43 protein-coding genes (2 of these 43 only partly in view) are annotated in these 57,671 nt (G+C 68.1%); 30 read left to right on the top strand and 13 right to left on the bottom strand.

What is annotated here, in order from left to right; all coding sequences use genetic code 11:
* The 7 genes from ABIC51_RS08440 to ABIC51_RS08410 form a co-directional block, all read left to right on the top strand.
* Positions 1-545 carry the 3' end of a GMC family oxidoreductase gene (locus ABIC51_RS08440; protein WP_060357631.1) on the top strand. 1,111 nt of this gene lie to the left of the window's left edge, so only the last 545 of its 1,656 coding nucleotides appear in the window; its start codon lies beyond the left edge, outside the window; the stop codon is at positions 543-545.
* 128 nt (positions 546-673) lie between these two features.
* Positions 674-1,978: an MFS transporter gene (locus tag ABIC51_RS08435; RefSeq protein ID WP_027791248.1), complete on the top strand. Its 1,305-nt coding sequence runs from the start codon at positions 674-676 to the stop codon at positions 1,976-1,978.
* Positions 1,979-2,466: 488 nt separating this feature from the next.
* Positions 2,467-3,882, top strand: coding sequence for an NAD(P)/FAD-dependent oxidoreductase (locus ABIC51_RS08430; protein ID WP_021157628.1), 1,416 nt, complete (start codon positions 2,467-2,469; stop codon positions 3,880-3,882).
* A gap of 189 nt (positions 3,883-4,071) precedes the next feature.
* Complete coding sequence (locus ABIC51_RS08425) at positions 4,072-5,496, top strand: amino acid permease (RefSeq protein WP_060373048.1); 1,425 nt, start codon at positions 4,072-4,074, stop codon at positions 5,494-5,496.
* Positions 5,497-5,719: 223 nt separating this feature from the next.
* Positions 5,720-8,656, top strand: coding sequence for a molybdopterin oxidoreductase family protein (locus ABIC51_RS08420; RefSeq protein WP_226128919.1), 2,937 nt, complete (start codon positions 5,720-5,722; stop codon positions 8,654-8,656).
* A 16-nt stretch (positions 8,657-8,672) separates the two neighbouring features.
* The gene (locus tag ABIC51_RS08415) at positions 8,673-9,419 is read left to right on the top strand and encodes a 4Fe-4S dicluster domain-containing protein (RefSeq protein WP_226128917.1); all 747 of its coding nucleotides are present in this window, start codon (positions 8,673-8,675) and stop codon (positions 9,417-9,419) included.
* A 37-nt stretch (positions 9,420-9,456) separates the two neighbouring features.
* Entirely contained in the window at positions 9,457-10,404 is a 948-nt protein-coding gene (locus ABIC51_RS08410; RefSeq protein ID WP_226128915.1) for a dimethyl sulfoxide reductase anchor subunit family protein, read from the top strand.
* A 26-nt stretch (positions 10,405-10,430) separates the two neighbouring features.
* On the opposite strand, the gene ABIC51_RS08405 is transcribed toward ABIC51_RS08410, so the two are convergent.
* Complete coding sequence (locus ABIC51_RS08405) at positions 10,431-11,183, bottom strand: IclR family transcriptional regulator (RefSeq protein WP_021157633.1); 753 nt, start codon at positions 11,181-11,183, stop codon at positions 10,431-10,433.
* A 210-nt stretch (positions 11,184-11,393) separates the two neighbouring features.
* Between ABIC51_RS08405 and ABIC51_RS08400 the strand changes: the two genes are divergently transcribed.
* Together ABIC51_RS08400 and ABIC51_RS08395 are read left to right on the top strand one after the other, a co-directional pair.
* Complete coding sequence (locus ABIC51_RS08400; RefSeq protein WP_027791253.1) at positions 11,394-12,383, top strand: AAA family ATPase; 990 nt, start codon at positions 11,394-11,396, stop codon at positions 12,381-12,383.
* The gene (locus ABIC51_RS08395; protein WP_334053927.1) at positions 12,380-14,101 is read left to right on the top strand and encodes a cobaltochelatase CobT-related protein; all 1,722 of its coding nucleotides are present in this window, start codon (positions 12,380-12,382) and stop codon (positions 14,099-14,101) included. The genes ABIC51_RS08400 and ABIC51_RS08395 overlap by 4 nt, the downstream gene beginning before the upstream one ends.
* Positions 14,102-14,177: 76 nt before the next feature.
* Here ABIC51_RS08395 and ABIC51_RS08390 read toward each other — a convergent pair whose 3' ends face one another.
* From ABIC51_RS08390 to pdxR, 6 genes are all read right to left on the bottom strand, one after another.
* Positions 14,178-14,945 carry a sulfite exporter TauE/SafE family protein gene (locus ABIC51_RS08390; RefSeq protein ID WP_027791255.1) on the bottom strand — a complete coding sequence of 256 codons (768 nt, stop codon included), beginning with the start codon at positions 14,943-14,945 and terminating at the stop codon, positions 14,178-14,180.
* Entirely contained in the window at positions 14,942-15,976 is a 1,035-nt protein-coding gene (gene pta, locus ABIC51_RS08385) for a phosphate acetyltransferase (protein WP_060357636.1), read from the bottom strand. Before pta ends, ABIC51_RS08390 begins: the two co-directional genes overlap by 4 nt.
* Before the next feature lie 137 nt (positions 15,977-16,113).
* A complete protein-coding gene (gene xsc / locus ABIC51_RS08380) occupies positions 16,114-17,931 on the bottom strand; it encodes a sulfoacetaldehyde acetyltransferase (RefSeq protein ID WP_175853741.1) in 1,818 nt (605 codons plus the stop codon).
* 160 nt (positions 17,932-18,091) lie between these two features.
* Positions 18,092-18,490, bottom strand: coding sequence for a nuclear transport factor 2 family protein (locus ABIC51_RS08375; protein ID WP_060085058.1), 399 nt, complete (start codon positions 18,488-18,490; stop codon positions 18,092-18,094).
* A gap of 374 nt (positions 18,491-18,864) precedes the next feature.
* Positions 18,865-21,759: a GH92 family glycosyl hydrolase gene (locus tag ABIC51_RS08370; protein ID WP_226128911.1), complete on the bottom strand. Its 2,895-nt coding sequence runs from the start codon at positions 21,757-21,759 to the stop codon at positions 18,865-18,867.
* A gap of 524 nt (positions 21,760-22,283) precedes the next feature.
* Positions 22,284-23,810, bottom strand: coding sequence for a MocR-like pyridoxine biosynthesis transcription factor PdxR (gene pdxR / locus ABIC51_RS08365; RefSeq protein ID WP_175861089.1), 1,527 nt, complete (start codon positions 23,808-23,810; stop codon positions 22,284-22,286).
* A gap of 270 nt (positions 23,811-24,080) precedes the next feature.
* Here pdxR and ABIC51_RS08360 point away from each other — a divergent pair, with 270 nt between their 5' ends.
* Together ABIC51_RS08360 and phnY are read left to right on the top strand one after the other, a co-directional pair.
* Positions 24,081-24,422: a GNAT family N-acetyltransferase gene (locus ABIC51_RS08360; RefSeq protein WP_226128909.1), complete on the top strand. Its 342-nt coding sequence runs from the start codon at positions 24,081-24,083 to the stop codon at positions 24,420-24,422.
* A gap of 59 nt (positions 24,423-24,481) precedes the next feature.
* Complete coding sequence (phnY, locus tag ABIC51_RS08355; protein WP_057056469.1) at positions 24,482-25,936, top strand: phosphonoacetaldehyde dehydrogenase; 1,455 nt, start codon at positions 24,482-24,484, stop codon at positions 25,934-25,936.
* A 45-nt stretch (positions 25,937-25,981) separates the two neighbouring features.
* Here phnY and ABIC51_RS08350 read toward each other — a convergent pair whose 3' ends face one another.
* Positions 25,982-28,216 (bottom strand): TonB-dependent receptor, encoded by a 2,235-nt coding sequence (locus ABIC51_RS08350; RefSeq protein ID WP_226128907.1) that lies wholly within the window; start codon positions 28,214-28,216, stop codon positions 25,982-25,984.
* 322 nt (positions 28,217-28,538) lie between these two features.
* Between ABIC51_RS08350 and ABIC51_RS08345 the strand changes: the two genes are divergently transcribed.
* Complete coding sequence (locus ABIC51_RS08345; RefSeq protein WP_027791263.1) at positions 28,539-29,603, top strand: asparaginase; 1,065 nt, start codon at positions 28,539-28,541, stop codon at positions 29,601-29,603.
* A 101-nt stretch (positions 29,604-29,704) separates the two neighbouring features.
* Here the strand turns inward: ABIC51_RS08345 and ABIC51_RS08340 are convergent, their stop codons facing one another.
* Positions 29,705-30,679: a LysR family transcriptional regulator gene (locus ABIC51_RS08340; RefSeq protein ID WP_027791264.1), complete on the bottom strand. Its 975-nt coding sequence runs from the start codon at positions 30,677-30,679 to the stop codon at positions 29,705-29,707.
* A gap of 141 nt (positions 30,680-30,820) precedes the next feature.
* On the opposite strand from ABIC51_RS08340, the gene ABIC51_RS08335 reads away from it, so the two are divergent.
* On the top strand, positions 30,821-32,227 hold the full coding sequence (locus ABIC51_RS08335) for an aspartate ammonia-lyase (protein WP_027791265.1): 1,407 nt from the start codon (positions 30,821-30,823) through the stop codon (positions 32,225-32,227).
* A 106-nt stretch (positions 32,228-32,333) separates the two neighbouring features.
* Positions 32,334-33,845 (top strand): amino acid permease, encoded by a 1,512-nt coding sequence (locus tag ABIC51_RS08330; protein WP_060372317.1) that lies wholly within the window; start codon positions 32,334-32,336, stop codon positions 33,843-33,845.
* A gap of 36 nt (positions 33,846-33,881) precedes the next feature.
* On the opposite strand, the gene ABIC51_RS08325 is transcribed toward ABIC51_RS08330, so the two are convergent.
* Entirely contained in the window at positions 33,882-34,565 is a 684-nt protein-coding gene (locus ABIC51_RS08325; RefSeq protein ID WP_354006406.1) for an alpha/beta hydrolase, read from the bottom strand.
* A gap of 272 nt (positions 34,566-34,837) precedes the next feature.
* Between ABIC51_RS08325 and ABIC51_RS08320 the strand changes: the two genes are divergently transcribed.
* From ABIC51_RS08320 to ABIC51_RS08290, 7 genes are all read left to right on the top strand, one after another.
* Positions 34,838-35,146, top strand: coding sequence for a DUF485 domain-containing protein (locus ABIC51_RS08320; RefSeq protein ID WP_027791268.1), 309 nt, complete (start codon positions 34,838-34,840; stop codon positions 35,144-35,146).
* Entirely contained in the window at positions 35,143-36,873 is a 1,731-nt protein-coding gene (locus ABIC51_RS08315) for a cation acetate symporter (RefSeq protein WP_059696531.1), read from the top strand. The genes ABIC51_RS08320 and ABIC51_RS08315 overlap by 4 nt, the downstream gene beginning before the upstream one ends.
* Before the next feature lie 449 nt (positions 36,874-37,322).
* Entirely contained in the window at positions 37,323-39,695 is a 2,373-nt protein-coding gene (locus ABIC51_RS08310; protein ID WP_027791270.1) for an ATP-binding protein, read from the top strand.
* A 10-nt stretch (positions 39,696-39,705) separates the two neighbouring features.
* Positions 39,706-40,446 carry a methyl-accepting chemotaxis protein gene (locus ABIC51_RS08305; protein WP_404841821.1) on the top strand — a complete coding sequence of 247 codons (741 nt, stop codon included), beginning with the start codon at positions 39,706-39,708 and terminating at the stop codon, positions 40,444-40,446.
* Entirely contained in the window at positions 40,443-41,024 is a 582-nt protein-coding gene (locus ABIC51_RS08300; protein WP_027791272.1) for a hypothetical protein, read from the top strand. Before ABIC51_RS08305 ends, ABIC51_RS08300 begins: the two co-directional genes overlap by 4 nt.
* 32 nt (positions 41,025-41,056) lie before the next feature.
* Positions 41,057-42,016 carry a chemotaxis protein CheX gene (locus ABIC51_RS08295; protein ID WP_354006405.1) on the top strand — a complete coding sequence of 320 codons (960 nt, stop codon included), beginning with the start codon at positions 41,057-41,059 and terminating at the stop codon, positions 42,014-42,016.
* A 35-nt stretch (positions 42,017-42,051) separates the two neighbouring features.
* Complete coding sequence (locus ABIC51_RS08290) at positions 42,052-42,417, top strand: response regulator (RefSeq protein WP_027791274.1); 366 nt, start codon at positions 42,052-42,054, stop codon at positions 42,415-42,417.
* Positions 42,418-42,653: 236 nt separating this feature from the next.
* Here ABIC51_RS08290 and ABIC51_RS08285 read toward each other — a convergent pair whose 3' ends face one another.
* On the bottom strand, positions 42,654-43,535 hold the full coding sequence (locus ABIC51_RS08285) for a LysR family transcriptional regulator (protein WP_027791275.1): 882 nt from the start codon (positions 43,533-43,535) through the stop codon (positions 42,654-42,656).
* A 133-nt stretch (positions 43,536-43,668) separates the two neighbouring features.
* Here ABIC51_RS08285 and ABIC51_RS08280 point away from each other — a divergent pair, with 133 nt between their 5' ends.
* Complete coding sequence (locus ABIC51_RS08280; RefSeq protein ID WP_027791276.1) at positions 43,669-45,090, top strand: MFS transporter; 1,422 nt, start codon at positions 43,669-43,671, stop codon at positions 45,088-45,090.
* A 184-nt stretch (positions 45,091-45,274) separates the two neighbouring features.
* Positions 45,275-46,069, top strand: coding sequence for an enoyl-CoA hydratase (locus ABIC51_RS08275; protein ID WP_175861073.1), 795 nt, complete (start codon positions 45,275-45,277; stop codon positions 46,067-46,069).
* Between the two features lie 151 nt (positions 46,070-46,220).
* On the opposite strand, the gene alr is transcribed toward ABIC51_RS08275, so the two are convergent.
* Complete coding sequence (gene alr / locus ABIC51_RS08270) at positions 46,221-47,342, bottom strand: alanine racemase (RefSeq protein WP_060085072.1); 1,122 nt, start codon at positions 47,340-47,342, stop codon at positions 46,221-46,223.
* A 301-nt stretch (positions 47,343-47,643) separates the two neighbouring features.
* On the opposite strand from alr, the gene ABIC51_RS08265 reads away from it, so the two are divergent.
* Positions 47,644-48,015: an MAPEG family protein gene (locus tag ABIC51_RS08265; protein WP_060085073.1), complete on the top strand. Its 372-nt coding sequence runs from the start codon at positions 47,644-47,646 to the stop codon at positions 48,013-48,015.
* A 42-nt stretch (positions 48,016-48,057) separates the two neighbouring features.
* Here the strand turns inward: ABIC51_RS08265 and ABIC51_RS08260 are convergent, their stop codons facing one another.
* Entirely contained in the window at positions 48,058-49,017 is a 960-nt protein-coding gene (locus ABIC51_RS08260; RefSeq protein ID WP_146253312.1) for a LysR family transcriptional regulator, read from the bottom strand.
* A gap of 118 nt (positions 49,018-49,135) precedes the next feature.
* On the opposite strand from ABIC51_RS08260, the gene ABIC51_RS08255 reads away from it, so the two are divergent.
* The 6 genes from ABIC51_RS08255 to ABIC51_RS08230 form a co-directional block, all read left to right on the top strand.
* On the top strand, positions 49,136-52,675 hold the full coding sequence (locus tag ABIC51_RS08255; protein WP_354006404.1) for an ABC transporter ATP-binding protein/permease: 3,540 nt from the start codon (positions 49,136-49,138) through the stop codon (positions 52,673-52,675).
* Positions 52,676-53,189: 514 nt separating this feature from the next.
* Positions 53,190-53,942 (top strand): glutamine ABC transporter substrate-binding protein GlnH, encoded by a 753-nt coding sequence (gene glnH, locus ABIC51_RS08250; RefSeq protein ID WP_146253310.1) that lies wholly within the window; start codon positions 53,190-53,192, stop codon positions 53,940-53,942.
* 15 nt (positions 53,943-53,957) lie between these two features.
* On the top strand, positions 53,958-54,665 hold the full coding sequence (gene glnP / locus ABIC51_RS08245; RefSeq protein WP_021160890.1) for a glutamine ABC transporter permease GlnP: 708 nt from the start codon (positions 53,958-53,960) through the stop codon (positions 54,663-54,665).
* On the top strand, positions 54,662-55,390 hold the full coding sequence (gene glnQ / locus ABIC51_RS08240) for a glutamine ABC transporter ATP-binding protein GlnQ (protein ID WP_175853710.1): 729 nt from the start codon (positions 54,662-54,664) through the stop codon (positions 55,388-55,390). The genes glnP and glnQ overlap by 4 nt, the downstream gene beginning before the upstream one ends.
* Before the next feature lie 20 nt (positions 55,391-55,410).
* Positions 55,411-56,460 (top strand): C45 family autoproteolytic acyltransferase/hydrolase, encoded by a 1,050-nt coding sequence (locus tag ABIC51_RS08235; protein ID WP_175898125.1) that lies wholly within the window; start codon positions 55,411-55,413, stop codon positions 56,458-56,460.
* A 15-nt stretch (positions 56,461-56,475) separates the two neighbouring features.
* Positions 56,476-57,671, top strand: partial view of an aspartate aminotransferase family protein gene (locus ABIC51_RS08230; RefSeq protein ID WP_175898043.1) — the 5' portion only. 139 nt of this gene lie beyond the right edge of the window; the window shows 1,196 of its 1,335 coding nt (coding positions 1-1,196); it begins with the start codon at positions 56,476-56,478; the stop codon falls past the right edge of the window.

Raw genomic sequence — 57,671 nt, 5'->3', positions numbered from 1 at the left:
GCAGCGTGCATCCGTTTCCCGGCTGCACGTATTCGATCTGCCAGCTGCGGCCCGAATCGCGCGGCACCGTGCGAATCCGCACCGACGATGCGCGCGACGCGCCGTCGATCCAGCCGAACTATCTCGACACCGAGCGCGACCGCCGCACGACGGTGGCCGGCGTGCGCTTCGCGCGACGCGTCGCGGCCACCGAGCCGATGGCGCCGCTGATGAAGCGCGAGGTGCGGCCGGGCGCGGACGCGCAGACGGACGACGAGCTGCTCGAGTTCTGCCGGGAATACGGGCAGACGATCTTTCATCCGTCCGGTACGGCGAAAATGGGCGTCGCGAGCGATCCGCTCGCGGTCGTCGACGAGCGGCTGCGCGTGTACGGCACGCGCGGGCTGCGCGTGGTCGACTGCTCGATCATGCCGACCCTCGTATCGGGCAATACCAACGTGCCGATCGTGATGGTCGCCGAGAAGGCGTCCGACATGATCCTCGACGACGCGCGCGCCGCCGATCGCGGCCGCAGCGTCGCGCCGGCCGCCGAGGCCGTCGCGTAGGGGCTCGCCACGCATCTCCCCGCGTGGCCCGTGCGCCTGCGCCCGGACGGCCGCCGCGCGTTCATCGATGCCCCCGCCGGTACGGCGTCGGGGCAGGTTGCGGCGCATCCTTACCTGGAGAAGCTCGCATGGCAATCGAATCCCGGGTCGTCCGACGCGTGGCCGCGGCCAGCGTGATCGGCGCGACCGTCGAGTGGTACGACTTTTTCCTGTACGGCGTGGTCGCCGGCATCGTGTTCGACAAGCAGTACTTTCCGGCGGGCGACCCGTTCGTGTCGACGATGCTCGCGTATGCGACGTTCGCGGTCGGCTTCGTCACGCGGCCGCTCGGCGGCTTGCTGTTCGGCCATCTCGGCGACCGCGTCGGGCGCAAGTCCGCGCTGATCCTGACGATGCTGATCATGGGCGTGTCGACGGCCGGCGTCGCGTTCCTGCCGACCTACGCGCAGATCGGCATGTGGGCGCCGGTGCTGCTGCTGACGCTGCGCGTGCTGCAGGGCATCGGCCTCGGCGGCGAGTGGGGCGGCGCGGTGCTGATGGCGTACGAATATGCGCCGCCGCACCGGCGCGGGCTGTACGCGAGCCTGCCGCAGATCGGGCTCGCGATCGGGCTGTGCCTCGCGGCCGGCGTGGTCGCGGCGCTGTCGCGCGTGCTGCCGGACGCCGCGTTCCTCGCATGGGGCTGGCGCGTGGCGTTCGCGGCGTCGCTGCTGCTCGTCGCGGTCGGCTTCTACATCCGCACGCGGGTGGCCGATACGCCCGAATTCGTCGCGCTCAAGCGCCAGCGGCGCGATACGAAGCTGCCGGTGGTCGAACTGCTCGCCAACTACCGGCAGGCGATCCTGCTCGGGATGGGCGCGCGCTATATCGACGGCGTGTTCTTCAACGTGTTCGCGGTGTTCTCGATCGGCTACATGACGCGCAACCTGTCGATCTCGCGCGGCGACGCGCTGCTCGGCGTGATGAGCGCGGCGGTCGTGATGTGCGGGTTCATCCCCGTGTTCGGCAGCCTGTCCGACCGGCTCGGCCGCGCGCGGGTGTACCGGTGGGGCGCGACGCTGTGCGGGCTGTCGGTGCTGCCCGCGTTCTGGCTGCTGCAGACGCAATCGTCGAACCTGCTCGCCGTATGGCTCGCGCTGGTGATCCCGTTCGGGATCTTCTACGCGATGGCGTACGGGCCCGAGGCCGCGCTGTTCGCGGAGCTGTTCGACGCGAACGTGCGGTACACGGGCATTTCGTTCGTCTACCAGGTGTCGGGCATCTTCGCGAGCGGCCTGACGCCGATCGTCGCGACCGCGTTGCTGCGCGTGAACGGCGGTGCGCCGTGGCTCGTCGGGGTGTACGTGATGTTGTCTGCACTCCTGTCGATCGTGTCCGCGCGGGCGATCGAGAAGCGCGGCAGCGTGGCCGAGGTCGCGGTGCGCGCGATGTGACGGCGGGAGGGGCGGAGGGAGCGGGCGGGGCGCGGGGCCGTTTCGACGGGGCGGTTGGCGGTCGTCGATCATCAGTCGGCGGCGCCCGTGTCCGCGCCGCTGATCGTTGTCGCCAACCGCTCGTCCGCTGCTGCCCGCCGTTCGGGCTCCCGATTGTCCGGGGGCGAGCCCGCGCCGCGACTGCCGCCGCCCGCCCGCGGTCGCCTGCCATTCCCCGCCGTTCGGCACCCTCGCACGCTGGTCCAAGCGAATCCGGCCCACTGGCCCTACCTGCCAAAAAACGGCCTGCCTACACTTTCCTCGACAGATCGCCGCATTGAAGCATCTGCACACGATCGACCCGAAGAGAACGATCAGGAGACAGGCATGACCAACAGGCAGTCGGCAGCATTCGCCCGCCCGGCGAGCGTACGCCCCGCATCAGTCAGTCGAATCGCCTCGCGCGCCCGTTGCGGCGCGGCAGGCAAGCCCGCATCGGAGGTCTGACCATGTCGACCCCTTCCATCGAACGCACCGCGAGCGGTTTTGCCGGCGGCCGGTCGAACGATACGCGTTACGACCCGACCTACGATCCGCTCGTGTCGCCGGGGCCAGGTTGCGGCAAGCAGTACGCGCCGACCTACTGGGTCGCGACGGCCGGCAACCCGCCGCCCGACGACGGCCCCGTCACGCGCGATCTCGACGTCGACGTCGCGATCATCGGCGCCGGCTACACGGGCCTCGCGACCGCGCTGTGCCTCGCGCGGGACCATGGCATCAAGGCCGTCGTGCTCGAGGCCAACCGCACCAGCTGGGGCTGCAGCAGCCGCAACGGCGGGCAGGGGCAGAACGCATCGGGACGGCTGTCGCGCTCGCAGTGGATCGAGCGCTGGGGCAAGGACGTCGCGCTGAAGATGCACGACGAGATCCTCGAAGGCTTCGAACACTTCAAGTCGCTGGTGTCGGAAATCGACTGCGATCCGCAGCCGGGCGGCCATTTCCTGATCGCGCACCGTCCGCGCATCATGGCGAAGCTCGCGGCCGAGGCGAAGGTGTGGAAGGACGTGTTCGGCTACCCGTCCGAACTGCTGAGCGCGGAAACCTTCCGCCGTGAATTCATCAACGACCACGAGGCGGCCGGCGCGCTGCACGAGCCGGAAGGCATCGGCATCCATGCGCTGAAGCTCGCGTTCGGCTACCTGCGCCTCGCGCGCGCAGCCGGCGCGAAGGTGCATACGAGCAGCCCGGTGCTCGGCTTCGAGACGATCGACGGCGTGCACCATCTGCGCACGCCCGGCGGCGTCGTGCGTGCCCGGGCGGTCGGCATCGCGACCGGTGCGTACACGGCGCAGACGCTGCATCCGTCGCTGCGCAGCAAGGTGATGCCGATCCTGTCGAATTCGATGGTCACGCGCCCGCTCACCGACGCGGAAATCGACGCGTGCAATTTCCGCACGACGCAGGTGCTGACCGATACGCGTACGCTGCGCTTCTACTACCGTTTCCTGCCCGATCGCCGTCTGCAGATCGGCAGCCGCAGCGCGATCACCGGCGACGATGCGCCGAACCCGCGCCATGTCGAATTGCTGAAGGAAGGGATGGCGCGCAAGTTTCCCGCGCTGCGCGGCGTGCAGATCGATTATTCGTGGTGGGGCTGGGTCGACGTGAGCCACGACATGATGCCGCGCGTGTGCCAGCCCGATCCGCGCCAGTCGGTGTACTACGCGCTCGGCTACGGCGGCAACGGCGTGTCGTATTCGCAGCAGGCCGGCCGCCGATTGGCCGAGCAGATCGCGGGGAAGGGCGCACGCCAGACGCTGCCGATCTTCACGTCGCCGCTGCCCGGCCACCCGTTCGCGCCGTTCCGGCGCATCGGGCAGCGGATGCTCTACCTGTCGTACTTCAGGAACGACGAAAAGCCCTGAAAAAGCCCTGAAGGCAGTGCACATCGCCCGGCGTGATGCAACGCGCGCCGGGCCGTCCAACACAAGAAAAGCAACGGAAATCCGTGCGGCCGGGGCTGCAGGCGCCCCTGCACGCGCCGTCGCCGGCGGCGCCCGCGTTCACCCGACGGTGGCGCGGGCGGCGTCCGGACAACTGGATATGGAGAAGACATGCAACCCTCGATGAACCAGAGTGACCTGAAGTGTGGGCTCAAGCAGCGCCACATGACGATGATCGCGCTTGGCGGCGTGATCGGTGCCGGGCTGTTCGTCGGCAGCGGCGTGGTGATTCAGCAGACCGGGCCGGCCGCGATTCTGTCGTTCCTGATCACGGGCGGGCTGGTCGTGCTCGTGATGCGGATGCTCGGCGAGATGGCCTGCGCGATGCCGGCCGTCGGCTCGTTCTACGAATACGCGCGCCTCGCGTTCGGCAACTGGCGCGGGCCCGGCAAGATGGCGGGTTTCCTCACCGGCTGGATGTACTGGTATTTCTGGGTGATCGTCGTCGCGCTCGAAGCGGTCGCCGGCGCCAAGCTGATCCAGTTCTGGCTGCCTGACACACCGGCGTGGCTCATCAGCCTCGCGCTGCTGGTCGTGCTGACGCTCACGAACCTGATCTCGGTCGGCAGCTACGGCGAGTTCGAGTTCTGGTTCTCGTCGATCAAGGTCGGCGCGATCATCGTGTTCCTGTTCCTCGGCGGCCTCTACGTGCTCGGCCTGTGGCCCGCGTCGATGCACACGACTTCCGTGCTGCCGACGCTGCTCGGCCACGGCGGTTTCATGCCACTCGGCATCGGGCCGGTGATGAGCGGGGCGGTCGCGGCCACCGGCTTCTACTTCGGCGCCGAGATCGTCACGATCGCGGCGGCCGAGGCCAAGGAGCCCGCGAAAGCCGTCGCGAAGGCCACCAATTCGGTGATCACCCGCGTGCTGGTGTTCTACGTCGGCTCGGTCGCGCTCGTCGTCGCGCTGGTGCCGTGGAATTCGCATCAGATGGCCACGCCGTACGTCAGCGCGCTCGAAGTGATGGGCCTGCCGGCCGCCGCCAACGTGATGAACGCGATCGTGCTGACGGCCGTGCTGTCCGCGCTCAACTCGGGCCTCTATGCGGCGTCGCGGATGCTGTTTGCACTGACCCGCCACGGCGATGCGCCGGCCGCACTCGCGAAGGTCAACAAGCGCGGCGTGCCGGTGCGCGCGATCCTGCTCGGCACGGTGTTCGGCTACGTGTCGGTCGTGATGTCGTACGTGTCGCCCGATACCGTGTTCGCGTTCCTCGTCAATTCGTACGGCACCGTCGCGCTGTTCGTGTACGTGCTGATCGCGTTCTCGCAACTGCGCCTGCGCAAGCGTCTCGACCCGGTGGCCGCGAGCAAGCTGCGCGTCAGGATGTGGGCGTACCCGTACCTCACCTGGGTCGCGATCGTCGGCATGGTCGGCATCCTCGTCGCGATGGCGTTCATCCCGGACCAGCGCAAGCCGCTGTGGCTCGGCGTCGCAAGCCTCGCCGTGCTGGTCGTCGCTTACGGGCTCACGCGCCGCAGCCGCCGCGAGCATCTCGACGACAGCGAACTGCTCGCGTATCCGCCGCGGTAATGCCCGGTAACGCATGACGTCGAAGGCCCGGCACGCAAGCCGGGTCTTTGCGCATGCGGCGCCGGCGGCGGCCCGATGGATCGCGCGGCCAACTATCGGGCCGCGCGATAGAACCGATCGGAGGATGCGACTTTATGTCGGCGGCCGGCGCGACTAGCATGGACGAATCGATTCACGGGCGTGCCCCGCGGGGGGCGCCCTCATCCGCGAACGAGGACAGACGATGGAACATCGGGCACGCGAGCGCGACGAGCAGGCCGATATCAAGACGACGACGTGCTACATGTGCGCGTGCCGCTGCGGCATTCGCGTGCACCTGCGCGACGGCGAGGTGCGTTACATCGACGGCAATCCGGAGCATCCGCTGAACCAGGGCGTCATCTGCGCGAAAGGTTCGTCGGGGATCATGAAGCAGTATTCGCCCGCGCGGCTCACGCAGCCGCTGATGCGCAAGCCGGGCGCCGAGCGCGGCGACGCGCAGTTCGAGCCGGTGTCGTGGGACGTCGCGTTCGACGTGCTCGAAAAGCGCCTCGCGCACCTGCGCGCGACCGACCCGAAGCGGTTCGCGCTGTTCACCGGCCGCGACCAGATGCAGGCGCTCACCGGCCTGTTCGCGAAACAGTTCGGTACGCCGAACTATGCGGCGCATGGCGGGTTCTGTTCGGCGAACATGGCGGCCGGGATGATCTACACGATCGGCGGCTCGTTCTGGGAATTCGGCGGGCCCGATCTCGACCACGCAAAGCTGTTCTTCATGATCGGCACCGCGGAAGACCACCATTCGAATCCGCTGAAGATCGCGCTCGGCAAGTTCAAGCGCGCGGGCGGCCGCTTCATCGCGATCAATCCGGTGCGCACCGGCTACGCGGCGATCGCCGACGAATGGATTCCGATTCGCCCCGGCACCGACGGCGCGCTGTTCATGGCGCTGATGCACGAGCTGATCGCGCGCGACGCGTTCGACCTCGAATTCGTGTCGCGCTTCACGAACGCGGCCGAGCTGGTCGACCAGCGCGAAGGCGCCGACACGTTCGGCCTGTTCGTGCGTGACGCCGGCGCGCCGGAAGTCAACGCGCTGTATCCGCAGAACCGGATGTGGTGGGACACGAAGACGAACCGCGCGGTGCTGCATCACACGGAAGGCGCCGAACCGGCGCTCGACGGCCGCTACACGCTCGGCGACGGCACGCCCGTCGCGCCGTCGTTCACGCTGCTGCGCGAACAGGTGGCCGGTTGCACGCCCGAGTGGGCGGCCGACATCACCGGCATCGCGGCCGACACGATCCGCCGCCTCGCACGCGAGATGGAGACGGTCGCGCGCGAGCATGCGATCGAGCTGCCGGTGCGCTGGACCGACTCGTGGGGCAAGGAACATGCGACGGTGAAGGGCGTGCCGATCGCGTTCCATGCGATGCGCGGGCTCGCCGCCCATTCGAACGGCTTCCAGACGATCCGCGCGCTCGCGGTGCTGATGTCGCTGCTCGGCACGATCGACCGGCCGGGCGGCTTCCGGCACAAGGCGCCGTATCCGCGCGCGGTGCCGCCGTCGGCGAAACCGCCGAACGATCCCGGCCAGATCAGGCCGAACACGCCGCTTGCGACCGGCCCGCTCGGCTGGCCCGCCGGCCCCGAGGACCTGTTCGTGCATCCGGACGGCACGCCCGCGCGGCTGGACAAGGCGTTCTCCTGGGAATACCCGCTCGCGGTGCACGGGCTCATGCATTCGGTGATCACCAATGCGTGGCGCGGCGATCCCTATCCGATCGATACGCTGCTGATCTTCATGGCCAACATGGCGTGGAATTCGTCGATGAACACGACGGAAGTGCGCAAGATGCTGGTCGACAAGCGCGACGACGGCGAATACCGGATCCCGTTCCTCGTCGTGTGCGATGCGTTCGCGTCGGAGATGACGGCGTTCGCCGACCTGATCCTGCCCGACACCACCTACCTCGAACGGCATGACGTGATGTCGGTGCTCGACCGGCCGATCTCCGAATTCGACGGCCCGGTCGACTCGGTGCGCGTGCCCGTCGTGCCGCCGACCGGCGAGTGCAAGCCGTTCCAGGAAGTGCTGATCGAGCTCGCGAGCCGGCTGAAGTTTCCGGCCTTCACGACGGCGGACGGGCAGCGCAAGTACCGCGACTATCCGGATTTCGTCGTCAACTTCCAGACCGCACCCGATTCGGGCACCGGCTTCCTGATCGGCTGGCGTGGCAAGGACGGCGACAAGGCCGTCGTCGGCGAGCCGAACCCCGACCAGTGGAAGCGTTATGCGGAGAACAACTGCGTGTACCACCACCGGTTGCCGGAGCCGCTGCAGTACATGCGCAACTGCAACGGCCCCTACATGCAGTGGGCGGTCGACAACGGGATGCGCAAGTTCGGCGTGCCGATCGTGATCCAGCTCTACTCGGACGTGATGCAGAAATTCCGGCTCGCCGCGCAGGGGCGCACGTCGGGCCGCCAGCCGCCTGACCATCTGCGCGAACGCATCGCGCGTTATTTCGATCCGCTGCCGTTCTGGCACCGGTCGCTCGAAAGCGGGTTGACCGACACGGGCCGCTATCCGCTCGCGGCGATCACGCAGCGGCCGATGGCGATGTACCACTCGTGGGATTCGCAGAACGCGTGGCTGCGACAGATCCACGGCGAGAACCATCTGTTCGTGAACCCCGTGACGGCCGCCGCGCAGCAGATCGACGACGGCGCGTGGATCTACGTCGAATCGCCGTGGGGCAAGGTGCGTTGCCGCGCACGCTACAGCGAGGCCGTGGAGCCCGGCACCGTGTGGACGTGGAACGCGATCGGCAAGGCGGCCGGCGCGTGGAACCTCGGGCCGCAGGCGGGCGAGTCGCAGCGCGGTTTCCTGCTGAACCACGTCATTACCGACGAACTGCCGGATGCGGCGCGTGACGGCGCGCGGATGTCGAACTCCGATCCGATCACCGGGCAGGCCGGCTGGTACGACGTGCAGGTGCGGATCTATCCGGCCGAAGCCGATGCGGCGACCACGCTGCCGCAGTTCGCGCCGATGCCGGCGCTGCCCGGCACGCCGCGCGTGCTGCAGCGCGTGCAGGCGTATTTCGCGGGCACCGGCGCATTCGCCGCGCGGCTGCGGCGCGCGACTTCCGCCGGCCCGAAACCTGACGACCGTTGATCGAAGGAGCACGACCATGACCCAGATGGCCCTCGTCATCGACCTGAACGTGTGCGTCGGCTGCCATGCCTGCGTGACGAGCTGCAAGGAATGGAACACGTCGGGCGAAGCCGGCAGTCTCGCCGATCTGCGCCCGTACGACGACGATCCGTCCGGCACCTTCTTCAACCGCGTGCAGACGTACGAAGCGGGCGTGTTCCCGATGACCGACACGATCCATTTCCCGAAGTCGTGCCTGCATTGCGAGGATCCGCCGTGCGTGCCCGTCTGTCCGACCGGCGCGAGCTACAAGCGCAAGTCGGACGGGATCGTGCTGGTCGACTACGACAAGTGCATCGGCTGCAAGTACTGCGCGTGGGCGTGCCCGTACGGCGCGCGCGAACTCGACGAAGGCCGCAAGGAGATGACGAAGTGCACGTTGTGCGCGGACCGCATCGACAACGACGCACTGCCCGAACGCGACCGGAAACCCGCGTGCGTGCTCGCATGCCCGACGTCGGCGCGGCTGTTCGGCGACGTGCACGATCCGGAGTCGGACGTGTCGCGCGCGATCCGCGAACGCGGCGGTTATGCGTTGATGCCCGAATGGGGCACGCGGCCGTCGAACCATTACCTGCCGCGCGTGAAGACCGAAGCATCGTGCGCATGCGGCAGCGGCGGCACATGCGGCAGCGGGTCGACCGGCCGCGACGGGAGCGACTCGTTCGAAGCCCGCGCGGCGCGTGGCGACGTCGATCTCGTGTCGCTCGCGACGCAGCGCTGAGCCCCGCGCTTTTCATCCAGAACCAGACGGAGTTGCCATGCGTCCAGCCTTTTCGGTCGTTTTCCTCACCACGCTGTGCGGCGCCGCACAGGGTTTGCTGTTGACGCTCGTGAGCGTCGAGGCGCTCGCGCGCGTGGCCGGCGTCGACGTGGCCGCCGCGTTCTACGTGACGGGCGCCGCGCTGTCGGTCGCGCTCGGCGTGCTCGGCCTGTTCGCGTCGTTCTTCCATCTCGGCCACCCCGAACGCGCGTGGCGCGCGATCGCGATGTGGCGCACGTCGTGGCTGTCGCGCGAATGCATCGCGCTGCCGGTGTTTCTCGCGTGCGCGTTCGCGTATGGCGTGGCCCACCTGTTCGGCTGGCACGGCACGTTGCTGATCGGCGCGGCCGGCGCGCTCGCGAGCGTCGCGCTGTTCGTGTGTACCGCGATGATCTACGCGTGCCTGCGATTCCTGCAGGAATGGGCGAGCCCGTTGACGCTCGTGAACTTCGTGCTGCTCGGCTGCGCGTCGGGCTGCACGCTGGCGACGGCTTGCGCCGCCTGGCTCGCGCCGGCGCTGGTCGGCCGGCTCGCGGCGGCCGCGTGCGTGCTGACGCTCGCGGGCTGCGTCGCACGGCTCGCGTCGCTCGCGCGCAATGCGCGGCTGCGGCCGAAGTCGACCGTGCAGAGCGCGACCGGTATTCGCCACGAGAAGGTCGAACAGAAGTCGCGCGGTTTCACGGCCAGTGCGTTCAATACGCGGGAGTTCTTTCACGGGCAGGGCAACGGCGCGCTGCGTGTGGTGAAGGCCGGCTTCCTGACCGGCGCATTCGCGGTGCCGTTCGTGCTGACCGGCGCGGGCGCGCTCGCGCCGACGTCGGTCGCGGCGGCCGTCGTGCTCGGCGCGGCATTCGTGATCCAGTATGCGGGGCTGGTCGCGGAACGCTGGTTCTTCTTCGCGGATGCGCGGCATCCGCAGAACATCTACTACCAGCGCGCGTCATGACGTTGCGCGCGTGCTGCCGCGCGGCGCTAGAAGGTCGCCGCGAGCGCGCCGGCCGCTTCCTGCAGGCGCGGCACGCAGTCGAGCAGCCGCGACAGCGGCGCGCGCGACACGGGCGCATGCACGGCGACCGCGGCGATGCACGCGCCGTCGTCGCCGACGACCGGTGCCGCGATGCACGCGATGCCCGCGACGAATTCCTCGTTGTCGATCGCGACGCCCTTGTGCGCGGTGCGGTCGAGTTCGGCTTCGAGCAGTTCGGGATCGGAGATCGTATTCGGCGTGTAGCGCGGCAGCGCCAGCGCGCGCACCAGCGCGGCGCGCTCGTCGCGCGGCAGCAGCGCGAGCAGCAGCTTGCCGCTCGCGCTGCAATGCGCGGGCACGCGCGAGCCGGGCTTCAGGTCGAGGCGCAGCGGCCAGTCGGCTTCGACGCGGTCGAGATAGACGACTTCCGTGTCGTGCAGCGCGGTGAGGTTGCAGGTTTCGCCGAGATCGGCGACGAGCCGTTCGAGGATCGCATGGCGAAGCCGGCGCGCGCCCGCATGCAGCATCACGCCGGTGCCGAGCCGGGCGAGGCGCGGGCCGATCGCATACGCGTTCTTGCGGCCCGGCTCGCGGATCACGAGGCCGCCGGCTTCGAGCGACGCGAGCATCCGGTGCAGCGATGCCTTCGGGATATCGACCTCGCGCACGAGATCGGCGAGCGACACGGCATCGCCGGCCTGGACGAGATGTTCGAGCAGCGCGAAGGCGCGCAGTGTGGGCGTATCCGCGGGCAGCATGGCAGGCGTTCCGGAAACTGGACTGCGGCCATTGTACCGAACGGCCCGACAGGCCGGCCGCACGGGGCGGCGGGTGCGGCAAGCCGGCACGGATTGCCGGCGGTGGAACGAATCGTTCCGTAAACAAGGATCGACGCCCGCGCATCGGGTAGCGACACGCAAACACCGACAAACACCGACAAAGACAGGCAACGACAGGAGCGCAACGCAATGGAAGGGGTGACGAACAAGCCGGACTGCATGGTGTCGGTCCGCGAACGGTTCGGGTTCGATTCGGACCTGATGGTGCCCGCGTTCAGCGCGCGCGACGACCACGTGCCCGATATCGACGACGCATACCGTTTCAACCCGGACGTCACGCTCGCGATCCTCGCCGGCTTCGCGTGCAACCGCCGCGTGCTCGTGCAGGGGATGCACGGCACCGGCAAGTCGACGCATATCGAACAGGTCGCGGCCCGGCTGAACTGGCCGTGCGTGCGCGTGAACCTCGACGGCCACATCAGCCGGCTCGACCTCGTCGGCAAGGATGCGATCGTCGTGCGCGACGACGTGCAGGTGACCGAGTTCCAGGAAGGCATCGTGCCGTGGGCGCTGCAGCGGCCCGTCGCGCTGATCTTCGACGAATACGATGCGGGGCGGCCCGATGTGATGTTCGTGATCCAGCGGATTCTCGAACGCGACGGCAAGTTCACGCTGCTCGACCAGAACCGCGTGATCCATCCGCATCCGTCGTTCCGGCTGTTCGCGACGGCGAACACGGTCGGGCTCGGCAACCTGAACGGGCTGTATCACGGCACGCAGATGCTCAACCATGCGCAGATGGATCGCTGGAACGTGGTCGCCACGCTCGACTATCTGCCGCGCGACGAGGAGATCGGCATCGTGCGTGCGCGCGTGCCCGAACTCGCCGACGAAGCCGGCCGCCCGCTGCTCGAATCGATGGTGAGCCTCGCGGAGCTGACGCGCAACGGCTTCGCGACCGGCGATTTGTCCACGCTGATGTCGCCGCGCACGGTGATCAACTGGGCCGAGAACTGCCGGATTTTCCGCGATCCGGCGCTCGCGTTCCGGCTCACGTTCCTGAACAAGTGCGACGACGCCGAGCGGCCCGTCGTCGCCGAGTATTACCAGCGCTGCTTCGGCGAGGAACTGGCGGTTGCGTCGCGCGCCGGCGGCGGCGCGCCGGGAGCCGGGCGGTGAGCGCCGATCGCGACGCCGCACGTCGCGCGTCGGCGCGCGAAGCGTTGGGCGCGTCGACCGTGCGTGCGCTGACTCGCGATGCGGCGCTGCATTACCGTGCGGGCCGCGTATGCCGTGACCTGCGGCCGCTGCCGATCCATGCGCCGCACCTGCGCGCGCAGGCCGCCGACGACGATCTCGCGTCGTGGCGCGGCGCGGCCGACGGCGCCGCGCTGCGCATCCTGCATTCGGATGCCGACCTGCATCGCGCGTTGTCCGGCGACGATCCGGTCGAACGCGTGCTGTTCGAAATGCTCGAGCAACTGCGCTGCGAATCGCTCGCGTCACCCGTGATGCGCGGCGTCGTGCAGAACCTGCGCCATCGTTTCGAAACCTGGTCGCGCGCGTTTCACCGGTCGGGGCAGGCCGATACGCATGTCGGGATCCTCGTGTACACGGTCGCGCAGATCGCGTGGTCGCGGCTGACCGGCTGGCCGGTGCTCGAAGAAACGGAAGACCTGATCGAAGCGTCGCGCGCGGCGATCGTGCCGGAGATCGGCGTGCCGCTCGCGGGGCTCAAGCGCTGCCGGCACGATCAGCGCGCATTCGCGGAACACGCGCTGACGCTCGCGCGCCGGATTGCGGCGATGATCCGCGACGCGCGCGCGGCCGTCGTCGAAACGGCATCGGAAGACGCACGCGAGCAGGACGATGCGCTGACGAATTTCTCGCTATGGGTCGATTTCGACGACACGGGCATCGACCTGCCGGCACTCGTCGAAACGGGCGACAGCGTCGTGCTGCATGGCGGCGATGCGGTCTACCGCGCGTACACGACGCGTTACGACCGCGAACTCCGGCCGGCCGCGCAGATCCGCGCGGCACTGCTGCGCGAGTATCGCGACCGGCTCGACGGTCAGGTCGCCGCGCAGCGGATCAACGTCACGCGGCTCGCACGGGTGCTGCGCGCGGCGCTCGTCGTGCCGCAGGCCGACGGCTGGTCGTTCGGCGAGGAGCACGGCCGCCTCGACGGCCGCCGGCTCGCGCAGCTCGTCAGCTCGCCGGCCGAACGGCGGTTGTTCCGGCTCGAACGCATGCGGCCGCACGCGGACTGCGCGCTGGCGTTCCTGATCGACTGCTCGGGATCGATGAAGACGTGGATCGACGGCGTCGCGCTGATGGTCGACACGCTGGCCCGCGCCGGCGATGCCGCCGGCCTTGCCACCGAAGTGCTCGGCTTCACGACGCTCGCGTGGAACGGCGGCCGCGCGCGGCAGGACTGGCTCGCGCGCGGCAAGCCGCGCCATCCGGGCCGGCTCAACGAAACCGGCCACCTGGTGTTCAAGGACGCGGACACGCGCTGGCGGCATGCGCGCACGGGCATCGCCGCGCTGTTCAAGGCCGACCTGTTCCGCGAGGGCGTCGACGGCGAAGCGGTCGAATGGGCATGTGCACGGCTCGCGGCGCGGCCGGAAGCGCGCAAGATCCTCGTCGTGATCTCGGACGGCAGCCCGATGGACGGCGCGACGGCGCTCGCGAACGATCCGTTCTACCTCGACAATCACCTGAAGCAGGTGGTCGCGCGCCAGGAAGCGGCCGGCCGCGTCGACGTCCTCGGGCTCGGCGTCGGGCTCGATCTCGGCCCGTACTACCGGCACCGGCTCGCGATCGATCTTGCGTCGGCGCCGGACATGAAGCGGCTCGTCGAAATCGCGCACTGGATCGGTGCGCGGCGGTGAAGCGGGCACTGTGCGTGCGCATCGCAGCGCGAATGCCGCGCGCCGGAGGGTTCGATGCGGCGTGCGCCGCGCGGCACTACACGCCGCGCAGCAGCGGCGGCAGCGACGTCGCGATCAGCCCGATGCCGATCGCCATCAGCACGCCGAACGCGAGCCGGCGCAGCGCGACCGGCGACAGCGGCGGCGGATAGTGGCGCGCGGCGACCGTCGTCAGCATCACGACCGGCGTCGCGATCGCGGCCAGCAGCCAGATGTCGCGATCGATCTGGCCTTCGCATGCGCTGTACAGCACACGCGTGGCCGAGGTCGTCGTGAACAGCACGATCAGCGCGCAGCGGATCTGCACGAGCGTCAACGGCTGCCGGTAGAACTGGAAGATCAGCGGCGGCCCCGACACGCCGAACATGCCGCTCAGCAGCCCGCCGAACAGGCCGCTGACGAAGAAGCTGCGGTTGTCCGAGCGCGCCGTGAGCGGCGTCGGGCGCAGCGCCGCGCTCAGGCCGCCGTACAGCACGACCGCGCCGAGGATCAGTTGCAGCAGGTCGGCCGCCGAGCGGCTCAGGCATTCGAGCAGCAGCACGCCCGCGACCACCGACGGCAGGATGCCGAGCGTCGCCGCGCCGACCGCGCGCCAGTCGATGTGATGCAGCCGGCCGGGCAGCGCGGCCGCGCCGTTCGCGAGCGACACGACGCTCATCAGCGTGGCGACGGTGGCGAGCGGCGCGAGCCCGAAGCCGCTCGTCGCGCCCATCACGATCATCCCGAGCCCGAAGCCGGTGACGGTCTGGAAATAGCTGCCGGCGCCGATCACCGCGATCAGGATCGCCAGTTTGTCTGCCGTCATGCGGGCGCGGCCTCGCCGGTCGCGGCGCGTTGCGCGGCCGCCTGCGCCTGTACGGTGGTTGCCGCGATTACGTGATACACGTCGTCGGCGCTGCAGCCGCGCGACAGGTCGTTCGCGGGCCGGCGCAGCCCCTGCAGCAGCGGCCCGACGGCCTTCGCGCGGCCGATCCGTTCGGCGAGCTTGTAGCCGATGTTGCCGGCCTCGAGGCTCGGGAACACGAGCACGTTCGCATGGCCGCCCACCTGCGAATGCGCGATCTTGCGCTCGGCGATCTCCGCGACGATCGCCGCGTCGAGCTGCACGTCGCCGTCGATCGCGAGGGTGGGGCGCAGTTCGCGCACCTGCGCGGTCGCGGCCGTCACCTTGTCGACGGCCGCGTGATGCGCGCTGCCGCTCGTCGAGAACGACAGCATCGCGACGCGCGGTTCCTCGCCGAGCAGCGCTTGTGCGCTGTCGGCGGCGGCCATCGCGATTTCGGCGAGCTGGCCGGCATCCGGATCGACGACGAGCGCGCAGTCGGAGAAGATCAGCCCGCCCTTGATCGTGTGGAACGGTTCGCACAGCATCATCAGGAAGAAGCTCGACACGATCCGGAACGCCGGGTCCACGCCGATCAGCTGGATCGCCGCGCGCACGACGTCGGCCGTCGCATGCACGGCGCCCGCGACCGAGCCGTCCGCGTCGCCGAGCCGCACCATCAGGTTGGCGTACGTCAACGGATCGCGCACCGCGTCGCGTGCTGCGTCGGCGGTCATGCCTTTTTTGGCGCGCAGCGCGTGCAGCGCGTCGGCATACGCATCGCGTTGCGGGGCGTCGGCCGGATCGACGAGCGTCATGCCGTCGAGATCGATCGCGTCGCGCGCGGCTGCCGCGTGGATGGCCGCACGGTTGCCGACGAGCACGATGCGCGCGATGCCGTCGCGCGTCGCGCGCGCGGCGGCGTGCAGCACGCGCGGATCGTCCGCTTCGCACAGCGCGATGCGCATCGGCGCGCGGCGCGCGGATTCGAGGATGCGGTCGAGGGCTTTCATCGTTCGCTCGCTGAGGAATGGAACACGGGAAGGAAAAACGGCCGGATGCGGCGGCCCGCACGGGGCACGGCGTCCGGCCGGGTTCAGGCCGCGCGGCGATGCGCGCGGCCTGAAGCGGGTGCGTCAGCGACGCGGGCTCACACGTAGTCCTTGTACTTGTCGAGCATGCGTACCGGCTTCGACAGCGCGTCGCGGCGGAACGGATCGCCGAGTTCACGCGTGCACATGATCTCGATGATCGTGGTCTTGCCTTCGTTCATCTGCATGTCGATCGCGCGCTTGAGCGCGGGGCCGACGTCCTCGAGGCGGTCGACCGTGATCCCTTCGGCGCCCATCGCGCGCGCGATCGCCGCGAAGCTCTGGTTGTCGAGTTCTCCCGCGACGAAGCGGCGGTTGTAGAAGTCGACCTGGTTCTTCTTCTCCGCGCCCCACTGGCGGTTGTGGAACACGACGGCTGTGACCGGGATGTTGTGGCGCACGCAGGTCATCGTTTCCATCAGGCTCATGCCCCACGCGCCGTCGCCCGCATACGACACGGCCGGACGATGCGGCGCGGCGACCTTCGCGCCGATGATCGTCGGGAACGCATAACCGCAGTTGCCCCAGCTCATCGCCGCGAAGAAGCTGCGCGGCTTGTTGAAGCGCAGGTAGCTGTTCGCGACCGAGTTGATGTTGCCGATGTCGGTCGACACCATCACGTCCTCGGGCATCGCCTTCTCGAGCTCGCGCAGCACCTGGCGCGGATGCAGGTACTGGCCGCCGCTGAACGGCTTCTCGTGCTTCTGCTCCTCGATCATGTCGAGGCTGTACGCGTCGCGCTCGTGCGTCCAGTCGTCGAGTTCCTTTTCCCACGCGGCCTTTTCGGTCGCGATCTGGTCGGCGCGATCGCCGCGCGAGCCGTCGCATGCGAGCGTGCGGCCTTCGAGGCGTTGCGTGAGCGCGATGGCCGCCGCCTTCGCATCGCCGCAGATGCCCACCGAGATCTTCTTCACGAGGCCGAGCATCTTGTGGTCCGCGTCGATCTGGATGATCTTCGCGTCCTTCGGCCAGTAGTCCATCCCGTGCTGCGGCAGCGTGCCGAACGGCCCGAGACGCGAGCCGAGCGCGATCACGACGTCCGCGCGCGACAGCAGTTTCATCGCGGCCTTCGAGCCCTGGTAACCGAGCGGGCCGCACCACAGCGGATGGTTCGCCGGGAACGAGTCGTTGTGCAGGTAGCTGTTGACGACCGGTGCGCCGAGCCGTTCGGCGAGCGCCTTGCATTCCTCGATCGCATCGGCCATCACGACGCCGCCGCCCGAGATGATCACCGGGAACTTCGCCTGCGCGATCAGCGCGGCCGCATCGTCGAGGCTCTGTTCGCCGCCGGCACCGCGATCGAGCCGGCGCGGTTGCGGAATCTCGACCTTGACCTTGCCGTAGAAGTAGTCGCGCGGGATGTTCAGCTGGGTCGGGCCCATCTCGGCCTGCGCGCGGTCGAAGCAGCGCGCGGTGAATTCGGCCATCCGCGCCGGGTGCGTGACGTGGCCCTGGTACTTCGTGAATTCCTGGAACATCGGCAGCTGGTTCGCTTCCTGGAAACCGCCGAGGCCGATGCCCATCGTGCCGGCTTCCGGCGTGACGATCACGACCGGGCTGTGTGCCCAGTACGCGGCCGCGATCGCCGTCACGCAATTGCTGATGCCGGGGCCGTTCTGGCCGATCACGACGCCGTGGCGGCCCGACACGCGCGCATAACCGTCGGCCATATGGCCCGCGCCCTGTTCGTGCACGACCGGGATCAGGCGGATGCCGGCGGGCGCGAAGATGTCCATCGCGTCCATGAACGCGGAGCCCATGATGCCGAACATGTCGGTCACGCCGTTGGCCGCGAGGGTCTCGACGAAGGCTTCGGACGGCGTCATGTCCTGCGGACCGCTGACCGATGCACGCAGGGAAGTGGATTGTTCGCTCATGGGTTGTCTCCGATTGTTCAATTAACGGAACGTCTCGTTCCAGATGCTATTTGCCGGGAAAAGCCGGTCAAGTCATTCCACCTGCTGCGGGGAAATGTGGAATGAAATGAAATGATTCGTTTCAAAATGCGTGCGGGTACGGTGGCCCCGAGTGGTGCGCTCAGGCTGGCTGCTTCGGCCGTTCCTTGCGGAACGCACGCTTGACGGCGATCAGCCCGTCGCGGAATTCGAACAGGTCGCAGCCTTCGGCCTCGATGCGCCAGCCTTCGGCGTGCGTGCCGGTGAACACCCACTCGGACACGCCGCGCTCGCCGGTCACGTAGTGGCGGCCGCGGCCCCAGTGCGCGTCGGGGAAGGTCTTGAACACGGCTTCGAATGCGGCGCGCACGGCGTCGCGCCCGACGAAGCGCGTGCCGTGGATGTCGGGGCCGCCGGCCGCGTCGAATACGCAGTCCTCGGTCATGAAGCCCATCAATGCATTCGCGTCATGCCGGTTGAATGCGTCGGAAAACGCCGCGAGCATGGCGGCCGTGACGGGGGCGGTGAGCGTGTCGGACATAACGTGTCTCCTGTCGAATGGTGGGCGGTGCGCGAGGCGCTGGCGCGCATGCGGCACGCGGTATCGACACGTTAGTGAGCGCTCGTTTTTGGCGGTAGCGCCAGTTCGGGGGATTCGGTTGGGCCAGCGGCGGATGCCGGGCACGTTCGCGCGTTCACGGCGTTACCGACATGGCGGGACGCACGGCTTGAACCGGTTTCGTGCCGTCTCGCACGACGCGACGGCGAACGAGGCCGGTGAGCGTGGCGTGCACGGAAAATGGCGGACGAGGGATTCGGCCGCCATCGGGGCGGGACCCGCGACGCGGGCAAGCGGGAGGAGGCGGGGGGCACATCGTCGCGCGCGATGTGCCGCCCCCGCCGGTCATGCGGGCATCACGATGCCGTCATGCCGATACCGAACACGTGCATCTTGCCGGCGCTGACCTGCCGCGGCAGCACGATACTCGTCACCACCTTGCCGGGCGGCACCGGAATCTTCTGCGCGAAGATGTAGGTCTTGACGTTGTCCTGCTGGCCGTTGCCGGCATTGCGATAGGCCATCGTGACGGCCACCGTCGAGCGTGGGCTCGCGCTGCCGCCGTTCAGGGTCCAGTCGTCGAAGGCCAGCGTGACGGCCTGACTCGACCCGTCCGCGAAGTTCAGCTGCGCGATCCCGCTGCTCGGGCCGTTGTTGGACGAACCGAGCACCACGACGCCGGTGCCGGCCGATCCCGGCGGCAGCATCACGGTCTGTCCGACGGTCACGGTGTTGTCGAGCGAGAGCGGCCCGCCCGCCACCGTCACGGTGGCGCCGGCCACCGCGAACGGCTTGCCGGGCTGCACGCCCGCCGCGCCGAGCGCATTGACCGAGTAGCTGAACAGGCTGCCGTCGAAGTCCGCGCCCTGGCCGTCGGTATTGGTCGCACCGTCCATGCTGAAGCCACGGTTGTTGTAGCTGTCGGCCGCGTTGAGCGCCACCGGTACGCCGAACGACGGCGGCTGCGCCTGTGCGCCCCATCGGGACGGTGCGCTGCCCATCGCGAAGTGCAGCGTCGCACCATCGGCGATGTCGTCATAGGCGACCCATGCGGCAGGGTGGGCACGACCGTTGATCGACAGTGACTGCACGTAGCTCGAGGCCGGTGCGCCTGCGGCACGGATCCGCCAGGTGTGGCCGTTGCCGAGCCGCACGTCGATCTGCGGGAACTGCGGGCTGCCGATCGCCAGGCCCGCGACGCCGGGGATCTGCGGGTACAGGCCCAGCGCGCCCCACACATACCAGCCCGACACGGCGCCGAGGTCGTCGTTGCCCGGCAAGCCGTCGGGGCCGGTGCCGAACGCGCTGGCCATGATCTGCTGCACCACGCGCTGCGTGCCCGACGGTTGCGCGGCCCAGTTGTAAAGCCACGGCACCTCGAAGGTCGGCTCGTTGCCCATGTAGAAATTCGGCAGGCTCAGGCCGGCATTGAGCACCGTGAAGAACTGGTCGAGGCGCGACGTCACGGCCGTGTTGCCGCCGAGCTGCGCGAACAGGCCGGCCGCGTCGTACGGCACCATCCACGTGTACTGTTCGGCATTGCCTTCCACGTAGTTGTCGCCGCTGCCCGGCGTTTCGGGTATCCACGCACCGTTCGATTGCCGCGCCGCGATCAGCGGCGGCGTCAGCGCGGTGTTGAGCAGGTTCTGCCAGTAGGCCGAGCGGCTCAGCAGCATGCGCTGCGTGGCGGTATCGCCGAGTGCGCCGGCAAAGCGCGAGATCGCGAAGTCGCTGCTCGTGTATTCGAGCGTCGACGAAGCCTGCCCCCACTCGCCGCCGGTGATGTAGCCGCCCTGCAGGTAGCTCGCGCGGCCGCCGTTGGTGGTCACGTTGTTGCAGGCGGTGCCGGGGATGTTCGCCATCTTCACCATGTGCTGCAGCGCGGAGCGCGTATCGAAGCGCCGCGCGCCGAATGCGTAGGCGCTCGAAACGATCAGCGAACCGGCATCGCCCGGCATCACGCCGTCCTCGACGTTGTCGTTGACCCAGTGCGGAATCGCGCCGCACTGATCGGCGTCGTTGACCAGCGACTGGATCATGTCGCTGGTTTCGGACGGCGCGAGGATCGACTTGAGCTGGATCAGCGAACGGTAGATGTCCCAGCCCGAGAACGACGAATACTGCGCGTTCTGGCCTTTGGCGAGCTGGTGCACGGTATTGTCGAAGCCGATGTACTGGCCGTTCGCGTCGCTGAAGATGCTGGGCGCCCACAGCGCGTGATAGAGCGCCGTGTAGAACTTCTTCTTCGCGTCCAGCGTCCCGCCTGCCACGCGGATCGCGTTGAGGCGCTCGTTCCAGATTCTGTCTGCCTGCGTGCGCACGCCTTCGAAGTCCCAGCCGCGATTTTCCGCGTCGAGGTTGGCCTTTGCATTGGCGGCGCTGACGTACGAAATGCCGATCTTCATCCTGACCGCCTGGCCGGGACGGAAGCCGAGCTGCGCCACGCCGTGCGAGATCGACGCCGACGTGAACGCCTGGTCGAACGCGGCATAGAAGTAGACGGGTACCGGCACCGAGTTGCCGCAGAAGCCGCCGCCGATCGTGCTGCCCGAGATGGCGCTGTCGGAAACCTGCGTAATCGCGCCGGTGGTCGAGGTCTTCGTATTGGTGCGCGTCGCGTCGAGTACCAGCAGCGCGGGTTTGCCGGCCGGGTAGGTGAACCTGCCGAAGCCGGTGCGCAGGGTGGCGGTCAGTTCCACCTTGATCTGAGAATCGAGCACGACCGAGTAGTAGCCGGGCCGGGCCGTTTCATTCGCATGACTGAAGGTCGGAACGAGCTGGGCCGCGTCGGTGGTCGGCATGACCGGGAATTCGCCGTTGTTGCCGCTGCAGCCGGCGCCCGGCATGTGCGTGACGCTGAAACCCTGGATCGAATGGAGGTCGTAGTAATAGCCGGCCGGCGAGTTCGGTTCCTTGCTGTCGTTCGGCGCCGGCGTGGTGTTGGTGTCGGGCGCCCATTGCACCATGCCCGACGGCAGCCCGGCGGCCGGCACGACGCTGCCGGCCTGTCCCGCCGGCACCGGGTTCGGCGAATTGCTCGCGAGCGTGCCGATCAGCGGGTCGACATACTGCGTCAACGACAGGCTGCGGTTGTCGTCGAGGTTGGTCGTGTCGGCCGCACCGGCCGACGATTCCGCCGGGTGTGCGGCCAGTATCGACGCCGCCGTTCCGTCGCTGCCGTCACCGCCTCCGCACCCGCTCAATGCGCACGCCGCGACCAGCAACGCCGCGAGCGTCGTGAATCGACTCATGATCGTCCCCTCCAGTCGGAGATGCCTTTTTGCCTTGACGATCCCGACGATCGAATCCCGGGATCGCTGTGGGTTGTTGCTGTCGTGTTGCGTCGTAACACTAGGATTCGTATGAATTCGCTGTCAATCCGAATAACGGATTTGTAATGTTTTTATTAGATTTACTAAACGAGTGGAAACGATGCGCGGGCGGCGCGGTATCGGCGGGGGCAACGGATTCAGCGAGCGCGTGGCGAATGCAGGGTTCTACGACTAGGCGAGAAACAACGTGCCGATCGGGGGCGGTGCACGTTGCGTGCGCACGTGAAAGCGACCGTTGCATGAAAGGCAGCCTGCATGACCGGCAGCACAACCCGATCGATCGTTACGATCGGCACCTGCGCGCATCGTACGGGAGCGACGCGCGCGAAACCGGCGGCATGCTTCCCGTGCAACGAAAGTCGGGATCGTTTCCGGATACGTGATTGTGCACGAGAGGCGAGGGCGGTCACGCAATCGGTGGCGCGACGCCCTTCCGCATCCGGTCAGGCGCCCGGCTTCTGCGCCCGCACGCACTGCGCCAGCGCCCGTACACCAGGCTCGATCCGCTCGAGCGGAATCGCGGAGAACCCCATCCGGAAGCAGCGTCGCGCGTCGCCCGTATCGTCCATGAAGAACACGTTCCCCGGCTCGATGAGGATGCCGGCCGCCTGCGCGTCGGTTGCGAGGCGCGTGGCATCGAGCCACGGCGGCCCCTCGACCCAGCACGACGCACCGCCCGTCACACGCACATGACGCGCTTCCGGCAGATGCGCGTCGAGCGCGGCCATCAGCGCCTGCGAGCGCTCGCTGTACGCATGCGCGAGCCGGCGCAGCAGCGCGTCGTGATGACCGAGCGCGAGAAAGGTCGCGAACGCACGCTGGATATACGCGACCGGATGGCGCACCATCAGCCGCCGCAGCGCGCGCAACTCGCGGATCAGCTCGCGCGGCCCGACCACGTAGCCGAGCCGTAGCCCCGGCGCGAACGTCTTCGACAGGCTGCCGACGTAGATCACGCGGTCGGCCGTGTCGAGGCTCTTCAATGCCGGATGCGGCGTGCCGGAGAACGTGTTCTCGCTCTCGTAGTCGTCCTCGATGATCACGAAATCGTGCTGCCGCGCGCAATCGAGCAGCGCGCGGCGGCGTTCGACCGGCATCGTCGCGGTGGTCGGGCACTGGTGGCTCGGCGTCACGTACACGTAGTCGCAGCGCGCCAGCGTATCGGCGAGCGCATCGGGCGCGATCCCGTGGCCGTCGACGGGCAGCGGCAGCAGCCGCGCGTTGCGGTTCTCGAAGATGTTGCGCGCGTCGGGATAGCCGGGATTCTCGAAGCCGACCGTCGTGTGCTTGCCGCACAGCAGGTCCGCGATCAGGTACAGCGCCTGCTGGCAGCCGTTCGTGACGACGATCTCGTCGGGCATCGCGAACACGCCGCGCCGCGGCAGCACGCGCGTGCGGATCTGCTGGATCAGCGATTCGTCGTCGCGCTCGATCAGGTCGGGCGCCCAGTTGCGGATCTCCATCACCGACAGCGCCTTCAGGCAGCATTCGCGCCAGTCGTTGGTCGGAAACAGCGACTGGTCGAATTGCCCGTAGATGAACGGAAATTCGTAGTGCTGCCAGTTCGCGGGCTTCACGATGTTGCGCTGCCTCGACGGCGGATGCGCGATGCGCTTTTCCCACGCAGGGCGGCCCGGCGTGTCGCCGTCGCCGTCCGGTTTCTCGCCGGGCTTGGCCGCCGCGAAGCCGGGCACGCCCTCGAGCATCTTCGGGTTCACGAAGTGCCCGCTGCGTTCGCGCGAGATCAGGTAGCCCTCCTCGACGAGCATCTGGTACGCGAGCACGACGGTGTTGCGCGCGACGCCGAGCTGGTCGGCGAGCTCGCGGCTCGACGGCAGCGCGGCATCGGGGGCGAGCTGGCCGTCGAGGATCGCGGCCACGAGCATCCGCCGGATCTGGTCCTGCAGGCTCGACGCCGACGACCGCCGGAACTGCTGGGCCCATAGGGCGGTCGGGGTACGACTCGGCATGCTTCCTCCTGTGATCGGTACGGGAAACGCGAGGCGGTGCGCGCCGGGGTGCGCGTGGCCCGCGAGAGGCGCGGTTTCGCGAGAATACGCGCGTCGCGCCGCGGATGTGGACTCAATGAAAGGTGTCGTCTGGCACTACTGCGCGCCGACGTGGCAAGACGATACTCAACTCGTCGCCCCTGGACGATCCGGATAACTCCCCGGTACGCGGGCGCGGGAGGGCGTGCGCGCATCGCGTTCGCCCGCATCGTGATGCGAAGGGAGGAGGCCATGCATGTCGTCGTGTTCAGGGATCGCTGCGAGCGCGTGATCCGCATCGTGTTCGACGACACGCGCGCGACGGCGGTCGCGTATCGCGACGACGAGGCGATCGGCGAACTCGGCATCGACGACGGCGGCGGCGGTGCCGCGCGATCGCCGTCGCTTGCGCGGCTGTACGTGGAACCCGCCTATCGACGCAGCGGCATCGCGCATACGCTGCTGGCGTGTGCGTCGCGCGAATACGGACGGCCGATCCGCATCGACACCGGCGCGCGCGAGTGGCCCGATTCGCCGGCATGGGCGACGTTGTGCCGCTGCCTCGAATACGAAGGGCTGGTCGTGGTGCAGTAGGGCGCGCCGCGACACCCGGTAGCGTGGCCACGATCACGCATCACGACAACGGAGACGACATGAGCACGGTCCTGAAGCCGATTCCCGCATCCGACGTGCGGCACGAAGCGTTGCGCATCGACGGGCAGCGCGTGTGGCGCGACGCGGTGATCGAAGTGCGCAACCCGTACGACGGCGCACTGGTCGGCACCGTGCCGAAGGCGACGCTCGACGACGTGCGGCGCGCGTTCGCGGCCGCGCGTGCATACCGGCCGGCGCTCACGCGCCACGATCGCGCGGCGATCCTGCGCCGCGCGGCCGACATCGTGCGTGCGCGCACGGCGGAGATCGCGGCGCTGATCACGGCCGAGGCCGGGTTGTGCATCAAGGATTCGACATACGAGGCGGGCCGCGTGGCCGACGTGCTGACGTTCGGTGCCGGCGAAGTGCTGAAGGACGACGGGCAGATCTTCTCGTGCGACCTGACCCCGCACGGCAAGAAGCGCCGCGTGTACACGCAGCGCGATCCGCTGCTCGGCGTGATTTCGGCGATCACGCCGTTCAACCACCCGATGAACCAGGTCGCGCACAAGATCGTGCCGTCGATCGCGACCAACAACCGGATCGTCGTGAAGCCGTCCGAGAAGGTGCCGCTGTCGTGCTACCTGTTCGCGGACATCCTGTACGAAGCGGGCCTGCCGCCGCAGATGCTGCAGGTGCTCACCGGCGACCCGAAGGAAATCGCCGACGAGCTGATCACGAACCCGGCGATCGACCTCATCACGTTCACGGGCGGCGTGTCGATCGGCAAGTCGATCGCGGCGCGGATGGGCTACCGGCGCGCGGTGCTCGAACTCGGCGGCAACGATCCGATCATCGTGATGGAAGACGCCGATCTCGACGAAGCGAGCACGCTCGCGGTGTCGGGTTCGTACAGGAACTCGGGGCAGCGCTGCACCGCGATCAAGCGGATGCTCGTGCACGAGTCGGTGGCCGATCGCTTCACCGGGCTGGTCGTCGAAAAAACGCGCGCGTGGTCGTACGGCAATCCGGCCGATCCGTCGGTGGACATGGGCACGGTGATCGACGAAGCGGCCGCGAAGTTCTGCGAGCGGCAGGTGAACGACGCGATCGCGCGCGGGGCGCGGCTGCTGGTCGGCAACGTGCGCGACGGCGCGCTGTATTCGCCGACGGTGATCGATCGCGTGACGCCCGACATGCCGCTCGTGAAATACGAAACCTTCGGGCCCGTGTCGCCGATCATGCGTTTCCGCGACATCGACGAAGCGATCCGGATGTCGAACAGCACCGACTATGCGCTGTCGTCGTCGGTGTGCACGAACCGCTTCGATCACATCACGCGCTTCATCACCGAGCTGGAAGTCGGCAGCGTGAACGTGCGCGAAGTGCCGGGCTACCGGCTCGAGCTGACGCCGTTCGGCGGCGTGAAGGATTCGGGGCTGGGATACAAGGAAGGCGTGCAGGAAGCGATGAAGAGCTTCACGAACGTGAAGACGTATTCGCTGCCGTGGTGAGCGCGGCGAGGAGGGGCGTACCATGCCCTCCCGCCGCCAACCGCGTTACTGATAGAAGTTGAGCGTGACCATTGCCGAACGGCCCGGCGCCCAGGTCGCGTAGATCGGGTACGCGCTCGCGTAATACTTCTTGTCGAACAGGTTCTGCACGTTCAGCTGGACGTCCATCGTCTTGTTCACGCGCCAGGTTGCGGCCGCGTCGAAGCGCGCGTAGCCGGGCGTCCATTTCTTCGTCGTCGCGGACACCGACGCATAGGTCTGGCTCATCACCGTCGCACCGGCGCCGAGCGTGAGCTTCGGCATCACGTCGTAGCTCGTCCACAGCGTGAAGTTGTGCTTCGGCACCATCACCATCGGCAGGCCCGATGCGCCCGGGCTGCCGGGGCCCGCGTCGGTCGTGATCGCGTTCAGGTACGAGTAGCCGCCGAACACGTGCCACTTCGGCGTCATGTTGCCCGCGAAGCCGAATTCGAAACCGCGCACGCGCTGCTTGCCCGCGTTGACCGTGTGACCGAGGCCGTCGCTCACGCGCGCGTTGGTCTTCTCGGTCTGGAACAGCGCCGACGTCAGCGACAGTTGATCCCGCAGCACGTCCCACTTCGCGCCGACCTCGATGTTGCGCGAGCGCTCCGGCGCGAGGTCCTGGTTCGTCGCGGTGATCTGGTCGGTGCCGCCGCCGAGGCCGCCGTTCGACCCCGGCGGGTTCGACGACGTGCCGTACGACGCATACAGGCTCACGTTGCTCACCGGCTTGAACACGAGGCCGAACTGGTAGCTGAACAGGTTCGACGTGTTCGACAGGTCGGCGACGCCGGCCTGCTTGCCGGTCGTGTCGTAGCGGTCGAAGCGCAGCCCCGTGTTGAACTGCCAGCGCTCGGACAGCTTCACGGTATCGAAGATGTACGCCGACACGGTGTCGGTGCGCGTGTTCGTCGTCGCGCCGGGGAAGCCCTTGTCGCCGTTCAGCACGATGCTGCCGGTCCACGGCATGTTCGGGTTCCAGCCGCCCGCGAGCGGCGTGCAGTTGCCGGCCACCGAGCACGGGCCGCCCGAGCGGATGTTGTGGCCGGCCGAATCCGACACGAGGTAGCCCTCGTAGCGCGCCTGTTCATGGCTGAACTCGACGCCGGCCGTCATCGTGTGCTTCATGCCGAACAGGCTCGCGCTGCCGGTCACCTCGGTCTGGTTCGAGAAGCCGTTGAGCGCGTACTTGCCGCTCTTCGCCTGCAGGCTCAGCATGTTCGGGTTCGATGCGAGGATCTGCGGGTTCGTCGCGACGTAATCGAGCGTCGAGCGGCCGAACATCGTCGTGTTCTTCAGCTTCCAGTCGTCGTTGAGCTTGTGCTCGACGCGCACTTCTGCGGTGTCGGTCTGCCCGTAGCGGTAGTCGCGCGTGTTCAACCCGAAGAACTGCCCGCGATCGGTCGGCACCGGCGTGCCGCCCGACGCGCGGAACGGCACGCTGAAGTCCGGCATGTCGTACGAGTTCATGTGGTAGTAGCTGACCGTGACCGTGGTCGGCGTGTTCAGCCCGAACACGATCGACGGCGCGACACCCCAGCGCTTGTTGTACACGTCGTTGCGGCCGGCCTGGTTCGCGTCGTGACCCATCACGTTCAGGCGCACGGCCGTCGTGTCGTTGATCTTGCGGTTCGCGTCGACCGTCGCGCGCTTGTAGCCGTCGGTGCCGAAGCCGATGCTGCTGTTGATGAAGTCGTCGTTCTTCGGCGTCTTCGTGACGATGTCGATGCTGCCGCCCACCGAGCCGCGGCCCGCATAGACCGAATCGGGGCCCTTGATCACGCTGATCTGCTCGACCGCGAACGTTTCGCGGTTCTGCAGCCCCGAGTCGCGCATCCCGTCGACGAAGATCGAGTTGCGCGATTCGAAGCCGCGGATCACCGGGCGGTCGGCCGACGGGTTCGCGGCCGCATCGCCGCCGAGGAACGTGATGCCCGGTACCGAGCGCAGCGCGTCCGCGAACGACGTGACGTTCTTTTCCTTGATCAGTTGCTCGGGGATCACCGTGACCGAGCGCGGCGTATCGAGCAGCGCCGCGGTGAACTTGTACGACGGCGATTGCTTCACCTGCATGTCCGACGGCGCGGACGACTGGATCGTGATCGTCGGCAGCGTCGCCTGCACGTCGGTGGACGGGGCCGGCCGGTCGGCGGCGGGGGGCGGTGCCGTTTCGGCGGAGGCGAGCAGCGGGGTCAGGAAAACGGAGCAGGTCAGCGCCGACACGAGGGCGCGAGGCCTCGTCTTGAACTGGGCGGGCATATCGAGAGGCAGCAGAAGGTTCGGTGAGCAGGCGCGTTTTCTCGATGCAGGCCGGGCAGTGCGGAACATCGGAAAACGTCAATGTAAATGCGTATGATTCGCGTTTGCGGTCGCAATTGTACGGATTGGTACTAATTCTGTAAACGATTGAATGGTTTTTGTACTAATTCGGTCAGGTCTTCGTGGGGGCGCGATCGCCTTTGCGTCATATGCAACACCGCTTTCCATGGCCGGGCCGGCGCGTGGCGCGGCGACTCGCTACACTGCCGTACCGGTTGGAAGGGCCCCGGCAAGCAGGCCCCGAGCATGGAGACAACATAAGATGGACACCCAACGCGCAGCAGTCGTCACGTACCGCGGCAAGGCGATCGAGAACACGCACGTCGCCGATGTGGCGGTGGTCGATGCACGCGGCAGGCTGCTGGCCCGGTTCGGCAATCCGTTCCGGATGACGCTCGCGCGGTCGGCGGCGAAGCCGGCCCAGGCGCTGTCGGTGATCGAGACGGGCGCGCCCGAGCGCTTCGGCTTCGACGATGCGGACATCGCGCTGATGTGCGCGTCGCACAGCAGCGAGGACCGGCATATCGAACGCACGCGCGCGATGCTCGCAAAAGTCGCCGCGCACGAATCGGACTTGCGTTGCGGCGGCCATCCGCCGTTGTCCGACGCGGTGTACCGCGCGTGGATCAAGCGCGACTACACGCCGACCGGCGTATGCAGCAACTGTTCGGGCAAGCATGTCGGGATGCTGGCCGGCGCGCAGGCGATCGGCGCCGCGATCGCCGATTACCATCTGCCCGAGCATCCGATGCAGGTGCGCGTGAAACAGGTGATGGCCGATGCGTGCGGGCTGCGCGAGGACGAAGTGGGCTGGGCGATCGACGGGTGCAACCTGCCGACGCCGGCGTTTCCGCTGGACCGGCTGGCGCGCCTGTACGCATCGCTGGCCGACGGGGCGGATACGGTGGAGGCGGGCGGTGACGCAATCAGCGATCGCGTGCGCGCGCTGGCGCGCATTCATCGTGCGATGACCGCGTATCCGGAACTGGTGGCCGGCGACGGGCGCTATTGCACGGTGCTGATGAAAGCGTTCGACGGGCAGGTGGTCGGCAAGCTCGGCGCCGATGCGTGCTACGGGATCGGCGTGCGTGCGTCGGCGCGCACGCGGCAGCTGGGCGCCGATGGCGCGCTCGGCATCTCGGTGAAGATCGAGGACGGCAATCTCGACGTGCTCTACATGGTCGTCAGCGAACTCCTCGAGCGGCTGCAGATCGGCACGGCCGGGCAGCGCGCGCAACTGGCCGCTTTCCATCGGCCGCCGATGCGCAACACGCAGGGCGTCGAGATCGGGCACGCCACGTTCCCGTTCGAATTGCAGCCGGCCTGACCGGCGCGGATGCGCCGCTGCCGCCGGCCCGCGAGCCGGGCCGAGCGCGGCGGCGGGCACATGCCTGCCGGCCGGCGCGGGCGTGAACGCAGGCGCGGGCGCTACGTGCGCGCGCCGCGAATCTTCCCCAGCTCCAGCGCCGACAGCTCGCCGATGTGCGCGAGGTGTTCCGCGAGAAAGTCCTTCAGGACGCGCAGCTTCGCCGAGCTGCGCCGGTTCGCCAGATACGCGATGTAGATGTATTCGCCCGTCAGCCGGTTCAGCAGCCGGTAGCGCGGCAGCACGGCTTCGAGCCGCCCGCTCGCGAGCAGGTCGCGCACCAGCCAGATCTCGAACTCCGCGATGCCGAGCCCCGCGCAGGTCGCTTCGAGCAGCAGCTCCGAATGGTCGGTGACGAGGTTGCCGGCCGGCAGCAGGCTGTGATGCGCGTCGCCGTTCACGAGCTCCCAGCGCGGATCGCCTTCGGGGTGCACGTAGCGCAGGCAGTTGTGTTGCTTGAGGTCGTCCGGCGTGGACGGGCGCCCGCAGCGGTCGAGATAGCCGGGCGTTGCGCACAGGATGCTGTCGTTGCGCGACAGGCGGTGGACGACGAGGTTGTCCAGGTAGTTCTCGCCTTCGTGAATGTCGAGGTCGAAGCCGCCGGCCACGAGGTCGTTGTGGTTGTCGGTGAGCCGCACGTCGAGCTGGATCGTCGGGTAGCGCGCGAGAAACGGCGCGACCAGCGGGGCGAGATGGCGGCGGCCGAACGCAACCGGCGCGGTGAGCTTCAGCGGGCCGCTCGGCTGCGCATTCAGCTCGGCGACGACACGCAGCGTGTCGTCGAGATCGGCGATCAGCGTGACGGCGCGTTCCAGGTAGATGTGGCCGGCCTCGGTCAGCGTGACGCTGTGCGTTGAGCGGTGCAGCAGCGCGACGCCGAGTGCCTCCTCGATCGCCGTGACCTTGCGTGCGACCGTCGACGTCGACACGTGCATCTCCTTCGCGACCGCCGAAAAACTCCCCGTTTCGACCACTCTCACGAACGCGCGCATCGCGCCCATGTGATCGATGCCGGTTTCTCTCGCGCCTTTTTTCATTCGATTCTCGCTGTTGCGTCCCACGCAAAACCGCTTTCGATAATACATAAGCGAGCTTGTTTTTGCAAAGGCATAGAATGCGAACCCGTCGCGTCGGGAAGCGGCGAACGGCGAGCGGTACGAGACATCCAGGAGGGCACGATGACAGAAAACGGCTTCCGCGTCGAAGCGGATCTTTTAGGCAAACGAAGTATTCCGGACGACGCGTATTACGGCGTCCATACGCTGCGCGCGAAAGAGAACTTCGACATTTCGGGCCGCACCATCGCGTCGCTGCCGTACCTCGTGATGGCGCTCGCCGCCGTGAAGGAGGCCGCGGCCGACGCGAACTGCGAGCTCGGGCTGCTGCCGCGACCGTACCGCGATGCGATCGCCGCCGCGTGCGTCGAGATTCGCGAAGGGCGCCTGCACGACCAGTTCGTCGTCGACGTGATCCAGGGCGGGGCCGGCACGTCGACCAACATGAACGCGAACGAGGTGATCTGCAACCGCGCGCTCGAACTCATGGGGCACGCGCGCGGGCAGTACGAATACCTGCATCCGAACGAACACGTCAATCTCGCGCAGAGCACCAACGACGTCTATCCGACCGCGATCCGCGTCGCGACCTGCTTCGCGCTCGAGCACCTGCTCGAAGCGATGGCGCGCCTGCGCGATGCGTTCGCGGAGCGGGCCGACGCGTTCGCCGGCCTGCTGAAGCTCGGCCGCACGCAATTGCAGGACGCGGTGCCGATGACGCTCGGCCAGGAATTCTCGACCTACGCGGTGATGCTGACGGAAGACATTGCACGCCTGCAGGAAGCCGGCTGGCTGATTCGCGAGATCAACCTCGGCGCGACCGCGATCGGCACGGGCATCACCGCGCATCCGCAATACGCGGAGAAGGCGCTGGCGGCGCTGCGGCGCATTACCGGGCTCGACCTGAGCACCGCGCCGAACCTGATCGAGGCGACCCAGGATTGCGGCGCGTTCGTGCAGGTCTCGGGCGTGCTCAAGCGGATCGCCGTGAAGCTGTCGAAGATCTGCAACGACCTGCGGCTGCTGTCGAGCGGCCCGCGCGCGGGGTTCGGCGAGATCAACCTGCCGCCGGTACAGGCCGGCTCGTCGATCATGCCCGGCAAGGTGAATCCGGTGATCCCGGAAGTCGTCAACCAGGTCGCGTTCGAGGTGTTCGGCAACGACTTGACCGTGACCTTCGCCGCCGAGGCCGGGCAGCTTCAGCTCAACGCGTTCGAGCCGGTGATCGCCAGCGCGCTGTTCCGCAGCTTCAGCCACCTGACGGCCGCCTGCACGACGCTGGCGCAGCGCTGCGTGAGCGGGATCACCGCGAACCCCGAGCGGCTGCGGGAGACGATGGAGCGCTCGGTCGCGCTCGCGACCGCGCTGAATCCGTACATCGGCTACAAGCGCGCGACCGCCGTGGCGGCCGAAGCGCACGCGACCGGCAAGTCGATTCGCGAGGTCGTTCTCGAACGCCAGTGGATGACCGATGCGCAGGTCGACGAAGCGCTTCAGCCCGAAGCGCTGATCCGGCCGCGCGTGCTTTGACGCCGGCTGAAGGCCGCCGGCGCGCGCGTTGAGCGCCCGGCGGGCCGTCATTTCATCAGCGCCCCCGCGCGGGGCGCGACACATCAAGAAACTACGGAGACTCACGATGAACCACAGCAGCGAGCGCCCGGCCGGTCCGGCCGGCGGCGCGGATTCCCGTCATGCCGACCCCGACGCGATGTTCGCGTCGCACGAAGCAGGTTACGCGAAGCAGTTGAAGCCGCGGCACGTGCAGATGATCGCGATGGGCGGTGCGATCGGCACCGGCCTCTTTCTCGGTGCGGGTGGACGCCTGCAGAGCGCGGGGCCCGCGCTCGCGCTCGTGTATCTCGTCTGCGGCGTGTTCGCCTTCCTGATCATGCGCGCGCTCGGCGAGCTGGTGATGCACCGGCCGACCAGCGGCAGCTTCGTGTCGTACGCGCGGGAGTTCATGGGCGAGCGCGCATCGTTCGTCGCGGGCTGGATGTACTACCTGAACTGGGCGACGACCGGCATCGTCGACATCACGGCGGTCGCGATCTACATGAAGTACTGGGCCGTGTTCACGGACGTGCCGCAGTGGGTGTTCGCGCTCGGTGCGCTCGGGATCGTGTCGGTGATGAACATGATCGGCGTGAAGGTGTTCGGCGAGATGGAGTTCTGGTTCTCGCTCGTCAAGGTGGGGACGCTCGCGGTGTTCCTCGCGGTCGGCGCGGTGTTTCTCGCGAGCGGCCATCCGGTCGCCGGGCAGATGCCGGGGCTTCACCTGGTCGCGGATCACGGCGGGATCTTTCCGCACGGCCTCCTGCCGGCCGTGCTGATCGTGCAGGGTGTCGTGTTCGCGTACGCGAGCATCGAGCTCGTCGGCGTCGCGGCGGGCGAGACGGCCGATGCGCGCAAGGTTCTGCCGAAAGCCATCAACAGCGTGATGTGGCGTATTGCGCTGTTCTATGTCGGCTCCGTCGTGCTGTTGACGATGCTGCTGCCGTGGACGGCATACAGCTCGCACGAAAGCCCGTTCGTGACGTTCTTCAGCAAGCTCGGCGTGCCGTACGTCGGCACCGTGATGAACGTCGTGGTGCTGACCGCCGCGCTGTCGAGCCTGAACTCCGGCCTCTATTCGACCGGGCGCGTGCTGCGCTCGCTGGCGATGGGCGGATCGGCGCCGCGCTTCGTGTCGCGGATGAACGCGCGCGGCGTGCCGTACGGCGGGATCCTGATCACGGTCGCGATCAACGCGATCGGCGTGCCGTTGAACTACATCGTGCCGGCGCAGGCGTTCGAGATCGTGCTGAACATGGCGTCGCTCGGGATCATCACGACGTGGGGCTTCATCGTCATGTGCCAGATCCTGTTCCGCCGCGCGGTCGATCGCGGCGAGCTGAAGGCGGTGTCGTTCCGGATGCCCGGCGCGCCGTTCACGTCGTGGCTCACGCTCGCCTTCCTCGTCGGCGTGCTGGTGCTGATGGCGTTCGACTATCCGGGCGGCACGTGGACCATCGCGATGATTCCGGTCGTCGTGCTCGCACTCGTGGTGGGCTGGAAGCTGGCGAAGCGCGGTGCCGCGCGAGAACAGGCGGCGAATGCGCGTACGTCCGTCGCCGCGGGTGCCGTCGCCGATCCGGCGCGGGGCGCCTGACGGTATACGCCGGTCGCGCCCGGCGCGCCGGTACGGTCAGTTCAAGCCGGCGCGTTCGCCGACCCATCGGCCGAAATCGCCGGCCATCTCCGCGGTCAGTTCGTGGCCGGCATCATACAGCCGCGTGTCGTGCGCGACACCGAGCGCCGTGAGTTTCGCGTCGGCGGTGTCGGCCCACGCGACGGGCAGCTTGTCGTCGAAGCGGCCGTGCACGATCAGCGCATGGAGCGGGCGAAGCGCATCGCGCGGCGCGATCAGCGGATCGATTTCGGGCAGGATGCGCCCGCACAGCACCGCGAAGGCGGCGACATCATTCGGCGACGTGAGGCCGACGCCCGCGCTCATGATGCCGCCCTGGCTGAAGCCGGCGATCACGGTCGGCAATGCGGCGCCCGCGCCGTCGCGGGCGCGGAATGCACGCAGCAGCGTGATCAGCTGAATGCGGCTTTCGTCCGCGCGGGCCGCGTCGATTTCGGGGCCGTTCTGGCCGAAGCGCACCGGAAACCATGCATGCTGGCCGGGCCCGAACGTGAGCGGGCCGCGCAGGAACGCGATCTCGATCCGGGGATCGATGATGCCGGCCAGGTTCAGCAGGTTGGTTTCGTTGCCGCCGACGCCATGCAGCAGCAACAGGCGGGCAACGGGGCGGCCGGCGGCAGGGCGCAGCCGGTATGGGAGGCCCGACTCGGGATCGGTGGTCAGCGGCAGGACGTCGGTCATTGCGTGAATCCGGAAAGGGAACGATGCGACAGTCTAGAGCGTACGGGCGGGCGGGTGAATCGTCGGCGAGCGATTGATTGTTTCCTGGGAGGAATGAATTCGACGCATCGAGCCTGCCGCTCATGCGCAGGCGATGCCGCCGCCACGCCCGAACCCGCTAGGGAAAACCATAGTGCCCGGAATGCCGCGCGCGCAAGATCGAGTAAGCGCGCAGTCAGCTTCGCTATTCAGAATCGCCGAACTCATTCAAAAAGCAAACCAGGAGACAGGCGATGCATGATGGGTTGGTGAAAAAAATCGAAGCGCATCCGAAGTACGCGCTGCTCAAGCGACGGCGCAATACGCTCGGTGTCTTTCTGACCGCGCTGATGCTGATCGTCTACTACGGCTACATCGCGCTGATCGCGTTCGACAAGTCGTTTCTCGCGAAGCCCGTGAGCACCGGCGTGACGAGTGTCGGCGTGCCGATCGGCATGGCGGTGATCGTGTTCACCGTCGTCATCACCGGCATCTACGTGCGCCGCGCGAACAACGAATACGACCAACTGACGCAGGACATCCTGCAGGACGTCGCCCGATGAAGAAGACACTTTCGACGATGCTGGTCGCGCTGCTGGCCGCGAGCGCGTGCGGCGTGGCCGTCGCGGGCGGCGGCGATGTCGGGCAGACCGCCAAGCAGGCGACCAACACCACGGCCATCGTCCTGTTCGCGCTGTTCGTGGCAGGGACGCTGTGGATCACCAAGTGGGCGGCTTCCCGCACGCGTTCCGCGGCGGATTTCTATACGGCCGGCGGCGGCATTACCGGGTTTCAGAACGGGCTGGCCATTTCGGGCGACTACATGTCGGCCGCTTCCTTCCTCGGCATTTCCGCCGCGGTGATGACCTCGGGTTACGACGGCCTGATCTATTCGATCGGCTTTCTGGTCGGCTGGCCGGTCATCACGTTCCTGATGGCCGAGCGGCTGCGCAACCTCGGCAAGTTCACTTTCGCCGACGTCGCGGGCTACCGCTTCGAGCAGGGGCCGATCCGCAGTTTCGCTGCAATCGGCACGCTGGTGGTGGTGGCGTTCTACCTGATCGCGCAGATGGTGGGCGCGGGGCAGCTCATCAAGCTGCTGTTCGGTCTCGACTACTGGGTGGCCGTCGTGATCGTGGGCGCGCTGATGATGGTCTACGTGCTGTTCGGCGGCATGACCGCGACCACCTGGGTGCAGATCATCAAGGCGTGCCTGCTGCTCGCGGGCGTGACGTTCATGGCGATCATGGTGCTCGCGCAGTACGGCTTCAGCCCGGAGGCGTTGTTCGCCCACGCCGTGGAGGTCAAGACCGCGATTGCCGCGAATGCCGGCAAATCGACGGACGACGCGACCCGTATCGGGCTGTCCGTCATGTCGCCGGGCGGGTTCATCAAGGATCCGGTCTCGGCCATCTCGTTCGGCATGGCGCTGATGTTCGGCACCGCCGGCCTGCCGCACATCCTGATGCGCTTCTTCACGGTGCCGGATGCGAAGGAAGCGCGCAAGTCGGTGTTCTGGGCCACCACCTGGATCGGCTATTTCTACGTGCTGATCTTCATCATCGGCTTCGGCGCGATCACGCTGGTGCTGACCAATCCGGAACTGTCCGACGTGGCCAAGGGCGTGATCAAGGGCGGCGCGGGCACGGCCAACATGGCCGCGGTGCTGGTGGCCAAGACGGTGGGCGGCGACGTGTTCTACGGCTTCATCTCGGCCGTGGCCTTCGCGACGATCCTGGCGGTGGTCGCCGGGCTCACGCTGTCCGGCGCCTCCGCGGTGTCGCACGATCTCTATGCGACCGTCTTCAAGAACGGCAAGGCCGACAGTGCCGACGAGCTGAAGGTGTCGCGCATCACGACGCTGGTGCTCGGCGTGATCGCCGTGCTGCTGGGCATCGCGTTCGAGAAGCAGAACGTCGCGTTCATGGTGTCGCTGGCCTTTGCCGTGGCGGCGTCGGCCAACTTCCCGGTGCTGTTCCTGTCGATGATGTGGAAGGGATGCACCACGCGCGGCGCGGTCATCGGCGGGTTCCTGGGGCTGGTCTCGTCGGTGGGGCTGACCATCGTGTCGCCGTCGGTGTGGGAGGCAACGCTCGGTTATCCGAAGGGTTCGGCCTGGTTCCCGTACACGTCGCCCGCGCTGTTCTCGATGACCATCGGCTTCGTGGGCGTGTGGCTGTTCTCGGTGCTTGACTCGAGCGCGCGCGCACGGTCGGAGAAGGGCGCGTTCGCCGCGCAGCAGGTGCGCTCGGAAACGGGCCTGGGGGCGACCCGCGCCAGCAGCCACTGACCGGCCGCCGGTCACGCCCGCCCCGGGGCCGACGATGCCGTTCATCGCATCGTCGGCCGCGGGGCGGGCGGTATCGTTTTCAGCCGTCCGTCCAATGATTCACCGGCAATAAAAAATCGCGCATTCGACCGGATTCGCCGATAATTCGCAAACGTTTTGCGAAAGTCATATAACGGTTAATTCGCGGATCGAATAAATAAAAAAATATCCGTATCCCGGATTTCCGGTCGCGCACAGGCGCCGCCAGAAGCCTTGAGGCAGAAAGTTAACGGCAGATCCCGGCAATACTTTAGGGTTCTTTCGCCACAATTATTCATTGCATTTTTATCAATGAACGATTGATTTCCGGTCATCGGAGCGTCATACACCATCCCCGATAATTCGGCGCTCACATTCTTTCAATAGACCAAACGGCGATCGAAGCCGGATCGCTGCGGGGAGCTGTACTCATGACCATCCGTCATCGCATTACGCTGCTAGTCGTCCTGACGTTCTTCGCGCTGTCCGCGATCGGCATCTATGCCGTGTACCAGACGCGCAAGAGCGCGTCGGAGGTGCGTCAGGTCACCCAGGGCATCGTGCCGAGCGCGCTCGCGTCGGCCGATCTCGTCGCCGATGTGAAGAACATCCAGATCGCGACGATGACGCTCGTCTACGCGCCCGACGCGAATACCGCCGCCCAGGCGCGCGACGAGCTGAAGGCGAAGCAGGCCGCGCTGCGCGCCGCACTCGACGTGCAGGCGAAGTCGGCGGTCGGCCAGGCGCAGGTCGGGCTCGTGTCGCAGGCGAAGGACAGCGCCGCGAACTATTTCGCGGCGATCGACGACACCGTGAAGATGAAGGCCGACGGCAAGCCCGAGATGGCGCAGGCGTACCTGTTCGCGAACGTCGCGCAGTATCGCGACGAACTCGAAAGCATCGTCGACACGCTGCGCGTCGAGAAGAACCGCCAGAAGGACGTCGCGATCAGCGCGCTGAACGGGATGCTCTCGACGACGGCAACCGCGATCGCGGGCGTCGCCGGCACGGTGATCGTGCTGCTGACCGCGCTCGGCTTGCTGCTGTATCGCCAGATCACGCGCCCGCTGATCGGGATGCAGACGGCGATGAGCGAAATCGCGGCGAGCCAGGATTTCACGCGCCGCGTGCCGGTGGGCCGCATGGACGAAATCGGCCATTCGATCGTCGCGTTCAACGGGATGATCGAGAAGATCCAGGAGAACGCCGCGCAGCTCAAGCAGAAGACGGCGGACATCCAGGCGATGCTGCAGAACATGCAGCAGGGGATCCTGACCGTCGTCGAAGGCGGCGTCGTGCATGCCGAGTATTCGGCGTACCTCGAGACCATCTTCGAGACGAGCGACATCGCCGGCCGCGACCTGATGGCGCTCGTGTTCGACGATTCGGCGATCGGCGCCGACGCGCGTTCGCAGGTCGACGCGGCCGTGCATGCGTGCCTCGGCGAAGACAGCATGAACTTCGAGTTCAACGAGCACCTGCTGGTGAATGAAGTCGCGAAGCGGATGCCGGACGGCCGCGAGAAGTGGCTCGACCTGAGCTGGTCGGCGATCACCGACGAGACCGACACGGTGGTGCGCCTGATGCTGTGCGTGCGCGACGTGACCGAGATCCGCGAGCTGACCGCGCAGGCCGGCGAGCAGCAGCGCCGCCTCGAGATGATCGGCGAGATCCTGTCGATCAGCCAGGACAAGTTCCACGACTTCGTGCACAGCGCGAAGGGTTTCCTCAGCGAGAACGAGCGGATGATCCGCCAGCACGAGCGCGCCGATCACTCGATCGTCGCGGCGCTGTTCCGCAACATGCACACGATCAAGGGCAATGCACGCACGTACAGCCTCCAGCACCTGACGAACATCGTCCACGAAGCGGAGCAGGCGTACGACTCGCTGCGCCGCGCGGACGGCGGCCCCGAGTGGAACCGCGACGCGCTGATGGACGACCTGGCGCGCGTGCGCGAGGCCGTCGAGCACTACGCGACGATCAACGCGGTCACGCTGGGCCGCAGCGGTGACGCGGTGCAGGGCGGCGCCGACTTCCTGATGGTCGAGCGCGCGCACATCAGCGAGAGCCTGCGCGTGCTCGACGGCGCCGATCCGGCGAACGCGGCCGACTGGCACGCGGCACGCGATGCCGTACGCCGCATGCTGAGCCAGCTCGGCACGCAGGGGATCGGCGATGCGCTCGGCGGCGTGATCGAGTCGCTGCCGTCGCTCGCGGCCGAACTCGGCAAGCCGGCGCCCGTCGTGCATATCGACAGCCATGGCCAGCGCGTGCGCAGCGAAATCGTCGCGACGCTGAAGAACGTGTTCATGCACCTGCTGCGCAACGCGATCGACCACGGGATCGAATCGTCCGACGAGCGGCGCGCGGCCGGCAAGGCGGCATCCGGCACGATCGACATCGCGGTCGGCGTGGGCGGCGGCGAGCTGTGGTTCGTGCTGAGCGACGACGGCCGCGGCCTCGCGCTCGACCGGATTCGCGGCATCGCGCGCGAGCGTGGCTGGATCGACGCCGACCACGACGCGGCGCTGTCCGACGACGCGGTGGCCGAGCTGATCTTCCGCCCCGGCTTCTCGACCGCGAGTGCCGTGACCGAAGTGTCGGGGCGCGGCGTCGGCATGGACGCGGTGCGCAACTTCCTGAAGCGCGACGGTGGCGATATCGCGCTGCGCTTCACCGACGATCGTGTCGGCGCGCCGTACCGTGCATTCGAAACGATCGTGTCGTTGCCGGCCCGCTTCGCGGCCGACGGTGCCGCGCACGAGCGCGCGCGCAGCGCGGACGTCGGCGTTGTGGAGTGACGAAGTGATCGTGCAGGCGTGGATGATCCAGATGGCCGCCGCGCTGGCGGGCGGCGCAGTCGTCGCAATCGTGGCGGCGATCGCATTTCGCGTGATGCGCAAGCGGCTCGTCGCGGCGCTGGAGCGCGATGCGCATGCGTTGCGCGGTGCGCTCGACGCGGCCGGCGAGCGTGCCGAACAGGCGGCGTCCGCGCACGCGGAGGCGGCCGACGCATGGGCGCAACGCGAGGCGCAGCTCGAGGATGCGCTGGCACGCGAGACTTCCGCGGCCGGCACGCAGCGCGACGCGCTGCAGGCCATGTCGGCCGATCGCACCGCGCTGGCGCAGCACGCGCAGAAGATCGCCGACGAAGCCGCGCGCCTGCGCGGGCTCGCCGGCACCTTCGAGCGCTGGCACGAGCAGATGATCTCGCTGACCACGCAGAACCAGGACATGCGCACGAAGAACCAGGAGCTGTCGGCGATCGTCGCGCACGTATCGATCGTGTCGCTGAACGCGTCGATCGAGGCGGCGCGTGCCGGCACGGCCGGGCGCGGCTTCTCGATCGTCGCGAGCGAGGTGCGCGGGCTGGCCGCGCGCTCGCAGCAACTGTCGAACAGCTATCGCGACAGCCTGAACCGTAACGATCTCGTGACGGCCGCGACGTTCCAGGACATCCAGGCCGGCGGCAAGATGATCACGGCCGCGCTGGCGACCGTCGAGGCGCTGGCCGGGCAACTGCATGCGCGGATCGACGGAGGCGCGGCGTGATCAGCGCGCAGGCGAAAGCCGGTTTCGAGCGGATTTTCTTCGATGCGGCGCGCACGCGGCTCGCATCCGGCGGTGCGTGCGACATCCGGCCGTCCGCCGGCGCGGCGCATGACGGGCACGATCGCGCGCACGCGAAGTCGCGCGCAAAGCCGACGGTGCCCGAGCACGTCGCGGCGCTGACGATCTCGGCGCTGCATTTCCGCCTGCTGCTCGCGCTGCGCTTCAGCGACGACGACGCGACGCGCCGCCGTTTCGCCGGCGCGACAGCGGGCACCGGCAGCCAGCGGCCGCTGCCCGAAGCGTTCATGGAAGTCGCGAACCTGTGCTGCGGCGCGATCAACCAGGCGCTGACCGCACCGTTTCCCGACCTGGGGATGTCGACGCCTTATCTGCTGAGCGGATCGAGCATCGATTACCTGGGCGCGCTATCGCCCGATCACGTGGCCGCTTACGACCTGACGCTCGACGGCGGCGTGCGGGTCGGCGCGACGCTGTGCGTATGCGCGAACGCGCCGGTCGATTTCCATGTGCCTGACACGGCCGTGATGGAAAGCGGCGGCGAGCTCGAACTGTTCTGACCGACCCCGACCGACCATTAGGAAACCTTGAGATGACCGTAGACCAACCCGTCAGCAAGGTGCTCGTGCTGGACGACAGTCGCGCGCACGCCGACGCGATCAAGCGTTTCTGCGACGAGCACAACCTGGTCGGCCTGACCGTGCGGCGCAACCGGCTGCTGAAGGTGCTGCGCTCGAACATCGACCTCGGCGCGATCCTGCTGGCCGAGGATTACGGCGGCTCGCCGGCCGAGAGCGCGATCATCGCGACGCAGATCGATGCGCTGCGCCCCGAGCTGCCGATCATCCTGCGCCGCGACGCGCACGCGTCGCGCGACGAGTTGCCGGAGGCGCTCGCGCGCGTTGCGTGCGCGGCCTACGTCGCGGACGACATGACGCCGCTCAAGCGCGCGATCGACGAATACCTGTTCGGCCGCGATTACCCGAACGCGCTCGTGCGCGGCATCTCGGAGATCACCGAGGCACGCCTCGACGGCCTGTTCCCGGGCATGACGATCGAGCACGAAACGCCGTGCATCGTGCGCGACCAGATCATCTTCGGCGAAGTGTTCAGCCTGATCGCACTCGAAAGTGCGTGGTGCCGCGGCTACATGCTGCTGCAGACGAGCGAGCAGCCGCTGCTCGACATGCTCGGCGGCACGCGCGACGCCGGCCGCGCGCCGGATTTCCGCGACGTGAACAGCGTGCTCGGCGAGCTCACCAATCTCGTGTGGGGCGCGTTCAAGAACCGCTATCTCGGCGACGCCGAGGCACTGGCGCGCCATCCGGTGCAGGTGCCGCTCGTCGTCAATCACAAGCAGAAGTTCATCTCGTTCGGCGGCGACTGCCCGCAGCTCTGCTTCAAGTACCGGATGACCGACCCGGCATCGGGGCGCGCCGTCTGCATCGACCAGCGCTTCGTGTTCAGCCTGAGCTGGTCGCCGGAGGATTTCCGCGAATCGGTGCAGGACGTGGGGCCGATGGTCGAATCGGGTGAACTCGAACTGTTTTGAATGTTGAAGTCGCAACAAGGAAAGGGGAATACAGCATGGCAAAGATTCTGGTGGTCGACGATTCGGGCACGGTGCGCGACGAGGTCGCGGGTTTCCTGCGCAATCACGGGCTCGACGTCGCGACGGCCGTCGACGGCAAGGACGGGCTCGCGAAGCTCAAGGCGACGCCCGGCGTGCGCCTCGTGATCAGCGACGTGAACATGCCGAACATGGACGGTCTGACAATGGTCGAGAAGATCCGCGGCGAACTGGCGAATTCGACGGTCAACGTCGTGATGCTGACGACCGAAAGCAGCCCGGCGATGAAGGAGCGCGGCAAGGCCGCCGGCGTGAAGGGATGGATCGTGAAGCCGTTCAAGGGCGACGCGGTGCTCGAGGCGTTGAAGAAGCTCGCGGGCTGACGCGCGTCGGCGACGTCAGCTTGCAGGACGGTGCGACGGTCGAGGTCCGCTCCGCACCGCAGACGCCCGCGATGACTGCGCGGATGAATACGTTCGGCGCGATCCGGGGCGGTGTGCTGGCCATTGGTGCCATGGGTGCCGTCTTTTCCTCGGTGGCGTCGGGCATCTGTGGCCGGGCGGGCGCGGGTGGCGCAGCGGGCGGCTCCCGGTCGCGCGCTGAAGCGGTCCCCCGTTCGTTACCGGGCGTCCGGCGCGGCGCTCGCGAATTCGTCGACGACGGCTTCGATCACCGCCTGCACGCGTGCGGTCTTGTAGAGATCGGCATGCGCGACGAGCCACACGTCGAAATGATTGCATCGTCGGGGCATGAGGCGCACCAGTTCCGGCTCGGCTTCGGCGCGGAAGCACGGCAGCTCCGCAATGCCGAGCCCCGCAAGCGCGGCCTCGACCAGCATCATCGTCGACGATGTCTGGAACATCACGCGGCCGCGCGACGTCGGTTCGCCGCACAGGGCGTCCCACATCGTCGGCACCACCGGCTGCTGGTACATCACCAGGTCGTGTCCTTCGAACGCACTGCCTGCGACCGGTTCGCCACGCTCGGCCAGGTAGCGGCGCGATGCGTAGATGCCCGTTTCGAGATGCCCGAGCCGCCTGACGATCAGGTCCGGTGATTCCGGCCGCAACGTGCGAATCGCGAGATCCGCTTCGCGGCGCGTGAGATTGGCGATTTCGGCCGATGTCACGCACACGACGTCGATGCCGGCGTGCCTGCGCCGCAAGCTGGCGATGGCGGGAATCACGAAACGCTTGCCGAGCGAGTCGGTCGTGGCGATGCGCACCGACCCGGCAAGCTGTTCGTCGAGCCCCATCACGCGTCGCTCGATGGTGAGCGATGCCCGTTCCATCGTTTCGGCGGGTTCGAGCAGCGCTTCGCCCGCGGTCGTCAGCACATAGAGGGTCGGGGTTCGGAGAAACAGGCGGGCCGAGAGTTCGTCTTCGAGCGCGGCGATCCGACGCCCCACCGTCGCCTGATCGACGTTCAGTTGCGCCGCGGCGCCGCGAAGCGTGCCGGTGCGCGCAAGGGCCAGGAAGAAGCGGGCGTTGTCCCAGTTCATACGGGTCGGCAGTGTCATCGGGCAGGGCGGCGGCGGGGAGTGGAGATGCATATCTGCATCAGGCAAATGCGAAATTATCACTTTTCTGCATCGTGCGCCGTTTCTAGACTCCCGGGATCTGCCTGGAGGTTTCATGCCCGATTGCCATCCCGTTTCCCTTCCCGTATCCATCACGACAGCGTGCCGCCCGACGGCCCGCGAACGCCGCTTCACGCTTGCGCTCGTCGCGATCGGCATGTTCATGGCGGTACTCGATACGACGATCGTCAACGTTGCGCTGCCCGCGATGCGCGCGAATCTCGGTGCGACGGTCGCGGCGCTCGCGTGGATCGTCGACGCGTATACGCTCAGTTTCGCCGCGCTGATTCTCGCGGGCGGCGCGCTGTCCGACCGGTTCGGTGCCAAGCACGTCTATCTCGCGGGGCTGGCGCTGTTCGTCGCGGCATCGGCCGGATGCGGCTTCGCGCCGTCCGTGGCCGTCCTCGTGGCCGCGCGATTCGTGCAGGGCATGGGCGCCGCGCTCTTTTTACCCGCGTCGCTCGCGGTCGTGCGCAGCACCTTCGACGTGCCTGCCGAGCGGGCGCGGGCGATTGCGGTATGGGCGGGCATCGCGTCGGTCGCGGTGGCTGTGGGCCCGGTGCTGGGCGGCGTCCTCGTGGACGATTTCGGCTGGCGCAGCGCATTCCTGATCAATGTGCCGACCGGCGCGGTCGCTCTTGCCGGGGCGGCCGTGCTCGTTCGGGCGTCGGTCGCGCGGCATGCGCGCCAATTCGATTGGGCCGGCCAGTGTGTCGGTGCGATCGCGCTCGGTGCGCTGTGTTTTGCCGTGATCGAGCTGCCGACGCGCGGCCCGGGTGCGGCGGAAGTCCGGGGCGCGCTGCTGGTCGCCGGTCTTGCCGCCGGCGCGCTGGTCATCATCGAACGGCGTGCTCGCGATCCGATGGTTCCGCTGGCGTGGTTTCGCAATCGCACCTTCGTCGCGATGAACCTGATGGGCAGCCTCGTTTATGTCGGGTACTTCGGCCTGCTGTTCGTCCTGAGCCTGTACCTGCACGGGCGCTTCGGCATGAGCGCGCGGCAGACGGGGCTGACGCTGTTGCCGTTCGCGCTGAGCCTGTCGCTCGGCAATCTGCTGTCTGGAAAATTGCAAGGCCGTGTCCATCCGGTCCGGCTGATGGCGAACGGTCTCGGGATGGCGGCGCTGGCCATGCCGGCACTCGCGGCCGCGTTGACGCTGCGTGCGCCGTGGCCGGTGGCCTGGGCGGCGATGGCCGCGTTCGGCACCGGGACCGCGCTGTCCGTGGCGCCGATGATCGCGACCGTACTCGAACAGGTGCCCGCGGACGCGGCGGGCGTGGCGTCGGGATTCCTCAATGCGGCGAGACAGGCAGGCAGCCTGTTCGGTGTGGCCATCGCCAGCGCCGCGACGATACTGCTGCCGAATCCGACCGCCGCCCTATGGGCGATCGCGGCGGTCGGTTGTATCGCCTATGCGACGGCCGCTCTTGCCGCGCGGACGGCAGGCACGGCGAGGGCCGCGCAACGGCGCGGTTGATGCGCGAGTCGCCTGGTTGTTGCACGACGGCACGCCGGCTACTGCGCATGCATGCGCGTCCGCGCGACTGGACGCCGCACGGAATGTGGAGGACGATTTCAACACCGCGCCGTGAACGTGCGTGCATCACCGCCGCGCGTTCACGTCGTGCCGAATCCTGCCGAACCCCGTCGAGCGAATCATCATGGAACCCGATCAAGAGACTGCCGAACCGATCCTGTTGCGCGACGCGCACGAAGGTGTCGTCACGCTGCGATTGAATCGCCCGCAGCAATTCAACGCGTTATCCGAGGCGATGCTCGCGAGCCTGCACGATGCGTTCGATACGCTGGCGGCCGATCCGCATGTGCGCTGCGTCGTGCTGGCCGCCGAAGGCCGGGCGTTCTGCGCGGGCCACGACCTGCGGCAGATGCGCGGCACGCCCGAGCTCGATTACTACCGCACGCTGTTCGCGCAGTGCAGCCGCGTAATGCTCGCGATGCGCGCGTTGCCGGTGCCGGTGATCGCACGCGTGCACGGCATCGCGACGGCGGCCGGCTGCCAGCTCGTCGCCGCGTGCGATCTGGCCATCGCGGCCGATACCGCGCGCTTCGCGGTATCGGGCATCAACGTCGGGCTGTTCTGCTCGACGCCGGCCGTTGCGTTGAGCCGCAACGTCACGGCGAAGCGCGCGTTCGACATGCTCGTGACCGGGCGTTTCGTCGATGCGGCGACGGCCGCCGCGTGGGGGCTCGTCAACGAGGCCGTGCCCGAGGACGCGCTCGACGCGGCCGTCGCACGCAAGGTCGCCGAGATCGTAGCGAAGAGCCCGGCCGCGGTGCGCTACGGCAAGCAGATGTTCTACCGCCAGCGCGAGTTGCCGCTCGACGAAGCCTATGCGTATGCGGGCGACGTGATGGCGCGCAACATGATGGAAGAGGATGCGGGCGAAGGGATCGACGCGTTCCTCGAGAAGCGCAAGCCGACGTGGCGTTCGTAGTGCGACGTCGAAGGCCCGCGAACGGCGCGGAAGGGCCGTAACCCGGGCCTGTCCCGTACACCGGAAAACAAACGGGCTGCCCGAGGCAGCCCGCAACCGAAGCGGCACTTGCGGCGTAGCGCGCGGCCGCGCGCCGCCGCAGCGACCCGGGTCAGCGCCCGTAGCTTCCGGTCCGCAGCGCCGGCTGTTCGCTCGACGCACCGGGCGGCACGATCACGACAGGCACGCGGCGCGCGAGCGCGCACATCAGCTCGTAGCCGATCGTGCCGCTGGCTTCCGCCACGTCGTCCACCTTCACCTGGTCGCCCCACAGCTCGACGCTCGACCCGATGCCCGCGTCCGGGCACGGCGTCAGGTCGACGGTCAGCATGTCCATCGACACGCGGCCGACGACGCGCGTCATCACGCCGTCCACCGCGATCGGCGTGCCGGTCGGCGCGTGGCGCGGATAGCCGTCCGCATAACCGCACGCGACGACGCCGATCCGCATCGGCCGGTCGGCCGTGAAGCGGCGGCCGTAGCCGACGGTTTCTTCCGGCGCGAGCGTCTGCACGCCGATGATCTTGCTCGTCAGCGTCATCGCGGGCATCAGCGGCGTGTCGGCGATATCCCGCGACGCACCCGTCGGCGATGCACCGTACAGGATCGTGCCGGGCCGCACCCAGTCGCGGTGCGCATGCGGATGCCACAGCACGGCCGCCGAGTTCGACGTCGAGCGCTCGCCGGGAATCCCCGCCGTGGCCGCATCGAACTGTTCGAGCTGCCAGTCGGCCTGGCCTTCGTCGGCGTTCGCGAAATGCATCATCAGCGTGATCTTGCCGATCGACGGCGCGCCGGCCGCGCGCTCCCACGCCGCGCGGAAAACGTCGGGCCGGTAGCCGAGGCGGTTCATCCCGGAGTTCATCTTGAGCTGGATGTCGATCGGCTGCCGCGGCTTTGCCGCGATCAGCAGGTCGAGCTGTTCGTCGCAGTGCACGGACACCGTCAGCCGATGACGGTCGGCCAGCTCGACGTCGGCCGGCTCGAAGATCCCTTCGAGCAGCAGCACGGGCTTGTCCCAGCCGAGCTCGCGCACGCGCACGGCTTCGTCGAGGTCGAGCAGCGCGATGCCGTCGGCGGCGGCGAGGCCCGGATAGACCCGCTCGATGCCGTGGCCGTATGCGTCGGCCTTGACGACGGCCCACACGCGCGATTGCGCGGCGGTGCGGCGGATGAAGTCGAGGTTGTGGCGGATGGCGTCAGGGCGGATATGGGCGACGATGGGACGGGGCATGGCGATGTCTCGGATCGGATGTCGTTGGGCGCGCGCGGCGGCGTGGGTTCGGCAGTCCGGCGCGAAAACACGCCGGGCCAGTGTTGAACGCTATCTTATTGGTGTTCGACCAGTTTTAATTAACGTATTTGTCGACGATTTGGTGGAAATTTTTGTGTTCGTCCCGGCTGGGCGCGGCTGTCGACAGGCCGCGCAGCCGAGTCTCCCGTCTAGAAAACCGGTGCGCGAACGGCATGACGCAATGCTAAGCTCTCGGCGATCTTGTCATTGATCAATGTAACGATAAAGGAGGAGACTTTTGATGACGACGTCCCAGCTGTGCCTGTTCATCGTCGCGCTGCTGCCGTTCACGATGACGTTTCTCGCGAAGGCCCGCAAGGGTTACGACAACCGCGCGCCGCGCGACTACCTGGCGAAGCTCGAAGGCTGGCGCGCGCGGGCGCAGGCCGCGCACCAGAACGCATGGGAGGCGCTCGCGCTGTTCACGGCCGCGCTGGTGGTGGCATGGCACAACGGCGCGAACGTGCATCGCGTCGACCAGCTCGCGATGGCGTTCGTCGCGATCCGGATCGTCTACATGCTGATGTACCTGCTGAACTGGGCGTCGCTGCGTTCGCTCGTGTGGTTCGGCGGGATGGCGTGCGTGGTCGCGTTGTTCTTCGCTGCGCCGTAGGCGCCGGCAGGCAAGGCGAGGCCGGCTTCGTGCGCCGGCCCGTCAGGCGCCGCCCGCGCCGCGCGCGTGGCTGTCGTTGGATGCGGGCGCAACGATCTTCGCGAGCGTGGCGGGTGGCGCGGCTTCGGCTTCGGCTTCGCGACGCAGGAACGCGATCAACGGATCGAGCAGCCGGTGCCGCGCGGACGGGTTGCGACGCAGCACAAAGCGCCATGACGCATCGCGTGCGAGGCCCGGCACCAGCGGCACCAGGCGCCCGCTGCGCAGTTCGGGCTCGATCAGCGGCACGCGGCCGAGCGCGATGCCCGCGCCGCCGACCGCCGCGCCGATCACCTGGCTGAAACTGCTGTAACGGACGATCTTCGTCTCGAAGTCGTCCGGCAAGCCGAATTCCGATGCCCAGTTGTGCCAGTCGATCTCGGGGCTGTCCTCGTGCATCTCCTGCAGCAGCCGCGAGCGGCACACGTGCCCCGATGCGTACGGAAACAGCTCGGGGCTGCACACCGGGAACACCGTCTCCCGGATCAGCACGTCGTCGCCGTCCCGCAGCCGGTGCGCGGGCACGTGCACGATCGCCAGATCGACGCCGCTGCGCGCGAAATCCGGTTCGTCGTCGAGCACGACGGCGTGCAGCGGCGTGTCGGGATGAAGCGACGAGAATTCCGCGAGGCGGCGTGCGAGCCACATTGCCGAAAACGGCGCGTTGGCGGAGACGGTGAGCCGTTGCGCGGTGCCGCGAATCTCGGCGCAGGCGTCGGTGAGGCGCGACAGCGCATCGCTGACGGCCGGCAGCAGGCGCTCGCCGGCCGGCGTGAGACCGATGCCGCCGAGCCCCGTGCTGCGTTCGAGCAGCCGCGCGCCGAGCGATTCCTCGAGCGCGCGAATCTGGTGGCTGACCGCGCTCGTCGACACGTTCAGCTCGACCGCCGCGCGCGCGAACCCGCCGAGGCGGACGGCCGCCTCGAAAGCCCGCAACGCGCTGAGGGGAGGGAGGTGCGACATGCCGGGTATTGTAGTTGACTCAACACCCGTTGAAAAATCATCTTTTGCCGCGCGCGGGCCGCGCGGGTAGCCTCGATCCGGTCAAGAAAAATGCAACCAGACACTACCGGAGGGCTTCATGTATTTCGACCGACGACTATGGGCAATGATGGCGGGACTGCGCTGGCGGGTCGCCGCGGCCGTCGCGCTCGGACTGCTCGCGATGGGTGTCGGGATTCTGCGCTTCGTGTTCCTCGGCCGCGTGCTGGCGCTGGTCTTTTCCGGCGCGCCCGCGCGCAGCATCGGCGAAGCCGTCGTTGCAACGGCGGCCTGCGTGCTGCTGCGCGCGTGGCTCGACCATCGCCGCACGGTGCTCGCGCAGCACACGGCCGGGCGTGTGCAGGCCACGCTGCGCGCGCGGCTGTTCGACCGGATCGCGGCGCTCGGCCCCGCATGGTTCAGCGGCGAACGCACGGGCGGCGTGATGCTGGCCGTCGTCGACGGCGTCGAGCAGCTGCAGACCTTTTTCGGCACCTACCTGCCGCAGCTCGTGATCGCCGCCTGCGCGCCGGTGATGATCTTCGCGGTGCTCGCGTGGTGGGACGTGCCGACGGCCGCCATCCTGCTGGTCGCGGCGCTCGTCACGCTCGCGCTGCCGCAACTCGTGCATCGTGCCGACAAGCGCGCGGCGCTCGCGCGCTCGGCCGCGTTCAAGGCGTTCGGCGAGGAGTTTCTCGACGCGGTGCAAGGCCTGCCGACGCTGAAGGCGTTCGGGCAAGGCACGGCGTTCGGCGCGAAGCTGGCCGCGAAGGCACGCGCGCTGTCCGACAGCACGTTCTGGGTGCTCGCGCTCGGCCTGCTGACGCGGCTCTTCACCGATCTCGGCACCGGCCTCGGCGCGGCCGCCGCGATCGCGGTCGGCGCGTGGCGCCTGCGGCACGGCGACATGAGCCTCGAGGCGCTGCTGATCGTGCTGATGGCCGGCAGCGAGATCTTCCGGCCGCTGCGCGACCTGCGGTCGGTGTTGCATCAGGGGATGATCGGCCAGTCGGCGGCGAATGCGATCCATGCGCTGCTCGACGCGCGGAGCCACACGCCTTCCACCGATGCGCCGCGCGTGCAGGGCCTGCGGCCGGAGATCGCGTTCGACGCCGTCAGCTTCGCGTATCCGGGGCGTCGTGCCGACGCGCATGCGGCGCTGAGCTTCTCGGTTCGCGAGGGCGAGACGGTCGCCATCGTCGGGCCGAGCGGCGCGGGCAAATCGACCATCGTGCGCCTGCTGCTGCGTCAGCACGATGCGCAGGGCGGCGCGGTCCGCATCGGCGGCCGCGACGTGCGGACGCTCGATGCCGGCCAGGTGCGCGAGATGATCGCGGTCGTCGCGCAGGATGCGACGCTGTTCGACGGCAGCGTCGCCGACAACCTGCGGCTCGGCCGCCCCGACGCGAGCGACGCGGACATGATCGCCGCCGCGCGTGCGGCCAACGCGCACGATTTCATCTCGGCGCTGCCGGACGGTTATGCGACGCGCATCGGCGAACGCGGGCTCATGCTGTCGGGCGGCCAGCGCCAGCGCCTCGCGATTGCCCGCGCGCTGCTGCGCGACGCACCGATCCTGCTGCTCGACGAGGCGCTGTCGTCCGTCGACGCGGAGAACGAAGCGTTGATCCAGCAGGCACTCGACCGGCTCACGCGCGGGCGGACCACGCTCGTGCTCGCGCACCGGCTGTCAAGCGTGATCGGCGCCGACCGCATCCTGGTGCTCGACCAGGGGCAGGTGGTCGACGAGGGCACGCACGCGTCGCTGATCGCGCGTGACGGCCCGTATCGCCGGCTGATGGGGCCGCAACTGGAAGCGGTCGCCGAATCGGCCGGCGTGGCGACGACGGCCGGCGCGACCGCGCGCGCGTCGTCCGGCCCGCAAGTGCGTCCGCTGAACGACGATGCGGCGGAGATCGGCTGGCCGGAAACGCTGCGGACGCTGCTGCGGTTCGTGCGGCCGTGGACGGGCAAGGTCGTGCTGACGGTGCTGTTCGGGATCGGCCGCGTGCTCGCGTTCATCGGCGTCGGCGTGATCGGCGCGCTGGTGGTCGGTGCGGTACCGGGCGGCCATGTGAGCCCGGCGCTCGTCACGGCGCTGCTCGTGATCGCGCCGGTGGCGGCCGTGCTGCACTGGCTCGAATCGTGGCTCGCGCACGACATGGCGTACCGGCTGCTCGCGGAAATGCGCATCGCGCTGTTCGCGACGCTCGAACGCCTCGCGCCGGCCGGGCTGCTGCGCCGCCGTTCCGGCGATCTCGTGTCGCTCGCGACGCAGGACGTCGAGACCGTCGAGTATTTCTATGCGCATACGCTGGCGCCCGCGTTCGTCGCGGTGCTCGTGCCGGCCGCCGTGCTGGTGCTGCTCGCGTCGGTCGCGTGGCCGCTCGCGCTCGCGCTGCTGCCGTTCCAGTTGTGGGCCGGGCTTGCACCGGCGCTGGCGCGGCGCGAGGTCGACCGGCTCGGCACCGGCGCGCGCGAAGCGCTCGGCCAGCTCGGCGCGCACCTGACCGAGACGATCCAGGGGCTCGCGGAGCTGACCGCGTTCCAGGCCGTCGCGCACCGGCGCGAAGCGTTCGTGGCCGAAGTCGATGCGTACCGGAAGCAACGCGCCAGGCTGCTCGACGACCTGTCGACGCAGAGCGCCGCACTGGAAGTCGCGAGCGGGCTCGGCGGGCTGGTCGTCGCGGCGCTCGGTGCACTGCTGTGCGCGCGCGGCTGGTTTCCGCGCGAGTCGTTGCCGCTGCTGGTGCTGGTCGCGGTGGCCGCCTTCATGCCGGTTGCCGAAATCGGCCAGGTCGCGCGCCAGCTCGCCGACACGATCGCGTCGACGCGCCGCCTGCGCGCGCTGGAGAAGGAGCCCGTGCCGGTGACGGACGGCACGCATGCGCTGCCCGCCGATCCGGCGGTGCGCTTCGAGGCGACGTCCTTCACGTACCCGGGCCGCAGCGTGCCCGCGCTCGACCGCGTGAGCTTCGAGATGGCGCCCGGCAGCACGGTCGCGCTGGTCGGTGCGTCGGGCGCCGGCAAATCGACGGTCGCGAGCCTGCTGCTGCGCTTCTGGGATCCGCAGCAGGGCCGCGTGACGCTCGGCGGCGTCGACCTGCGCGACCTGCGGCTCGACGACCTGCGGCAGCACATCGCACTGGTTGCGCAGGATACCTACCTGTTCAACGACACGCTGGAGGCGAACATCCGGCTCGCGGCGAACGACGCGTCCGACGCGGACGTGCAGCGCGCGATCGAGCATGCGGCGCTCGGCGAATTCGTTGCGCGGCTGCCGGACGGGCTCGCGACGCGCGTCGGCGAGCGCGGCGTGCAGTTGTCGGGCGGCCAGCGCCAGCGCGTCGCGATCGCGCGTGCGTTCCTGAAGGATGCGCCAGTGCTGATCCTCGACGAAGCGACGTCCCACCTCGACACGATCAGCGAGCAGCAGATCCGCGCGGCGCTGGAAGACCTGATGTCGCAGCGCACGTCGATCATCATCGCGCACCGGCTGTCGACCGTGCGTAATGCCGACCTGATCCTCGTGATGGAGCAGGGCAGCGTGATCGAGGCCGGACGGCACGCGGACCTGCTGGCGCGGCAGGGTGCGTATGCGCGGCTCGTGTCGCATCAGGCGAGCGGGGTGGCGGTGTAAGCGATGTCGCATCGGCGCGCGGGCCTCGCTTCCGGCAGCTCCGCGCGCATGTCGCAACATTCGTTGAGTCACGTCGGCGGTTGCCTGTGTCGCGGCGGACGCCGCCCCGGCACGGCACCGTACCCGATCGCCGACGCTTCACGCTGACAAACCCAATGCGCGGGCCGCGACGATTGTCCGGGCGCCCGCGCCATCCTCCTCCTCTCGTGCGTGACGCCCGGGCCAGCAAGCCGGCCCGGTCACCGCCAACTACGCTCAGGCGCCACCGCCGTCCGGCCCGGGCGCTTCGCCCCTGCGCCACCCTCCCTTTCCTCCGATTTATCCGCGCCGCGCGCCCCGGGTTTGTTTCGATGCATTTATCCGTTGCGCGTTTTTTTGTTGTCGTAGTATCGCGGTTGACAACACGTGTTGCGCTAAGGTCTAATTCGACATCGCATGTTGCGGTGCGGCTTGATGTCGTCGTTACCGCCGGCCGGCTGGCCGGTCACATCGCTCAATCATGCGGAGAGAAACCATGAGTCGCCGTTCCTTCCTGAAAGCCGTCGCGGTCGTTGCCGCGCTCGGCGCAAGCCTCGCACACGCGGATACCAGGACGCTCGTCGTCGGCACCGACACGTCGTTCATGCCGTTCGAGTTCAAGCAGGGCGACAAGTATGTCGGCTTCGATCTCGACCTGTGGGCGGAGATCGCGAAGGACCAGGGCTGGAAATACACGATCCAGCCGATGGATTTCGCGGGCCTGATCCCGGCGCTGCAGACGCAGAACATCGACGTCGCGCTGTCGGGGATGACGATCAAGGACGAGCGCAAGAAGGCGATCGACTTCTCCGCGCCGTACTACGACAGCGGTCTCGCGGCGATGGTGCAGACCGGCAACACGACGGTCAAGTCGATCGACGACCTGAACGGCAAGGTGATCGCCGCGAAGACGGGCACCGCGACGATCGACTGGATCAAGGCGCACCTGAAGCCGAAGGAGATCCGCCAGTTCCCGAACATCGACCAGGCCTACCTCGCGCTCGAAGCCGGCCGGGTCGACGCGGCGATGCACGACACGCCGAACGTGCTGTTCTTCGTGAACAACGAAGGCAAGGGCAAGGTGAAGGTCGCGGGCCAGCCGGTCAGCGGCGACAAGTACGGGATGGGTTTCCCGAAGGGCAGCCCGCTCGTGCCGAAGGTCAACGCGTCGCTCGTGAAGATCAAGGCCGACGGCCGCTACGCGCAGATCTACAAGAAGTGGTTCGGCGCCGAGCCGCCGAAGATGTAAGCGCGACGGCGCACCATGGCGCGGCCGGGCGGCCGCGCCGGTCTTGAATCGAACGGGGAGCGACAAGTGAATTTCGATTGGTCGGCGATCTGGGCGGCGTTGCCGGACCTGATGGACGGGGTCCGGTTGACGGTGTTCATCGCATTTTTCGGGCTGGTGGGCGGCTTCATCGTCGGGATGATCGCGGGCATGTTCCGCGCATACGGACCGAAGGCGATGAACGTGCTCGCCCAGGTCTATATCGAGTTGATTCGCGGCACGCCGATCGTCGTGCAGGTGATGTTCCTGTACTTCGCGCTGCCGCTGCTCGCGCATATCCGCATCGACGGCCTGACGGCCGCGATCATCGCGATCACGGTGAATTCCGGCGCGTATCTCGCGGAAGTGGTGCGCGGCGCGCTGCTGTCGATCCCGAAGGGGCTGACGGAGGCGGGGCTCGCGATGGGGTTGTCGATGCCGCGCGTGCTGCTGAAGGTGGTCGGGCCGCTCGCGTTCCGGCGGCTGATTCCGCCGCTCGGCAACCAGTGCATCGTGAGCCTGAAGGACACGTCGCTGTTCATCGTGATCGGCGTCGGTGAACTGACGCGCAAGGGGCAGGAAATCATCGCGGGCAATTTCCAGGCGGTCGAGATCTGGAGCGCCGTGGCCGTCATCTACCTGCTGCTGACCGGCGCGATGACGCTGACGCTGCGGCTCGTCGAAAAGAGGATGAGAATTCTATGAGCATGATCGAATTCCAGAATGTGTCGAAGAGTTTTGGCCACGTGCCGGTGCTGAAGCACATCGACCTGAAGATCGACGCGGGCGAGGTGGTCGTCGTGATCGGCCCGTCCGGCTCGGGCAAGTCGACGATGCTGCGCTGTATCAACGCGCTCGAGAAAATCACCGGCGGCGAGCTGCTTGTCGACGGCCAGAGCGTGCGCGGCAACGCGACGACGATCCGCAACATCCGGCTCGAAGCCGGCATGGTGTTCCAGCAGTTCAACCTGTTTCCGCAAATGACCGCGCTCGAGAACGTGATGTTCGGGCCGATCCAGGTGCGCGGCGCGTCACGTGCCGACGCACGCGACCAGGCGATGGCGCTGCTCGACAAGGTCGGCCTCGAATCGCGCGCGAATCATTACCCGTCGGAACTGTCGGGCGGCCAGCAGCAGCGCGTCGCGATCGCGCGCGCACTCGCGATCCGGCCGCGGCTGATGCTGTTCGACGAGCCGACGTCGGCGCTCGATCCGGAATTGCGCCACGAAGTGCTGAAAGTGATGCAGGATCTCGCCAACGAAGGGATGACGATGATCGTCGTCACGCACGAGATCGGCTTCGCGAAACGGGTCGGCACGCGCCTGCTGTTCATGGATCAGGGCGGTATTGCCGAGGACGGCCACCCGGTCGGCCTGATTGACCGGCCGCCGACCCCGCGCCTGAAGGAATTCCTGAAACACGTGTCCTGAACGAAACCGAAATGGCCGACATGCCGCTTTCCCTTTCCCCCGTCATCGCCGGCGCGCCGTTCGACATCGGCGTGCGCCTCGGCGAGCTCGCCCGTCCCGTGTTCGACGCGTACATGCGGCAGAGCAGCGCGTGGCAGGCCGTGCGCCGCTGGCGCGGCCATCCGTTCGTCGATGCGCTGCGGCAGGCGGCGCTGGCCGCGTACCCCGATCTCGTCGCGGAACTGGACGGGATCGCGGCGGGTGTCGGCTGGCCGGCCGGGGACATCTTCCTGTGGAACTGCCGCGGCGAGCTGATCCACAACGCGCCGGACGGCTGCACGACGCTGGCCGCGCGCGACGCGGCCGGCACGCGCTGGATCGCGCACAACGAGGACGGCGATCCGTTCCTGCGCGAGCGCTGCCTGCTCGTCGACGTGCAGCCCGTGGGCAAGCCGGGCTTCGTCAGTTTCTACTACCCGGGCTCGCTGCCGGGGCACACCTTCGCCGCGAACCGGGCCGGCATCGTGCAGGCGATCAACAACCTGCGGATCAGGACGCCCGCGCCGGGCGTGCCGCGCATGATCCTGGCGCGCGCCGTGCTCGATGCGGCGTCGCTCGACGAGGCCGTCGACGTGCTGCGCGTGAATGCGCGCGCGAGCGGCTTTCACCATACGCTCGGCGCGACCGGCGACACGCGGCTGCTGAGCATCGAGGCGAGTGCCGCGCGCTGCTCGGTCGCCGACGTGGCGACGCTCGCCGGGCACGCGAATCATCTCGTGCATCCGGGCTGTGAAGCAGAGGCGCAGATCGTCACGCAATCTTCGGCCGACCGCCAGCGCCGCGTCGACGCGCTCGTTCCCGGTATCGACGCGATCGATAAAGCCGCGCTGCTGCGCGTGCTCGGCGATCGCGCACCGGAAGGGCTGCCGATCTACCGCGACGATCCTGCGGACCCCGACGACGAAAATACGCTGGCCACGGCCGTGTTCGCGATCGGCGCGGCGTCGATCGACGTCACCATTCACCAACAAGGCACGCAGCGTTTCGCGACGCGCATCGTGCCGTCCGGACGCGCGCACGACGCATCCTGATCCATGAGGCAACGCATGACGACCGTTTTCCATCGCGCTCCGCGCGCCACCTTGCCCGTCGCCGTCGCAGGCGACGGCATCGAGATCATCGACTCGACCGGCAAACGCTATATCGACGCGTGCGGCGGCGCGGCCGTTTCGTGTCTCGGCCACAGCAACCAGCGCGTGATCGACGCGATCAAGCGGCAGGCGCAGCAACTGGCCTACGCGCACACGTCGTTCTTCACGACCGACGTGGCCGAGGAACTCGCCGACCGGCTCGTCGAAGCCGCGCCGGCCGGCCTCGAACACGTGTATTTCGTGTCGGGCGGCTCCGAGGCGGTCGAGGCCGCGCTGAAGCTCGCGCGCCAGTATTTCGTCGAGAAGGGCGAGCCGCAGCGCCGCCATTTCATCGCGCGACGCCAGAGCTATCACGGCAACACGCTCGGCGCGCTCGCGATCGGCGGAAATGCGTGGCGGCGCGAGCCGTTCCTGCCGCTGCTGATCGAGGCGCACCACGTGAGCCCGTGTTTTGCCTACCGCGACCAGCTGGCGGGCGAAACCAACGAAGCGTATGCGCAGCGCCTCGCGGACGAGCTCGAGCAGAAGATCGTCGAGCTCGGCGCGGACAATGTCGCGGCGTTCGTCGCGGAGACGGTGGTGGGCGCAACGGCCGGCGCGGTGCCGCCGGTGCGCACGTACCTGAAGAAGATTCGCGCGGTGTGCGACAAGTACGGCGTGCTGCTGATCCTCGACGAGATCATGTCGGGGATGGGCCGCACGGGCTACCTGTACGCGTGCGACGAAGACGGCGTCGCGCCCGATCTGCTGACGATCGCGAAAGGGCTCGGCGCGGGCTACCAGCCGATCGGCGCGACGCTGGTGAGCGACCGCATCTACCGGACGATCGTCGACGGCTCGGGTTTCTTCCAGCACGGCCACACGTACCTCGGCCATGCGACCGCGTGCGCGGCCGCGCTCGAAGTGCAGCGCGTGATTGCCGAAGAGAAGCTGCTCGACAACGTGAGGGCGCGCGGCGAGCAGTTGCGCGCGTCGCTGCGCGAGCATTACGGCGCGCATCCGCATGTGGGTGACGTGCGCGGCCGCGGGCTGTTCGTCGGCGTCGAGCTCGTGCGCGATCGCGACACGAAGGCGACGTTCGATCCCGCACTGAAGCTGCACGCGGCGGTCAAGCGCGAAGCGATGCAGCGCGGGTTGATGGTGTATCCGAT

Origin of the sequence: Burkholderia sp. 572, assembly GCF_040545135.1 — a bacterium.
Classification (GTDB): Bacteria; Pseudomonadota; Gammaproteobacteria; order Burkholderiales; family Burkholderiaceae; genus Burkholderia; species Burkholderia cepacia.
This window is presented reverse-complemented; position numbering and strand designations above follow the sequence as displayed.

Coding starts and splice junctions, on each gene's coding strand:
- glnH (WP_146253310.1), top strand. CDS start 53,190: ATGAGTCGCCGTTCCTTCCTGAAAGCCGTCGCGGTCGTTGCCGCGCTC.
- pta (WP_060357636.1), bottom strand. CDS start 15,976: ATGAAAGCCCTCGACCGCATCCTCGAATCCGCGCGCCGCGCGCCGATG.
- ABIC51_RS08410 (WP_226128915.1), top strand. CDS start 9,457: ATGCGTCCAGCCTTTTCGGTCGTTTTCCTCACCACGCTGTGCGGCGCC.
- ABIC51_RS08425 (WP_060373048.1), top strand. CDS start 4,072: ATGCAACCCTCGATGAACCAGAGTGACCTGAAGTGTGGGCTCAAGCAG.
- ABIC51_RS08435 (WP_027791248.1), top strand. CDS start 674: ATGGCAATCGAATCCCGGGTCGTCCGACGCGTGGCCGCGGCCAGCGTG.
- ABIC51_RS08325 (WP_354006406.1), bottom strand. CDS start 34,565: ATGACCGACGTCCTGCCGCTGACCACCGATCCCGAGTCGGGCCTCCCA.
- alr (WP_060085072.1), bottom strand. CDS start 47,342: ATGCCCCGTCCCATCGTCGCCCATATCCGCCCTGACGCCATCCGCCAC.
- ABIC51_RS08400 (WP_027791253.1), top strand. CDS start 11,394: ATGGAAGGGGTGACGAACAAGCCGGACTGCATGGTGTCGGTCCGCGAA.
- ABIC51_RS08340 (WP_027791264.1), bottom strand. CDS start 30,679: ATGAAAAAAGGCGCGAGAGAAACCGGCATCGATCACATGGGCGCGATG.
- ABIC51_RS08415 (WP_226128917.1), top strand. CDS start 8,673: ATGACCCAGATGGCCCTCGTCATCGACCTGAACGTGTGCGTCGGCTGC.
- ABIC51_RS08375 (WP_060085058.1), bottom strand. CDS start 18,490: ATGTCCGACACGCTCACCGCCCCCGTCACGGCCGCCATGCTCGCGGCG.
- ABIC51_RS08285 (WP_027791275.1), bottom strand. CDS start 43,535: ATGAACTGGGACAACGCCCGCTTCTTCCTGGCCCTTGCGCGCACCGGC.
- ABIC51_RS08290 (WP_027791274.1), top strand. CDS start 42,052: ATGGCAAAGATTCTGGTGGTCGACGATTCGGGCACGGTGCGCGACGAG.
- ABIC51_RS08280 (WP_027791276.1), top strand. CDS start 43,669: ATGCCCGATTGCCATCCCGTTTCCCTTCCCGTATCCATCACGACAGCG.
- ABIC51_RS08360 (WP_226128909.1), top strand. CDS start 24,081: ATGCATGTCGTCGTGTTCAGGGATCGCTGCGAGCGCGTGATCCGCATC.
- ABIC51_RS08320 (WP_027791268.1), top strand. CDS start 34,838: ATGCATGATGGGTTGGTGAAAAAAATCGAAGCGCATCCGAAGTACGCG.
- ABIC51_RS08390 (WP_027791255.1), bottom strand. CDS start 14,945: ATGACGGCAGACAAACTGGCGATCCTGATCGCGGTGATCGGCGCCGGC.
- ABIC51_RS08405 (WP_021157633.1), bottom strand. CDS start 11,183: ATGCTGCCCGCGGATACGCCCACACTGCGCGCCTTCGCGCTGCTCGAA.
- glnP (WP_021160890.1), top strand. CDS start 53,958: ATGGCGCGGCCGGGCGGCCGCGCCGGTCTTGAATCGAACGGGGAGCGA.
- ABIC51_RS08370 (WP_226128911.1), bottom strand. CDS start 21,759: ATGAGTCGATTCACGACGCTCGCGGCGTTGCTGGTCGCGGCGTGCGCA.
- ABIC51_RS08430 (WP_021157628.1), top strand. CDS start 2,467: ATGTCGACCCCTTCCATCGAACGCACCGCGAGCGGTTTTGCCGGCGGC.
- ABIC51_RS08330 (WP_060372317.1), top strand. CDS start 32,334: ATGAACCACAGCAGCGAGCGCCCGGCCGGTCCGGCCGGCGGCGCGGAT.
- ABIC51_RS08275 (WP_175861073.1), top strand. CDS start 45,275: ATGGAACCCGATCAAGAGACTGCCGAACCGATCCTGTTGCGCGACGCG.
- ABIC51_RS08315 (WP_059696531.1), top strand. CDS start 35,143: ATGAAGAAGACACTTTCGACGATGCTGGTCGCGCTGCTGGCCGCGAGC.
- ABIC51_RS08265 (WP_060085073.1), top strand. CDS start 47,644: ATGACGACGTCCCAGCTGTGCCTGTTCATCGTCGCGCTGCTGCCGTTC.
- ABIC51_RS08420 (WP_226128919.1), top strand. CDS start 5,720: ATGGAACATCGGGCACGCGAGCGCGACGAGCAGGCCGATATCAAGACG.
- ABIC51_RS08345 (WP_027791263.1), top strand. CDS start 28,539: ATGGACACCCAACGCGCAGCAGTCGTCACGTACCGCGGCAAGGCGATC.
- ABIC51_RS08335 (WP_027791265.1), top strand. CDS start 30,821: ATGACAGAAAACGGCTTCCGCGTCGAAGCGGATCTTTTAGGCAAACGA.
- ABIC51_RS08295 (WP_354006405.1), top strand. CDS start 41,057: ATGACCGTAGACCAACCCGTCAGCAAGGTGCTCGTGCTGGACGACAGT.
- pdxR (WP_175861089.1), bottom strand. CDS start 23,810: ATGCCGAGTCGTACCCCGACCGCCCTATGGGCCCAGCAGTTCCGGCGG.
- xsc (WP_175853741.1), bottom strand. CDS start 17,931: ATGAGCGAACAATCCACTTCCCTGCGTGCATCGGTCAGCGGTCCGCAG.
- ABIC51_RS08310 (WP_027791270.1), top strand. CDS start 37,323: ATGACCATCCGTCATCGCATTACGCTGCTAGTCGTCCTGACGTTCTTC.
- ABIC51_RS08255 (WP_354006404.1), top strand. CDS start 49,136: ATGTATTTCGACCGACGACTATGGGCAATGATGGCGGGACTGCGCTGG.
- phnY (WP_057056469.1), top strand. CDS start 24,482: ATGAGCACGGTCCTGAAGCCGATTCCCGCATCCGACGTGCGGCACGAA.
- ABIC51_RS08260 (WP_146253312.1), bottom strand. CDS start 49,017: ATGTCGCACCTCCCTCCCCTCAGCGCGTTGCGGGCTTTCGAGGCGGCC.
- ABIC51_RS08350 (WP_226128907.1), bottom strand. CDS start 28,216: ATGCCCGCCCAGTTCAAGACGAGGCCTCGCGCCCTCGTGTCGGCGCTG.
- glnQ (WP_175853710.1), top strand. CDS start 54,662: ATGAGCATGATCGAATTCCAGAATGTGTCGAAGAGTTTTGGCCACGTG.
- ABIC51_RS08235 (WP_175898125.1), top strand. CDS start 55,411: ATGCCGCTTTCCCTTTCCCCCGTCATCGCCGGCGCGCCGTTCGACATC.